The 48,879-nt window shown below is 27.8% G+C and carries 36 protein-coding genes, 2 pseudogenes and 1 other annotated feature; of the genes and pseudogenes, 6 read left to right on the top strand and 32 right to left on the bottom strand.

The annotated features are described in order from the left end of the window. Window positions 1-166: 166 nt before the first annotated feature. The 9 genes from LLF98_RS12110 to LLF98_RS12070 all read right to left on the bottom strand — a co-directional run bounded on the left by LLF98_RS12110 (window position 167) and on the right by LLF98_RS12070 (window position 10,962). Window positions 167-433, bottom strand: coding sequence for a phage holin (locus tag LLF98_RS12110; RefSeq protein WP_291703931.1), 267 nt, complete (start codon window positions 431-433; stop codon window positions 167-169). A gap of 324 nt (window positions 434-757) precedes the next feature. Then, window positions 758-2,737, bottom strand: coding sequence for a hypothetical protein (locus LLF98_RS12105; protein WP_291703929.1), 1,980 nt, complete (start codon window positions 2,735-2,737; stop codon window positions 758-760). Window positions 2,738-3,012: 275 nt separating this feature from the next. Next, a complete protein-coding gene (gatB, locus tag LLF98_RS12100) occupies window positions 3,013-4,452 on the bottom strand; it encodes an Asp-tRNA(Asn)/Glu-tRNA(Gln) amidotransferase subunit GatB (RefSeq protein WP_291703927.1) in 1,440 nt (479 codons plus the stop codon). A 12-nt stretch (window positions 4,453-4,464) separates the two neighbouring features. Then, a complete protein-coding gene (gene gatA / locus LLF98_RS12095; protein WP_291703925.1) occupies window positions 4,465-5,904 on the bottom strand; it encodes an Asp-tRNA(Asn)/Glu-tRNA(Gln) amidotransferase subunit GatA in 1,440 nt (479 codons plus the stop codon). A gap of 15 nt (window positions 5,905-5,919) precedes the next feature. Next, window positions 5,920-6,201 carry an Asp-tRNA(Asn)/Glu-tRNA(Gln) amidotransferase subunit GatC gene (gene gatC / locus LLF98_RS12090; protein WP_291703923.1) on the bottom strand — a complete coding sequence of 94 codons (282 nt, stop codon included), beginning with the start codon at window positions 6,199-6,201 and terminating at the stop codon, window positions 5,920-5,922. A 219-nt stretch (window positions 6,202-6,420) separates the two neighbouring features. Next, window positions 6,421-7,710, bottom strand: coding sequence for an aspartate--tRNA(Asn) ligase (gene aspS / locus LLF98_RS12085; RefSeq protein WP_291703920.1), 1,290 nt, complete (start codon window positions 7,708-7,710; stop codon window positions 6,421-6,423). A gap of 117 nt (window positions 7,711-7,827) precedes the next feature. Further along, window positions 7,828-8,098 (bottom strand) — a binding site (T-box leader). Between the two features lie 116 nt (window positions 8,099-8,214). Continuing rightward, complete coding sequence (locus LLF98_RS12080) at window positions 8,215-8,769, bottom strand: GNAT family N-acetyltransferase (RefSeq protein ID WP_291703918.1); 555 nt, start codon at window positions 8,767-8,769, stop codon at window positions 8,215-8,217. Between the two features lie 131 nt (window positions 8,770-8,900). After that, window positions 8,901-10,019: an amidase domain-containing protein gene (locus LLF98_RS12075; RefSeq protein WP_291703916.1), complete on the bottom strand. Its 1,119-nt coding sequence runs from the start codon at window positions 10,017-10,019 to the stop codon at window positions 8,901-8,903. A 31-nt stretch (window positions 10,020-10,050) separates the two neighbouring features. Further along, window positions 10,051-10,962, bottom strand: a complete 912-nt coding sequence (locus tag LLF98_RS12070; protein ID WP_291703914.1) for a M15 family metallopeptidase — start codon at window positions 10,960-10,962, stop codon at window positions 10,051-10,053. A 174-nt stretch (window positions 10,963-11,136) separates the two neighbouring features. Between LLF98_RS12070 and LLF98_RS12065 the strand changes: the two genes are divergently transcribed. Next, entirely contained in the window at window positions 11,137-12,723 is a 1,587-nt protein-coding gene (locus LLF98_RS12065) for an IS1182 family transposase (protein WP_291703912.1), read from the top strand. Window positions 12,724-12,951: 228 nt separating this feature from the next. On the opposite strand, the gene LLF98_RS12060 is transcribed toward LLF98_RS12065, so the two are convergent. The 8 genes from LLF98_RS12060 to LLF98_RS12025 form a co-directional block, all read right to left on the bottom strand. After that, window positions 12,952-14,073: an alpha/beta hydrolase gene (locus LLF98_RS12060; RefSeq protein ID WP_291703910.1), complete on the bottom strand. Its 1,122-nt coding sequence runs from the start codon at window positions 14,071-14,073 to the stop codon at window positions 12,952-12,954. A gap of 82 nt (window positions 14,074-14,155) precedes the next feature. Continuing rightward, complete coding sequence (locus LLF98_RS12055) at window positions 14,156-14,497, bottom strand: hypothetical protein (RefSeq protein WP_291703908.1); 342 nt, start codon at window positions 14,495-14,497, stop codon at window positions 14,156-14,158. 147 nt (window positions 14,498-14,644) lie between these two features. Next, window positions 14,645-15,883 carry a hypothetical protein gene (locus LLF98_RS12050; RefSeq protein WP_291703905.1) on the bottom strand — a complete coding sequence of 413 codons (1,239 nt, stop codon included), beginning with the start codon at window positions 15,881-15,883 and terminating at the stop codon, window positions 14,645-14,647. A gap of 216 nt (window positions 15,884-16,099) precedes the next feature. After that, the gene (locus tag LLF98_RS12045; RefSeq protein WP_291703903.1) at window positions 16,100-17,353 is read right to left on the bottom strand and encodes an HD domain-containing phosphohydrolase; all 1,254 of its coding nucleotides are present in this window, start codon (window positions 17,351-17,353) and stop codon (window positions 16,100-16,102) included. A 348-nt stretch (window positions 17,354-17,701) separates the two neighbouring features. After that, window positions 17,702-19,210: an IMP dehydrogenase gene (locus LLF98_RS12040; RefSeq protein WP_291703901.1), complete on the bottom strand. Its 1,509-nt coding sequence runs from the start codon at window positions 19,208-19,210 to the stop codon at window positions 17,702-17,704. Between the two features lie 85 nt (window positions 19,211-19,295). Next, complete coding sequence (locus LLF98_RS12035) at window positions 19,296-19,535, bottom strand: hypothetical protein (RefSeq protein ID WP_366512107.1); 240 nt, start codon at window positions 19,533-19,535, stop codon at window positions 19,296-19,298. A gap of 48 nt (window positions 19,536-19,583) precedes the next feature. Further along, window positions 19,584-20,384, bottom strand: coding sequence for a histidinol-phosphatase HisJ (gene hisJ, locus LLF98_RS12030; RefSeq protein WP_291703899.1), 801 nt, complete (start codon window positions 20,382-20,384; stop codon window positions 19,584-19,586). A 73-nt stretch (window positions 20,385-20,457) separates the two neighbouring features. Then, window positions 20,458-20,946 (bottom strand): GNAT family N-acetyltransferase, encoded by a 489-nt coding sequence (locus tag LLF98_RS12025; RefSeq protein ID WP_291703897.1) that lies wholly within the window; start codon window positions 20,944-20,946, stop codon window positions 20,458-20,460. Between the two features lie 329 nt (window positions 20,947-21,275). Here LLF98_RS12025 and LLF98_RS12020 point away from each other — a divergent pair, with 329 nt between their 5' ends. After that, window positions 21,276-24,812 carry an SIR2 family protein gene (locus LLF98_RS12020; protein WP_291703893.1) on the top strand — a complete coding sequence of 1,179 codons (3,537 nt, stop codon included), beginning with the start codon at window positions 21,276-21,278 and terminating at the stop codon, window positions 24,810-24,812. Between the two features lie 208 nt (window positions 24,813-25,020). Here the strand turns inward: LLF98_RS12020 and LLF98_RS12015 are convergent, their stop codons facing one another. From LLF98_RS12015 to LLF98_RS12005, 3 genes are read right to left on the bottom strand one after another with little or no spacing between them, the layout of a single operon-like run. After that, entirely contained in the window at window positions 25,021-26,955 is a 1,935-nt protein-coding gene (locus LLF98_RS12015; RefSeq protein WP_291703891.1) for an ABC transporter ATP-binding protein, read from the bottom strand. Further along, window positions 26,952-28,727, bottom strand: a complete 1,776-nt coding sequence (locus LLF98_RS12010; RefSeq protein ID WP_291703889.1) for an ABC transporter ATP-binding protein — start codon at window positions 28,725-28,727, stop codon at window positions 26,952-26,954. The genes LLF98_RS12015 and LLF98_RS12010 overlap by 4 nt, the downstream gene beginning before the upstream one ends. 40 nt (window positions 28,728-28,767) lie before the next feature. Continuing rightward, window positions 28,768-29,208 carry a MarR family transcriptional regulator gene (locus LLF98_RS12005; RefSeq protein WP_291703887.1) on the bottom strand — a complete coding sequence of 147 codons (441 nt, stop codon included), beginning with the start codon at window positions 29,206-29,208 and terminating at the stop codon, window positions 28,768-28,770. Window positions 29,209-29,666: 458 nt separating this feature from the next. Here LLF98_RS12005 and LLF98_RS15445 point away from each other — a divergent pair, with 458 nt between their 5' ends. The 3 genes and pseudogenes from LLF98_RS15445 to LLF98_RS11990 all read left to right on the top strand — a co-directional run. Continuing rightward, on the top strand, window positions 29,667-29,819 hold the full coding sequence (locus LLF98_RS15445; RefSeq protein ID WP_366512108.1) for a spore coat associated protein CotJA: 153 nt from the start codon (window positions 29,667-29,669) through the stop codon (window positions 29,817-29,819). A 6-nt stretch (window positions 29,820-29,825) separates the two neighbouring features. Next, window positions 29,826-30,080, top strand: coding sequence for a spore coat protein CotJB (locus tag LLF98_RS11995; protein ID WP_291703883.1), 255 nt, complete (start codon window positions 29,826-29,828; stop codon window positions 30,078-30,080). A 15-nt stretch (window positions 30,081-30,095) separates the two neighbouring features. Beyond that, window positions 30,096-30,434, top strand: a pseudogene (locus LLF98_RS11990) (manganese catalase family protein); the annotation flags it as partial. A 206-nt stretch (window positions 30,435-30,640) separates the two neighbouring features. On the opposite strand, the gene LLF98_RS11985 reads toward LLF98_RS11990, so the two are convergent. The 8 genes from LLF98_RS11985 to LLF98_RS11950 form a co-directional block, all read right to left on the bottom strand. Continuing rightward, on the bottom strand, window positions 30,641-31,795 hold the full coding sequence (locus tag LLF98_RS11985; protein ID WP_291703881.1) for a protein-glutamate O-methyltransferase CheR: 1,155 nt from the start codon (window positions 31,793-31,795) through the stop codon (window positions 30,641-30,643). Between the two features lie 19 nt (window positions 31,796-31,814). After that, on the bottom strand, window positions 31,815-35,018 hold the full coding sequence (locus tag LLF98_RS11980; RefSeq protein WP_291703879.1) for a response regulator: 3,204 nt from the start codon (window positions 35,016-35,018) through the stop codon (window positions 31,815-31,817). Window positions 35,019-35,043: 25 nt separating this feature from the next. Further along, the gene (locus LLF98_RS11975; protein WP_291703877.1) at window positions 35,044-36,003 is read right to left on the bottom strand and encodes a substrate-binding domain-containing protein; all 960 of its coding nucleotides are present in this window, start codon (window positions 36,001-36,003) and stop codon (window positions 35,044-35,046) included. A 16-nt stretch (window positions 36,004-36,019) separates the two neighbouring features. Next, complete coding sequence (locus LLF98_RS11970; RefSeq protein WP_291703876.1) at window positions 36,020-37,282, bottom strand: hybrid sensor histidine kinase/response regulator; 1,263 nt, start codon at window positions 37,280-37,282, stop codon at window positions 36,020-36,022. 250 nt (window positions 37,283-37,532) lie between these two features. After that, the gene (locus LLF98_RS11965; RefSeq protein WP_291703873.1) at window positions 37,533-39,284 is read right to left on the bottom strand and encodes an MBL fold metallo-hydrolase; all 1,752 of its coding nucleotides are present in this window, start codon (window positions 39,282-39,284) and stop codon (window positions 37,533-37,535) included. Beyond that, window positions 39,285-40,889 (bottom strand): hypothetical protein, encoded by a 1,605-nt coding sequence (locus LLF98_RS11960; protein WP_291703871.1) that lies wholly within the window; start codon window positions 40,887-40,889, stop codon window positions 39,285-39,287. It lies immediately after the preceding gene. Between the two features lie 13 nt (window positions 40,890-40,902). Continuing rightward, window positions 40,903-42,615: an Hsp70 family protein gene (locus tag LLF98_RS11955; RefSeq protein WP_291703869.1), complete on the bottom strand. Its 1,713-nt coding sequence runs from the start codon at window positions 42,613-42,615 to the stop codon at window positions 40,903-40,905. A gap of 2 nt (window positions 42,616-42,617) precedes the next feature. Beyond that, on the bottom strand, window positions 42,618-43,886 hold the full coding sequence (locus tag LLF98_RS11950) for a hypothetical protein (RefSeq protein WP_291703867.1): 1,269 nt from the start codon (window positions 43,884-43,886) through the stop codon (window positions 42,618-42,620). An 892-nt stretch (window positions 43,887-44,778) separates the two neighbouring features. Here LLF98_RS11950 and LLF98_RS11945 point away from each other — a divergent pair. Continuing rightward, window positions 44,779-45,159 carry a hypothetical protein gene (locus tag LLF98_RS11945; protein ID WP_291703865.1) on the top strand — a complete coding sequence of 127 codons (381 nt, stop codon included), beginning with the start codon at window positions 44,779-44,781 and terminating at the stop codon, window positions 45,157-45,159. A 404-nt stretch (window positions 45,160-45,563) separates the two neighbouring features. Here the strand turns inward: LLF98_RS11945 and LLF98_RS11940 are convergent, their stop codons facing one another. The 4 genes and pseudogenes from LLF98_RS11940 to LLF98_RS11925 form a co-directional block, all read right to left on the bottom strand. Continuing rightward, a complete protein-coding gene (locus tag LLF98_RS11940; RefSeq protein WP_291703864.1) occupies window positions 45,564-46,553 on the bottom strand; it encodes a DUF5050 domain-containing protein in 990 nt (329 codons plus the stop codon). A 31-nt stretch (window positions 46,554-46,584) separates the two neighbouring features. Further along, on the bottom strand, window positions 46,585-47,445 hold the full coding sequence (locus LLF98_RS11935) for an N-acetylmuramoyl-L-alanine amidase (RefSeq protein WP_291703862.1): 861 nt from the start codon (window positions 47,443-47,445) through the stop codon (window positions 46,585-46,587). Between the two features lie 294 nt (window positions 47,446-47,739). Beyond that, a complete protein-coding gene (locus LLF98_RS11930) occupies window positions 47,740-48,411 on the bottom strand; it encodes an isoprenylcysteine carboxylmethyltransferase family protein (protein WP_291703860.1) in 672 nt (223 codons plus the stop codon). 269 nt (window positions 48,412-48,680) lie between these two features. Continuing rightward, window positions 48,681-48,879: pseudogene (locus LLF98_RS11925) on the bottom strand (IS200/IS605 family accessory protein TnpB-related protein); the annotation flags it as partial.

The raw sequence follows: 48,879 nt of genomic DNA, 5'->3' as shown, positions 1-48,879 counted from the left end.
TTCTTTTGTATTAATTTGTTAGTTAACATGAATAAATTATACAACAAAGAGCGGATTTTTAGGAGTCCGCTCTTAACTTTTTTGTAAAAAAGTGAGCTGTCCAAAATAGAAATTATATTTCTATTTTGCAACAGCCCCTTTAATATTTTTTCTAAGCTTGTACTGTTTATTCTATTGTTTCATTTTCTGTAGAATTTATGGCTTGAACAGTTTCTGTTGTAGTAGTTGTTACTTGGTCACTTATACCAATAGTGCTTGGATCAATCACTATTCCTAACATTGTTAGAATCGTTAAAATTGTATTAACTATCTCTGTATAATCGGATGGAATTATATTTAATCCCAATTGTTGTACTAATAGTGCTATAGCACTAACCATTGCAACCCAAAAGGCTTTATTTTTTAATCTTGCTTTTAAATCTAAATTTAACATCTTGTATTCCACCTCCCCTTATTTTTATAATACATAATATGAATGAATAACCTTAAAGGCTACTCTTAATTCAAAAGTGTTGTTTCTAAATTATTTGAAACTTCATTAGATTTGCTTGATTCTGAGACAGTGTTATGTAGACCATCTATCTTACCATGAATATATATGATAATGCCTAATATATAAAAAAACTTCAGTATTAGCTCTTTTGCTATTACTGAAGTTTTTTATTTAAGAAATATAGTTACTTTTAAATTAATGATCATAGTCTATTTATATTTATATAGAAACTTTTTTGTACTTATATTAATATTTAGAACACTTTTATTGAAGATAAACTTCATATCTAATTATATTCTCACTCATCTTTTTGAACATTTCCTTAAAGGCACTATAGAAATCATCAATAGTTATATTTTTTTCACTTTCTAAAGCTTTATATAAACTATTTGTAATAATTTTTTTCCTTGAGACATCCATTAAAAAAGCATTTTCAAAATAATTTATAGCACATTCTTCAAGTCTTCCTTTAATTGATTTGATTAAATTATCTTTATCTTCTTCTGATATTTCTCCATTAACATTTACTAAAATTTTATTTTCATTAGAATCAAATCCAACAGTATGATAGCCATAATTAACTAACATTTTTAATATCTTTTTGCTGTCATTATAATCTCCACTTCTTAAACTAAAATCAATTGTTCTTTTGCTATTAGAATAAAGACTTGAACAAGATGCATCTTTATATTCTTTGTAATTATCTTTTCGATTTCGAATTATAGTACGGATTGCACTGTAGTAATATTTTTTATGAACTTTGCTACTTTCTTCATTTTCAATAATCTTGTTCCATAAGTTAACTAAATATCCATGATACCTTTCATAAAACATTCCCATCAAAGCTTGTACACTCATTCTTTCTTGATTTAATGAAATGCTTATTATTGTTTCTTTACTGGAAGGTTTAATCTTTATTACTTTTCCAACATTTTCACTTTCTAATTTTATTAATCTTAATAATTTTAAAAAATCATCATTAGTATCTAAACAATTTAATGAATTCTTATCAATGTCTTTAAATTGTTCAGTTACAATAATTTTATCTTGTGAAATTCCCATCGTTTTAGATACATTAAATTTTAATGCATCAACTAAGTTACTTTGATCATTTAAATATGTTTGTTTAATTTTCTTATTATCTTCTAAGTTAAATGTACTATGATTAAGCTTTTTTTCATAGTCTTCTTTATTAGATAAAAAAGACTTTATTATGTTCTTATCTTTTAATAATTTATCTCTATAAAAATCAAATTCATTTAAAATGCAAAATATTCTTTTATCTAAAGTTACCTTATTAACATTTTCTTTGAACTTTGAAAAATATTCCACTTCCTCACTAGACTTAGCTACAATTATAAATAATTCTTTATAATCTTCACCAATTCGGCTCTCTATAGTTTTAGCAATACTTCTATATTGAGGATATTCAGTATAATCAATATAAACACTTCCTGAATATTGTCCGTTACTTGAAGGAGCTTCAATATATGCTCTTTCAATCATAAGAGCACAAGAACTTTTTATTCCATATAATATATTGCATAAACTATAAAAATTTATATTTAAATATTTATTGTCAAATTCTTGCTCTTGATTTATATATCCATATCCATATTCATTATCTACATAATATTTTGAAATCCTTTTCATCCATTTATGATATTGTTTCTTAAAATTCACTTGAAAATCATCAAAATAATTTTTCCATATAAGATTATCTTTATGCACTAATGTTTCATAATCATTAGTATAATTTATTTTTTTCAATTCATCAAATAGTTCATCAAATTTAACTTCTTCAAATACCATTTCTATATTATCTATTTCATAAAACTTATTTAAAGATAATTCTCCAAATTGTTGCATTATATTATTAAATGCTTTTTTAACGTCCTCTTTTTTTCTTTCCTCATTATCTTTGATAGATTCACTAATATTTTCATTTACAAAGATAAGATATGCTTCATTAATAGATCTTAAAATATTTTCCTTAAGTTCCTTAAGTATCTCTTCTTCATTCTTTATACTTAAATATACTATAATACTATTATTCTTTGGTGATGAACATAGTATTTCTGTTGGAAAAACATTATATCCATTATCATTAACAAAACTTGTTCCTTCAAAAACCCCTTGTTTTACCAGCATTTTTTGTAAATTAAAATTTCTTGAATTATCAGAACCAATAATGTTTATTCTTGTTTTAGTTTCATTTTCAAATTTCTTTTTTATATTTCTCATGATACTCTCCTTTTATAAAGTGAAACTTTTGCAGGAATTTTTTATACTTAAAATTTATCTATAGTCTTTTCTGAATTTATAATATGTGTTAATGTCTAATATATTATTATTAATATTATCTTTACTTGATAATAATTCCATTAATTATTAAAATAAATAAAAAGGTAACTGACCTTAATGTTATTTTGTAAAGAAATTAAGTAGTATTATTAAAAATAGAGATCATGCATTTTATTATAAAATGCATGATCTCTATTTTTATTTTTTATAGTATCCTATAGTTCACTAAGTTTCTTATCTACAAGTTCTTTAGCTATCTTTGGATTTGCTTTTCCATTTGAAAGCTTCATTACTTGACCCATTAAGAATCCAGCACTTTGCGTTTTTCCGGCTTTATAATCTTCTACTGATTGAGGGTTTTTAGCAATTACATCTTCAACTAATTTTTCAAGTTCATCTGATGAGCTTATTTGCATAAGTCCTTTTTCTTCAATTACTTTCATAGGATCTTTATTTTCATCGAAGATATCTTCAAGGACTTCCCTACCTATATTGTTACTTATCTTTCCGTCTTGTACAACCTTAAGAAGCTTTGCAAAATTTTCTACACTTAACGTCATATCTAACGACTCTATTTTTCTATCTTTCAATATTCTTAAAATATCTCCAAGTATCCAGTTCGCAGCTGTTTTAGGAGTTACTCCTTCTTTTACCACAGCTTCAAAGAAAATAGATAAGCCCATATCAGATATTAGAATATCTACTTCTTTTTCTGTAAGATCATATTCATTTAAGAATCTTTCTCTCTTTTTATCTGGCATTTCTGGTAGTGAATTTTTTATTCCTTGTATTTGCTCATCATATATTATAATTGGCGCTAAATCAGGTTCTACAACATATCTATAATCATGTGCTTGCTCTTTAGATCTCATTGAAATTGTTTTACCTTTTGCAGCATCCCATCTTCTAGTTTCTTGAATAACTTTATGACCTTCATTATAACTATAAAGTTCAATTTGTCTTTTTTCTTCTTTTTCTAACGCTTTTTGAAGTTCTCTAAATGAGTTAATATTTTTGATTTCAACCTTAGTACCATATTCTTGTTGTCCTACTGGTCTTAGTGAAATATTAGCATCACATCTAAGTGAACCTTGTTCCATACGGCAATCAGAAATTTCACCGTATTCTAAAATACCTTTAAGTTTTCTCACAAAGGCTACAGCTTCCCCAACACTTCTCATATCTGGTTCTGTAACAATTTCTGCCAGTGGAACACCAACTCTGTTATAGTCTATTAAAGAAATTGGTTCTCCTTCTACATGAATTAACTTACCTGCATCTTCTTCAATATGAATTCTATTTAATCTAACCTTTACTTGCTTTCCTTCATATTCGTATTCAACAATTCCACCAGAACATATTGGTTTATCAAATTGTGAAGTTTGATATGCTTTTGGAAGGTCAGGGTAAAAGTAATTTTTTCTATCCATTTTGTTGTATTTATTTATTGTACATCCAAGTGCAATACCTGCTTTAATTGCTAAATTTACAACTTCTTCATTAAGTACTGGAAGTGTTCCTGGTACTCCTGTACATATTGGACATGTGTTTGCATTAGGTTCTGCTCCAAATTTAGTTGGACAAGAGCAAAATATCTTAGTTTTTGATTTAAGCTCTGCATGTATTTCAAGGCCTATTACTGTTTCAAAATTCATTATTGTACCCTCCTATAACTCAAGTGCTAAAGCTTGCTCTAAGCTATATGCAGCCTTGAATATTTTTTCTTCACATAACATATCACCCATTAATTGAATTCCAATTGGTAATCCATCTTTACTGGTTCCTGATGGAATTGAAATTGCTGGATTTCCAGCTAAGTTAACGTTAATAGTGTAGATATCTGCTAAATACATAGCTAGTGGGTCAGCATTTTTCTCGCCTACTTTAAAAGGTAATACTGGAGAAACTGGTCCTACTATTAAGTCATATTTTTCAAATGTCTTTTTAAGGTCATATCTGAGCTTTGTTCTAAACTTATCTGCCTTATTATAGTAAGCATCATAATATCCAGATGATAAAGCATATGTTCCCATCATTATTCTTCTTTTAACTTCTGTACCAAAACCTTCTGTTCTACTGTTTTCCATTAATTCTTCTAAATTAGTATAGTTTGGAGTCTTATATCCATATCTTATTCCATCATATCTAGCTAAATTAGTACTTGCTTCAGCAGATGACATTATATAATAAGCTGCCAAACCATCTTTTATAATTGGAAGAGAAAATTTTTCTACTTCAGCTCCAAGCTCTTTTAATACTTCTAAACTATTTTTAACTGAAGCTTTAATTTCTTCATCTAATCCTTCACCAAGGAATTCTTCTGGAACACCAATTTTCATTCCCTTAATTCCATCTTTAAGAGAAGCTGTATAATCTATTTCCTTTAAGTCTCTTATACTAGTAGAATCTAATTCATCAGTCCCTGATATTATATTTAATATATACGCACTATCCTCTACTGAATTTGAAAAAGGTCCTATTTGATCTAAAGATGATCCAAAAGCAATAAGTCCAAATCTAGAAACTAATCCATAAGTAGGCTTAAGACCTACAACTCCACAAAAAGCTGCTGGTTGTCTAATTGATCCACCAGTATCTGATCCTAGGGATACTGGTACCATTTTACCTGCAACTGCTGCTGCTGATCCACCAGAAGATCCACCTGGAACTCTAGTTAAGTCTCTTGGATTTAAAGTCTTTTTAAATGCTGAATTTTCATTAGAAGATCCCATTGCAAATTCATCCATATTAGTCTTTCCAATTATGATTGCATCTTCAGCTAATAATTTTTTTATTACTGTTGCATCATAAGGCGGAATAAAATCTTCAAGCATTTTTGATGCACAAGTAGTATTAATACCTTGTGTGCAAATATTATCTTTTATAGCTATTGGAATACCTGCAAGCTTTCCAAGAGTTTCTCCAGCTTTAATTTTTTCATCTATTTCTTTTGCTTTAGCTAATGCTTCATCACAAGTAAGAGTTAAAAATGCATTTACTGTTGACTCAGTTTTTGAAACTTCTTCAATATATGATTGAACTAATGCTTCACTAGTTAATTCTCCAGTTTTAATTTTACTTACCATTTCTTCTATATTCATCTTCATTGTATTCTCACCACCCTATTCAATAATCTTTGGTACTTTAATATAAGTTTCTTGCATATCTTTAACATTTCTAAATAAATCTTTGCATTCAAAAGTTTTAACTTCATCTTTTCTAACTATTGGCTTTAATTCTACCTTATCTATATCTTCTTTAATTTCTAAATCAAGTTCATTTAAATATTCAAAATTATCTAAAATACTTTCGAATTCATGTGCAAATTTAGCTGCTTCTTCATCAGAAAACTTTAATTTAGAAAGCTTTGCTATATATTTTACTTCATCTATACTTACTTTCATTATTTTCACCTCGTTAATTTTTTTAAATTATATATATATTCCAATTAACAATGATTGATGATATTCCGTAGGAATATCTTTTTATAATATATTTTAAAATTCTTTTAAATTTTTTTCCTTAATTGTCAATTGTTATTTGTAAATTGTTTAAAGAAACCCGACTCGCATGCGCTCGCTGGGTAAGTGATTCACACCAAATTATAGATTTGGGTTCTCTACTTATGGTGTTAATCTCTTAATATCTCTTGGGAATAGAGATGCTTCTCTTATATTTCCAAGATTTAAGATTTGCATTGTTATTCTTTCAAGTCCTATAGCAAATCCTCCATGTGGTGGCATTCCATATTTAAATGTATCTAAATAGAAATCAAAATCTTCAACCTTTATTCCTAGTCTTTCCATTTTAGCTTTTAACATTTCATAATCGTGAATTCTTTGTCCACCTGTTGTTATTTCAACACCTTTGAAAATCAAATCAAAGCTCTTTGTAATTTCTGAATTATCTTCTCTTTCCATTGCATACATTGGTCTTTTTGCTGATGGATAATCTGTTAAGAATACAAAATCAGTATTGTATTTTTCTTTAATATATTTGTGGAAAAGAGCTTCTCCCTCATTATCAATATTTCCAACTGGTGACTTTTTATTAAATTCCTTTAATAAAATTTCTTGTGCTTCAGCTAATGGTATTCTTGGAATATTTAGCTCATCTGGAAGTTCTACATTAAATATCTTTAATTCTTCACTGCATGTTTCTTTTAAATATTTATATAAATAATTTAAGAATTTTTCTTCAATATTCATAAGATCTGTTTCATCTTTAATAAAGCCCATTTCAACGTCTAAACTCACATATTCATTTAAATGTCTCCATGTATTATGAAGTTCTGCTCTATATGCATAACCTACTTCAAAAACTCTTTCAAAGCCTGCTCCAACCATCATTTGCTTCCAAAATTGTGGACTTTGTGAAAGGAAGGCTCTTCTATTAAAATAGTTTACAGTAAATACTTCTGATCCACCTTCTGTTCCTGAGTGAGTTAGTTTTGGAGTATGTATTTCTTCAAAATAATTACTCTTGAAAAATGCTCTAAATGCTGTTTCAATTTCATTTTGAACTTTGAAAATTGCTTTTTTCTTAGGAATTCTAAGACTTATTGTTCTGTAATCTAATTGAGTTTCAAGTGCTGCTTTTTCTTTATAGCTTTGAATTTCAAATGGAAGCTTATCATAAAAAACTTTACCTGCAACTTCAATATTTGTTACTTCAACTTCAATTCCTTTTGGTGCTTTTTCATTTCCACGAACTATTCCTGTTACTTCAATTGCATTTTCAAGTCTTAATCCTTTTATTTGTTCTTTAGTACATACAATTTGAATTATTCCAGATTTATCTCTAAGCATAATGAAAGAAACATGTGAAAGATCACGAATCTTATGAACCCACCCTTTAAGTAATACTGTTTCTTCACCATTAACTGCTAAATCTTTAATATAAATTCTTTCCATTATTATTACTCCTTTTTCCATTTATTGCTTATTTTTACAATTACTTTTTATAAAAATTTCATATTTTGATGTTTTTCCATATAAATTTATAAAAAAAACTCATCCTTATGCATATTGCATAGGGACGAGATTAATTTCGCGGTACCACCCTAGTTGATTTTATATTAAAATCCACCTCAAACAAGCACAAAACCTAAATGTCTTATACCCTCCATTTTTAACAGTATGGATCCGGTTAAGCCTACTCTTTATCTAGTCATATTCCAGAAAATTTCAGTTAACTGCTCCGAAGTGTTCTTTCAATTCAGAACTCATGCAGATATTCCACCATCATCTGCTCTCTTAAAATCACTCATTTGAATTTACTTTTCTTCATCATAGCATATATAAATTTCTATTTCAAAACATTAATTTTTCTATAATATAATTTATAGGTATATTACCTACGTGTTTCATTATATTTCATAATTATGTATAAATCAATACTTTTTTTGAAAAAGTTTGTTAATTTAGTCTCTTCATCAACATATATCTTCTTAATCCACCATACTTTAATTTATCTGCAATAACACTATAGCCGAGATTCTTAAAAGTATTTACACTAAACTTATTATCTGGTGCTGCTGTTGCACACATATACTTCATTCCTGCCTCTTTACCAATTTGTTCAAGAATTTCACATATTATTTTTTGAAGTTTATTTCCTCTATATTCCTCTAAAACTAATGTTGATTCAATCTGTCCAACTTTTAAAAGTTCCTCACCTTTAATTTCTATATCATATCCATAATTATGTTCTTCATAACCATATTCAATATAAACTCCTATAGCTATTAATTTATTATTTTCTAAAGAAACACACCCTAGAACTTTACCTTTATCTTTTATAGTATTTTCAAACTCTTCTTTCTCTGAACATGAATAAAAATCCTTATTTTCTAATCCATCGTAAATTTTGCATTGAATCTCCATTATTTTATCCATATAGGTTAAATCTAATAGTTTTAATTCGGCTTCTATATTACTTCCATCTTTTTTCTTTAAAATTATCTTCTTCATTTTATCTTTAACAAGAATACTAACGTTATTAAATAATTCTTGCTAGCCTCCAATCTAATTTATAGCTAATATACGTTATTATTTAAACCTTATAATTAACTATTATACATTAATTTTGAAAACTTTCTATATTAATTTGAATAATGCACTCTAATTAACCAAAACTGCATTTTTTTATCACTCCAGCCTAAATCCCAAGGTACATTATTTCTATCTGTATTATGGCAAGTTACTAAAGAATATCCTTTTGAATCTACTCCAGTAACAACAGACACATGAGTTATGTCACCTTTCTTTTCGTAAGCTACAAAATCCCCTGGAAGCAGTTTATAAGAAGCCTTATATACTTTTTCATAACTTCCCTTAGCTATTACTGAAGCTCTTCCACTATTTATCATATAGTAAGTAAACTTTCCTGCGTTTACCCAAGGACCTGTAACACTTCCTTTATCATAATTCCATCCAGAAGTTTCCTTGAATTTTCCTCCCTCATGTAATACCTGTGAAGCAAAATTTGCACAATCTCCGCCTTCTGAATTAAAATTTCTATATTTATTATTATATTTATAATTATATTCTTCAACAGTTGCAGCTCCACAGAATTTTTGTGCATATTCTATTACACCTTTTCTTCTTTCATTAATATCAGAAAGATCCCTAGATGGTTGTGATTTTATGTATTCTCTAATTTCATCAAATTTAATAGATTCTAAACTTAAAGAATCTGCAAAAGGATCTGTATACCATTCCTTTGTTATTATCCATTCTCCATTTCTTTTAGTTAACTGCAACGAATGATAAGTCCCGATTTTCGAATTATTAATTTGCTCTGGTTGATCTGGATATATGTATTTATACTCTGTATTACATAATATATTAAAAGAACATTTATCTTTTTTTATTTTCGATTTTTTAATTACTACTTTAGGTATTATATCTATAAATTCAACACCTTGCTTTTCTGCCCAATTATTTATGTATTTTACTTTCTTTTGTTCATATTCATAAGCCCACTGACCATATTTTGTATCTGTAGCATATAGTGATTCTATAGAGTCTAAGTCCTTACTTAATACTGATTTGCTTTTTACTTTAAATATGTTTTCTACAAAGTTTACTGCTTCTTCATCAGTATTAATATTTCCTAAAACTGTTTGTTCCCTATTAATATTAACTAATGAAAATACTAAAGTAATTATAATAATATTAATAATTATTGATGAATTCTTTTTAATTTTAGAGAGTCGCATATTTTATACCCCTTTCTAAATAAATATTATTCTACTTAAGTAAATTATCAATGATTTCAATGCATTTTTTAGTAGCTTCTTCCTCTAAAGGTACTCCTTCATACCAATCGTTATTACTATTAAATTTACCAAAATATTTAGCCTTTAATATTATTTCTGGTCTATACTCAAAATGTAGAATATCAAAATGTCCCCATTTTCCTCCCCAAACAAAATTGTTCTTTTCAAAGGCTTCTACTAATTCTTTAGGATAATCTTTCAATCTTTCCTTACCTTGTTTCTCTGAACTCCATTTCCAATAATCTCTTTTATCACTTTTTAAATCAATTGCTATTCCATAAGAATGAGGACTTAATCTTCCAGTGCCTGATATAACTCTATAATTATACGTTCCACTAGCAGGGTAAAGAATGCTTCCTATATCACCTCTAGTTTTTGAGAGTGGCATTACTTCTTTTAATGCTTCTTCTAAAGATGTATTAGCTTTATTTTTACTGTTAAATTGGTAATTAGTATATCCGTATTTTAAACTAATTAAGTTTTTTTCTATAGCTGTTTTAGAGTTTCCATAAACTTCATTAAGAAGTTCATAATGTCTAGCTCTTCCTGGATCAAAAGTTTTATCCATGATTTCTGTTCCTTTTTCAAGAGGATAATCTTGTTCTAACATATCCTGAAGATCTGGATTAGCTAACTTTTCTTCATGACTTTTCTGTTTTTTATCATCATAAATAATTTTCTTACCAGACTTCATAATCAAATAAACTTCATCATCATTCTTTTTTTCTACGCCTACTATATACTCTGGATATGCTAACATAAGTATTAAAATATCTTGCTTCATCTCACTTTTATAGTCTTTATCCTCTGATGCTTTTGATACAATAGGTATATTAAAAATAATTAATAAACATATTATAAAAACATTTAATTTCTTTATCATTTCATGCACCACCTTTTAAAACCTATAAATATATACTGTCCCAAGAATTAAAATACTATGTACTATTCTTTTTTTTTAATCAAAAAAAGGGGCTGTATCAAAATAAATTTGATACTAGCCGATAAAAAAATGGATTCATTAATTTGAATCCATTTTTTTGCGCATAATATTTATATGAAAAACAAAAATATTATACCTATGCATCAAATAGGTTTCCCAATTGATTTAGAAATTATTATACCAGAAGACGATTCTGTAAGATTGCTTTATGAAATAACGGAGGGACTAAATTATTCAAAACTATATGAAGCATACTCTACAATAGGTAGAAATCCTGCAATCTTACCTGAAAGTCTATTTAGAATACTAATTTATGGCTATATGGAAGGAATTTATTCAAGCAGAAAACTTGAAAAAGCTTGTAATAGAGACATCAATTTCAAATGGCTTATGCAAGGTCAAAAAGCACCAACCCATAATACAATAGCACGATTTAGAAGTGAAAGACTAGCTAGTTGTATCAAAGATTTATTTAGCCAACTAATAATTAAACTAGGCGAACTTGATGAAATAGAATTCAAAAATATATTTATAGATGGAACAAAAATCGAAGCGAATGCTAATAGATATACATTTGTTTGGAAGAAAGCTATTGAGAAATTTGAAACTAAGTTACAAGAAAAAATAAGAATGATTCTAGAGAATATGAACTCAGAACTCAACTTAAACATTGATATTTCTGATAATAAAATCTTAGCATCGGATATAGATATAATCTTAAAAAATAAGCTTAAAATAATAAAAGAAAATGAAAATATAAAATTTGTTTATGGAAAAGGTAAAAGAAAAAGTAAGCTTCAAAAATACACTGAATCTCTAGAAAACTTTGTAGAAAAACAAAGTAAATATGATGAATACAATAGCATTTTCAATGGTCGAAATAGCTTTTCAAAAACTGACCATGACGCTACTTTCATGCATATGAAAGAGGATCATATGAGAAATGGTCAATTAAAACCAGGCTACAATGTACAAATAGGGGTAGAAGGTGAATATATAGTTGGAGTAGATATTTCAAGTGAAAGATCTGACCAACTTACATTTATACCATTTCTAGAAAAACTACAAACTAATCTAAACAAAAAATATGAAGCGGTAACTGCTGACGCAGGATATGAAAGTGATGAAAATTATACATATCTTGAGAAGAATGAACAGCAATCATACATTAAGCCACAAACATATGAAAGGTCGAAGACTAAAAAATTTAAGAATGATATTAGCAAAAGAGAAAATATGCAATATAACAAAGATGATGACTACTATGTTTGTGCAGCTGGAAAAAAATTATTATTAAAAGGAATTAGGATAAGAAAATCTAAATCTGGATTTGAATCTAAAATTACAATTTACGAATGCGAAAGCTGTTTAGAATGTAAATATAAAAGTAAATGTACTAAAGCCAAAGGAAATAAACAATTGCATGTAGCAAAGGATTTTTTGAGATTAAGAGAAAAGTCGTTACTAAATATTACTACTCCAAAAGGGATAATTTTAAGAATGAATAGATCTATTCAGGTCGAGGGGGCATTTGGTGTAGTAAAAGAAGATTATGGGTTTAGAAGATTTCTTATGCGCGGAAATAAGAATGTAAAAATCGAATTTTTATTAATGTCATTTGGATATAATGTTAACAAACTTCATAGTAAAACTATAAATAATCGTAACGGTGAGCTGCTTCATAAGCAGCAAGCTTCGTAATTAAAGAAATACAGTAAAATTATGGAGAAGGTATTCTTACCTTCTTATTGTCATGCAATTAAATAATGTAATTACTAATAATTACATTTAAACTATATGTATAAAATTAAAAACTATAAAAAAGTGAGCTGCATCATGATTGATTTTATACATCAATCTGATACAGCCCCTTTTAACATAAAGTATATATTTTTTAAGCCTAAAAAATTGATAATTCACTAACCCATATTAATAATTATTTTTATAGCAAAGTGCATTATAAAAATCTAATACTTGTTCTAAATATGGTTTTTGAATTTCATCTCTTTCCAAAAATATTTGATGTCTAGAATTTTCTATTTTTTTGATTTGGCAATTTTTTGCACCTTCTGCAAATTTATTTTGTCCACCTGGTTTTACATAAGTATCTTGTCCAGCCTGAAATAATAATACTGGCACTTCAACTTTCGATGCATTCTTTTCTTTAACAATTTCTTCAGTTACTTTAAAAGCTTCGCTTGTCCAATTGTAACTAGCTCCACCTCTTTGAAACTCTTCATTTTCAACTGTAATATTATTACTATATTCATAACGATTAATAGAGCTTGTACCTATTTTGTCTACGTCATACTCTGGCGTATACGGTCCTTTTCCTAATACATATTCTCCACCATTACCTATTGCAACTTCAAAGCTCACTATTATATTCGCTAACAATTCTGGTATATCTCCAGTATCAACTTGAAGCATTGGAGCATTTAATATAGCTCCATCAAAATAATCCGGATAATCTTCTAAAAACTTTGTTCCAATTGCTCCACCCATTGAGTGAGCAAATAATAATACAGTTTTATCATCGTTATTTTTCATAACAACCTGATCCATAAAAACCTTAAAATCAGTAACATATTGATTGAAATCTTTCACGTTTATTTGGGTTTTATCGGCTATTCCAAGTGTTCCTGATCTTCCGTGACCTCTATGTTCAACGCCAAAAACGTTATATCCATTTTGCATAAAATAATAAATAATTTCATGATATCTTTCTAAACTCTCCGTATATCCATGAGATATTACAATATTACCTTTTGCATCTTCCACCTTGTATTTTTCGTAGTATAGCTTAACGCCTTCATCACCGTCCACATATCCTGATTCAAGCTTGCTATTTATATAAGGTTCAACAATGTTTTTCATATCTTCATCATAATTATCTTCTGATATATATATTTCATCTACTTTGTTTTCCATTTCTGATGCATTTGCAATTATATTAGGATAATTTATACTTGAAAATAATTGTACGGTTAATAGAAGCATAATACATATTAACTTGGATCTAATATTCATATTTCTACATCGCTTTTCCATTCTTTGTACATCACTCCTTTTTGTACTAACATTAAATTGTTTCTAGAAAGAAAAATCTATACTCACAGCTATTATCTTATGCTTATTCTAATATAGATATTACCCATTTATTGCATGAAGTACACTTATGCACTGTTATAACAAATAAATCAAATTTCTTGTTATTTGCCATTATTCCCATAGCATCTCTTTCTTCTTTTGTTATGAATTCATCATTTTCATCAATATATCCAATTATCTCTACTAAATGATTTTTCTTAGTCTTATCACAACAGCCATTAGATCCTGCAATTTCTATTGTTTCATAATCTAAATTGGCACTTAATTCTTGTATAATATCTATTATATCTTCATAATCTTTAATATCATCCACAAAATCCTCTTCATAAAATTCTAAATCCTTAACTTGAAATAATTTATTCATATTATTCTCCATTCTATACTTATTTGTATGTGCCTTATATGGATAAAAAAAACATCCACACATTAATCATTATAATATGTAAATGTTCTTTTATCAATTATATATTATAACCAATATACTGGCAAAATCACTATTTGTTAAATGAGATTATGGCTTTAAATAAATCTCCATCCACTTCTTTACTACTTTAAAAATCTTAATAATCAATAACTTTTCTTTAAGATATTTAACTATTCCTGTTTTAAATATATGCTTCAAAAGCATATCACCAGCGAATATTAAGTAAAATACAATAAACCACATAGTTACATTTAGTATACTTCTTAGCCACATATCCAGTTCAGGATTTATGCCAAACCCAATCCACCCCTTTCCAAATGATCCTTTTATGGTTGCACAAACAGAATAAAAAGATCCAATTCCAGAAAATATAACTCCAAATGCAAATATAATACAATTAATTTCAAGCGGAATCTTTATGAACATTTTAATTCCAAATACATCTTTTCCTTTTTTATATGGAACCATTAACCCCAATAGTAATATACTGCATAATATCATCATTACGATTGTAATTAAAACTTCAATATTAACATTATTTAGTGACCTATTTAAAATTACGCTTATATTATCTTCATATTTTAATTCCTTAGGAATTGCGTATATAAAAGTTGCATTTTTAATTTCATTAAACTTAATCTCATTTACCTCTACTAAATTATTATCAAATGACCTTTTAAAACTAAATTCTGAAAATATATTTCTTACATTATATTCGTTTGCACCATGTATATTAGATACTTCTACTCCACCATTTTTATCATAATGGACAACCATAAAAAAATCATATTTATCATTTAATTCTTCATTTTTAGAATTTGTTACTAATCTACTTAAAGAATTACCTATATTAGTTTTATTTTTTGTAAAATCGTTATTAACATATGCAAAATAATCTAAATTTTTCAATCTTCTATTTAAATTTTCATTCCAGCCTTCTATTTCATTATTTAGATTATGTTTAAATTGATTATAATTTTTTGACTCTTTATATGATTTAACATAAGTCTCATCATAAGTTAATTCCTTACTCTCTTCCTTATCTAATATGTTTTTATATAATATATAGTTAGTTTGATTAATTCTTTTTAGAATCTCATAATTTTCATAAGGCGACGAAATATTTGCCTTTGCCTTTTCCTTTATTGTAGGATATATACTTAATATTCCAACTGAAAATGCGATAATTATTAAAAATGCTATTATATTTACAAGATAAGGCTTTTTATACTGCTTATTAACATTACTATTAGTCTCATTATTATTTCTATCATTATCATGAAATTCTTCTATTTCCTCTTTATTGTCTTTCAATTTTCTATCCAACTCCCCATACCACCTTTAAATATTTTGGATTTTTCCTAGTATCTTTGATGTAATAATATATTAACATATTACTACATCGATGTTAATTATATAATATTATGTGATATATTACTAACTTTCTTGTATATTTCAAATAATTAGGCATATTTAAATAAAGAGATTGTCTTAGAGTAAAATTTTCTTTTTATTCTAAGACAACCTCTTCTTTATACTGCTCTATATACTTAGGCAAAACATTTCAATATTATATTCATTATTCAAATTTAAATATGTGTTCATCAAATCGCTACTTTGATTTTGAGCTTCATTAATAATATAATCATAATTATTTATAAATAAATTTACTATTTTCGAATCTATTTTATTCATATCTGCCATGCTTTCTAATATTTTAATTATTTTATCCTTATTGAATTCTTCTTTGTAACTTCTTGACCCGAGTAATGCACTAATAATATCTCCTATTGCTACTATTCGCATTTCTACTGTTATTTCTTCTCCTTTAAGTCCAAAAGGATAACCAGTTCCATCTAATTTTTCATGGTGAAGTGTTCCTATATCTCTAATATCATCTATATTTAAATTACTTAGAATATCATATCCAATTATAGCGTGGCTTTTCATGATTTCGAATTCATCATCAGTAAGTTTTCCTGGTTTCTCTAAAATTTCTACTGGAATTCCTATTTTTCCTATGTCATGAAGCGCCGCTGCCACTTTAATTTTTGTTAAAATTTTCTCATCCAACCCATAAAGTTTTGCTATTTGATAACTTATAAATTCAACTAATATTGTATGTTTAACCGTTGCTTCACTTCTAAAATCAATAGAATATGCTAACATTTTACTATAAGCAATTACATCTTCTCTAGAAAGAATTTTAGTTTCTAAAAAACTATATAATTCATCTACATAAGATCCATTTAATAATTTATTCAAAAAATCATATTTTTTATCTGCTTCTACAAATAAATCTATATGTTCTTTTGAGTAATTCTTATTTTCTTTAATATAATTTTTCGTCGAGGTGTTTTTATTTAAGCATACCCTATCTATATAGTCAGCAAAATTTAATAACAATCCTTCTTTAGATAACACTTCCATGTGCTTGTCCTTAAAATATTTAATTGTAAAATGGTGAGTTAACACTATATCATATAAATCTGAAAGTGGTGAAAAATATTTTATGAATAAAGAACCATAAACAGCATGCTCAATTGGAGCTGTAACATCAATCTCTACAAGTTTATCCCTCTCTGTAACTTTATATGCTCCTATATCATGAAAAATAGATATTGTACAAATTTCAAGTATTTCTTCATCACTGTAACTTCCTTCTGCTTTTAATAAATTCAGCATAATGTACCCAACTTGTTCTCCATGATTTAAAAGTCTTTTATCTACTGAATTAATAGTTCTATGAATAACAAGTATCATTTGTTTTAAAGTAACTTCAAAATTTTCTTTCATTAATTTTCTCCTATAACTTTCCTATCCTAATAATTATATGGCTAGATTTATAAAATATTATTTTGTTTATTTATTATCTATATTTTAATCAAATAATATTTATTAATTTTATCTCATATAAATATTGTTTTTTAATTATAATACTCTCATTAAATGATTTATTATATTATATCACCATTGTTTTCTATAAAAAACATATGAACACTTATGTAGTCTCAAAATAACAATTATTATACCTTTATTATATGTTCTTATATTACAATAAACGCATAAAAAAAAGCCGTGGATACTTCCACGGCTAAAAATTCACAGTCAATAAAAACTTATTTAAACTCTTTCCGTAAATTTTTATTGTTGAGTAGTATAATGGTTATCTTTTAATATAACATCATGTGAACCTCCCTCAACAATACTTGTTGCAGAAACTAATGTTATTTTCGCATTTTTTTGTAACTCTGGAATTGTAAGAGCTCCACAATTACACATTGTTGAACGTACTTTGTTTAATGTTATTGTAACATTATCTTTTAAACTTCCTGCATATGGCACATATGAATCAACACCTTCTTCGAAAGATAACTTCTTATCTCCTCCAAGATCATATCTTTGCCAATTTCTTGCTCTATTAGAGCCCTCACCCCAATATTCCTTCATGTAATTTCCATTTATATTTACTTTATTAGTTGGACTTTCATCAAATCTAGAGAAATATCTGCCTAGCATTATGAAATCTGCTCCCATAGCAAGAGCTAAAGTTACATGATAATCATGTACAATACCACCATCAGAACATACTGGTATATACGTTCCTGTTTTCTCAAAATATTCGTCTCTAGCTTTAACTACATCATTAATTGCTGTTGCTTGACCGCGACCTATGCCCTTTTGTTCACGAGTTATGCAAATAGATCCTCCACCGATTCCAACCTTTACAAAATCCGCTCCCGCTTCTGCTAAAAATAAAAATCCGTCTTTATCAACAACGTTTCCAGCTCCAACTTTAATATTTTCTCCAAAGTTTTTATGTATATATTCAATCGTTATTTTTTGCCATTCTGAAAAACCTTCTGAAGAATCAATACATAGTACGTCTGCTCCAGCTTCAATTAATGCTGGAACTCTTTCTGCATAGTCTCTAGTATTAATCCCTGCTCCTACTATATATCTTTTTTGAGAATCAATAAGTTCATTTTGATTTTCTTTGTTAGCTGAATAATCTTTACGGAATACCATATATTTTAGCTTTTGATCTTTATCAACTAATGGTAGCATATTTAATTTATGTTCCCAAATAATATTATTTGCTTCTTTTAATGTAATGTCAGCATCAGCATAGGTAAGTTTATTAAAAGGAGTCATAAATTCTGAAACTTGAGTTTTAAAATCCATTCTAGTAACTCTATAATCTCTACTTGTTACTATACCAAGAAGCTTCCCATTAGCGGTTCCATCATCTGTAACTGCCATAGTAGAATAACCTGTTTTTTCTTTTAATTCTACCACTTCCCCGAGTGTTGTGTCTGGCTTAACATTTGCAACACTTGTAACAAATCCTGACTTATAATTTTTAACTTTTGCAACCATAGCTGCTTCATTTTCAATTGATTGGGAACCAAATATAAATGAAATTCCACCTTCTTTTGCTAAAGCCACTGCCATTTTATCATCTGACACTGATTGCATAATTGCTGAAGTCATTGGAATATTAATCATTAATGATGACTCTTCACCCTTTTTAAATTTTACAAGTGGTGTTCTTAAGCTTACATTTTGTGGAATGCATTTTGTTGAAGAATACCCTGGTACCAATAAATATTCTCCAAAAGTATGGGATGGTTCATTAAAATAATATGCCATTATATCTCACTCCTTTATTTTTACATTATAACTATTTTATTCTATATGATAATACCTTTTTAATATTATTGTCAACATAAAAATCCTAATTAACTATTTTGTCACCTTTGGTCATTGCTTCCGGAAAATAACCTTTGCTCATACTATATTTCCCTGAAGGTAAAACATACGGTGCATATCCCTCTAACCAAAGCTTAGCTGCTTTTTCTGTTGGATCTGGCCATGAACCGCCAGGTACAAAAATAATGTCAACTTTTTCAAGCTTATCTTCAACAAAAATAAATGTTGTAATTTCCCTTATAAAGTTCATACCCTCTAATTCCATAGTTCTCCCCTCAAAATTTAAAAGCATTAGTTTTATTGCTTGATTACATTATTCTTTATCAAAATCTCTTCCAATATCACTTGATGTATGTGAATCTGAACCATATACTTTTTTAACTTCATATTTTTCTACCAATTCTTTAAATATATCAGACACATAAATTTCACCGCAATATGGTTTTCTAAGTCCTGCAGTATTAATATCTACTTCATAATCTCTCTTCTTTATTTCTTTTACTATTTCTTCTAAAAGCTCTCTATTTTTATATTCCAAAGGATGTAACTTATTAAAAATTCTAATTAAATTAGGATGTCCAATACGTTTGGGTTTAAATTCTCCCAAATCAGCTTTTATTGCTATTAATAAAGTTTCATAATATTTATCATACACTTTTTCAGTATTCCCTAAAGCTTTTATAGCTTTTTCAAAGCCTTCTTTCCCATCAATATAAGTAAATTCATTTCCTACTTTTATGAAATGTACTGACAATAAACCATCTTCTAACTTAGGACCATATATACTTAACATTTCTGTTGTCTTGTCTTCATATCCATCAAGAAAATCAACTTCAAGACCGCTATTTATCTTTATTTTATCCTTAAATTTTATCTTTATTTTTTCTACATCTTCAAAATACTTATCTATCATTTCCTTTGATGGAGCACATTCATCTAAAAACTTTGTATCATCCATAAAATAAGCTGGAAATGGCATATGTTCAGTAAATGTCATTTCTTCTAAGCCTTCCATAATTGCCTTTTCTATATACATTTCAAAAGTATCTTTAGTTCCATGTGGACAATATGGAGAATGAATATGCCCATCTCTTAATATTTTTTTATTTTCCATAATCTACTTATTATAGAGATAATATTTTAATGTACTTATCTCTATAAAAGTTCACTTCCTTTCTATCTACCTATTATCTATTTACCTCATATTCATATATATGATAATTACATTCTTGCATCCCTAATGATTTATATGTAGCTTTTGCATTGAAATTTTCTTTTTCTACATATAATCTTACTCCTGTAGTACCTTCCTGATCATCACAAATTTTCTTTACATAATTATATAATTCTTTAAATATACCTTTTCTTCTATACTCTGAATCTACATAAACACTTTGGACCCAAAGAAACATTCCATTTCTCCAATCACTCCATTCATATGTATACATTATTTGCCCTACTACTTTATTATCTATTACATATACATAATATTGTCCCTTTGTAGAATCATTTAATATTGCTTTAACCCCTTTAGTAAGAATTTCTAAATCTAGTTCTTTGTCTTCAGTTTCCTTTGCTAAGTTATAATTAAATTTAACTATAGTTTCTAAATCTTCTATTTTTGCTTTTCTTATTTCTTCTAAACTTTCATTTTCATAATTATTGGTAGTATTCATTTGTTTCCTCCATGTGATTTATTACGTATATTTTATCATTTAACGTTTATATTATATAGTATTTTTATTTATTAATATAAAATCACCGCAATTCATTTTCTGAATAATACAGTATTCATTATAAATGTAATTTGCTTCTTACATTATCTATTATGCTATTGCTTATTCACTTAAACTAAAACAAGATGCATAATATACAAAAAATCACAAAATGCTATGCAACTCACTTCATAGCATTCTTCTCTATTATGTTAATATATTACACTTTTAGAAGGATTTCATATAAATCTGTCGAATTCTATTTATATTAACTTAAGGATGGTGACAAAATGAGCATTACATTACATAGTAAAATAAAAGAAGCAATTGAAAATGATACTTTAGTATTTTTTATAGGTTCTGGAACCTCTATACCTTTGGGATTTCCAAACTGGGATAATTTGGTTGTTAATATTCTAGATGAGCTATCAAAGGATAATCCCTCTCGTAAGAATCTTATACCTGTTTTACAAGATAAAACTTTTACGGCCATAGAAATATTGGAAAGAATTAAAAGTGATAAAACAGAAATATACAAAACTATAAAGAAAAATTTTTCAGTTCCCATTAAAGATGAAAATTTAAATAGACATAAAAAACTCTGGGAGATAACAAGTAAAATTATAACTACTAATTATGATATAGCATTAGAATCTGCAAATCCTAAAATTACACCTACAGTTTATACGCAATCATTTGAAATATCACAATTAACTAAGAAGAATGAATATTTACTTAAAATGCATGGCAGTCTAGAGGATATGGCAAAATGTATTTTATTCGAAGAAGATTATAAAAAATTATATGCTGCTAAAGATAAATCGGTACTTTTTCAGTTAATGAAGATATTCACTGATTACACCATTGTATTTTTAGGCTTTAGCTTGCAAGATCCATATGTATGCAATATTTTTGAAAATATGACTAAAGTTTTTGATGGTTTTATAAATAAACACTTTATTATCTCTACAACTGATGATAATTTTAGTCGTTATAGCACTGATGTGCTTAAAATTGATAATTGGGGAGAGGCTTTAGACGAAATATTGGATGCAATGGTAAATGTCAAAAAGTCTAAAAATGCAGTGATAAAAGAAACCGCTGTAACAATAGAAGAAAAAGTATTAGATAAGGCTATACAAGAAGTTCCCAAAGTCAAAATTGCGTTATTACTAGCATCCCCTATTGATAAGCCATATGAATTTAGTTTTAACGAGCTTACAAAAAACTTTGACAAATTAGATGTATCTATAGACTGTCATCATCTTTCTTTAGACATATTAAGAGAATTAGCTGAATATGATTATTTTATTCTATTTTCTCAAACTTTCAAAAATAAAATATGCATAGAAGATGAATATTTCAAAAGTGATTTTGTAAGTTTGAAAGAGTTAGAAGAGAACATTTGTTGTGAGGCTTTAAAAGCAATATTTTGCTTTACAAATGATGTTATAGAAATCGAAGATACTGTTTCACATCCATTTTTCATTTATAAGCAAGAAAAGAGTAATATAAAAGATGTTATTTTCAAGTTATTTAGAAGATACGATGAAAAATTTGTTTTTTCTAATTTTGAATATATAAACCTAGAAAAAATAGATTCAATTTTAATTTCACCTGGTAAAGCAAACATAGGAAAGCCTGAAACAACTATGCCTAATTCAATTGATACTAAATCGCTATCAGACTTTGTTGGCAGAAATTCAGATTTAGAAACCATAATAAGAAAAATCTTTAATTTACATTCCAAAGGTCAAATCCTTACAATAAAGGGGTCTGGTGGAATTGGCAAAACTACAATTGCTAAAAAATGTGCCTACGAATTTTCAAAAAGAGGATTTTTTAACCAAGGTATATATTTTATCGATTTAGAACATATAGAAAACTATAATCAATTTGAACTTAAAATTGCCCAATGTTTTCAATTAGATAATACAATAAATTTTAAGGAACATGTAAAATTAAATAATCTTGATGTAAATAGTTTAATTATTTTGGATAACTTTGAAACATTATTATATCTTGACGATTCCTTAGAAATACAAGAACTTTTAAAGTTTATCAGTGATTATGCGACAGTAGTTATTACTTCACGAGAAATTGTATTTCCTAATTCACAGTTTGAAGATGCCTATACTTTAAGAGATTTCACTACAGATGAAGCAGTGGAATTATTTTCGAAACATTATCCTTATCATATTGAAAAAGATGAAATGCAGTGTTTAAAATCTGATATTATAGAAAACTTGCTTAATAAGAATCCACTAGCTATTAGAATTGTTGCTTCCAATTTACCACCCGGAAAAAATATCGAGGTCTTAAAACATGAATTAGAAGATGACTTTTTTAATACGCTAATTGAATATAAAGACAATATTTATATTAATGAGTGTGATGAAAACATTGAAAAATCAAAATCTTTATATCAGTCTATAAATTATTCTTATAAAAAATTGAATGATAAAGAAAAGCTTGCTTTTCAATTACTTTCTTTATTCCCTGACGGAATTAACATGGAAAATTTTAAGCAGTTTTTTAAAAGTTGTTCCCAAAATTTATCTTTAAATCCAATAAAAGATGCTGAATTAAAGTCTCTTGATAATAAATCTTTAGTAGATTTAGTCAATGGAAATATTAAATTACAATCCATAATAAGAAGATTTGCGGATTATCAATTTAATGAGAAATTAGAAGAAAATAAAGTAATATTTTACAAAGAAGCTTATAATTATAATAGTTTTTTATCATCAAAAATATCCTCTATTTTGAAAAATAATTCCATACTTGCTTATGAATTATTTGACAGTCAAAATAATAATTTTATAAAAAGCATTAATTATTTAAACAAGTTTGAAGATTTAAAACTAAGTAAGCTAGAAAAATTAGACTATATAAATTTTATTCTATCAATCAGTACTCGCACACAGTGCTTAGATATACTCTTAAATGAGACATCGCAACTTGAAAGTTATTTTGATGATATTGAAGATGGACATCTATTGATTAGAATTAGTAACCTCCGCGCATCATATTACTTAGGAAACTTTAATATTTCTTTTAAAAACCTAAAGAAAATAATATCGTTTAATGACTTCAATAATATCATTAACAAAGATGAAATATTCAAAAATATTATTGCAACCGCTTTTGAGCTTTATTTCCTTGAGGGCGAAGCCTTTAAATTTTGCAAATGGATAATTAATAATAAACTTCAAGTTACAGGGCTTTACAATGCTTCAGTATTTGAACTGGGTAAATACGCAAAAATTCCTACACTTAAAACTAAAAAAGACTTTTTTGATTTTGAAAAATATCTTAATGAAGGTAAAATAAATGAAGAAGAACTTCTAATTTACATTGATAATATATACCCAAAGGATCATTTGGAAAAAATGCAAATCCACTATTTAAAATCAAAAATAAAATCATTAGATAGAGAAACTATTACTAATTTAGTTGTAACAAACCCTTATACATTAGGACTACAAAACACGATGTATGCATCTATCGAGAAGGATGACGAGAAGGCAATAGAATATTATATGAATGCACTAAAAAACCTTGCACATATTAAATATTACTACGTAGAATGTATATACTATTTTTCAAAATTCTTAAAATATATCAATCACACCAGCTATAATCAGTGGGTAAATACAGGATATTCTTTAGCCAAAGAGCATTACTATGGTTTTTTAATATATCAATTTGAGTGTTTACTTGGTAAAACTGATGGTGAATATAATGAAGACAATTACCCTTTACCAGAAGAATTGAATTTTTCTGAATACATCACGTTCATGAAAAAACAACTAAATCTAAAATAGTTCTTTACTATAAAATTAATACATATTTAGGTAAAATCTAATTTTATGGAAAAAACTTTGAAGAGTCCCTGTTCAAATCTAGTTGAACAGGGACTCTTATATAGATAAACACAGCGCAAGTTATACTTATACATTACAAATGCATGCCCCTTATTTCGGTAGGATATCCGAATAAGTATGATTTCCACTGTGGGTATCTACACTTATCTTATACTACTTCATTATCTAAATTTGCTCCAGTAAATTGGCTATTGTAAAGATCTGCATAGAAACCATTCTTAGCAAGAAGTTCATTATGATTTCCCATCTCAATGATACTTCCTTTATTCATAACTAGTATTAACTCTGCATCTCTAATTGTAGAAAGTCTATGTGCAATTACAAAACTTGTTCTATTTTGCATAAGCTCTGTCATAGCCCTTTGTATGTAGACTTCTGTTCTCGAATCAACGCTACTTGTAGCTTCATCAAGTATCATAATAGTTGGATTTGCAAGTATTGCTCTAGCTATAGTAAGAAGTTGTTTTTGGCCTTGAGATATATTTGAAGCTTCTTCATTTAGTATTGTATTATATCCATCTGGAAGAGTTTTAATAAAGTGATGTGCATGAGCTGCTCTTGCTGCTTGCATAACTTCCTCTTCTGTTGCTCCTTTTTTTCCATAAGCGATATTATCCATTATAGTACCATTAAATAACCAAGTATCTTGAAGTACCATACCAAACATGTTATGTAGCTCTCCACGTTTGATATCTCTTATATCTACTCCATCAATTGTAATTCTGCCAGCACCTATCTCATAAAAACGCATAAGCAAGTTAACAAGGGTAGTTTTACCAGCACCAGTTGGTCCAACAATTGCAATTGTATTACCTTGTTTTACACCTATATTCATGTTTTTAATAAGAGGTTCTTCTGTTTTATAGCTGAAGTTAACATTTTCAAATTTAACTTCTCCCTTAGGAAATTCTATAAGTTTAGCATCAGAAGCATCTGGAATCTCTTCAACTTCATCTAATAATTCAAATATACGTTCAGCTGAAGCTACTGTAGATTGAATTATATTAGCAATATTAGCAGTTTGGACTATTGGTTGAGTAAACTGATTTGAATATTGAATAAAAGCTTGAATATCACCAATAGTAATTTTACCTTGGATTGCTAAATAACCACCAACAACACAAACTATTACATATCCTATATTACTAACAAATCTCATCATAGGCATTATTATTCCAGATATAAACTGAGCTTTCCAACCTGAATTGTATAATCTATCATTAATATTCTTAAATTCTTCAATAGAATCATGTTCATGTCCAAAAGCTTTAACAATTTTGTGACCTGTATACATTTCTTCAACATGCCCATTGAGAGCTCCAATTTCTTTCTGTTGAGCTGCAAAATACTTTTGAGAGCGTTTTGCAACAAGAGCTGTTACCAAAATATAAAGTGGTAAAGTTAAAATAACAACCAATGTCATTAATGGACTTATTGTTAACATCATTATTATAATACCAATGATAGTAACAATAGACGTAATAAGCTGTGTAAGACTTTGTTGCAATGTTGTTGCAATATTATCAACATCATTTGTTACACGACTTAAAATTTCACCATGAGTTCTTGCATCAAAAAATTTAAGGGGTAAACGTGAAAGTTTATCTTCAACATCTTTACGAATATTATAAACAGTCTTTTGTGCAACTCCAGCCATAATATATTGTTGAAGAAATCCAAAAAGTGAACTTATTAAATATAATCCAAGCAACAATAAAATAACATTTCTTATATATGGAAAGTCTATGTTAGGCACTATAATGCTAGCAGCCTTACCTGTTTTAACCAAAGCAGCATTTTGGTTTATAGCTGTAAATTTTGCTATCAAGCCTTCAACTAATCTAGTTATTGCCCAACCAGAAATCTTAGGTCCTACTATAGTAAAAATAGTGCTGAATATTGCAAATATAAACACTAAAATAAAACTAATTCTTTGTGGCTTTAAATAACTTAAAAGCCTTTTTAAAGTTCCTTTAAAGTCCTTTGCTTTTATGACAGGACCACGTGCAAAGGAACCCATCGGTCCACCACCTGGACCGCCCATGCCACCCTTTGATTTATTTACATTTCTATTTTCACTCATGCTAATTCCTCCTCTGAAAGCTGTGAAGATACAATTTCATTATATACTGTGCAGCTATTTAAAAGTTCTTTATGAGTTCCCATGCCTGCAATGCAGCCATCATCTAAAACTATGATTCTATCTGCATCCATAACTGTTGCTACTCTTTGAGCAATAATAAGCACTGTAGATTTTGCAGTTTCATTTTTAAGTGCTGCACGAAGTTTTGCATCAGTTTTAAAATCAAGTGCTGAAAAACTATCATCAAAAATATATATTTCAGGCTTTCTGACTAAAGCACGTGCTATAGATAGACGTTGTTTTTGTCCTCCAGAAACATTTGTTCCTCCTTGAGCAATAACATGTTCATAACCTTCTGTCATTCCACTAATAAAATCTGTAGCCTGTGCTACATCAGCGGCATGCTGAATTTCTTCAATAGTGGCATTATCCTTACCATATTTAATATTTTCAGCAATACTTCCAGAGAAAAGTACAGTCTTTTGAGGAACAAAACCTATTTTTGCTCTAAGACTTTCCTGGCTTAATTCTCTTACATCTACACCATCCACAAGTACCGAGCCACTAGTTGCATCATAAAAACGTGGTATTAAATTTACTAAAGTAGATTTCCCTGAACCTGTACCACCAATAATAGCAGTTATTTCACCAGGCCTCGCACTAAAGGTTATGTTATTAATAGCTGGCTGATCTGCACCAGGGTAGCTAAAACTTACATCCTTAAATTCAACATACCCACTTTCTTTATCAGCAAGCATAGTCTTTTGTGGATCTAGGATTTCTGGTTCCATTTCTAATACTTCATTTATTCTTATGGCAGAAGCTTGAGCTCTTGGTATCATTATAAATACCATAGCAAGCATTAAGAAACCAAATAAAATTTGCATTCCATATTGAATAAATGCTATTAAAGAACCAATTTGCATTTTGCCTTCATCTATTCGTATGCCACCAAACCAGATAATAGCAACAGTTGTAACATTCATAATTAACATCATGATTGGCATTAAAAATGCCATAATCTTATTTACTTTTATAGCATTATCCATAAGATCAGTGTTTGCATCATCAAATCTAACTTTTTCGGTATCTATGCGGTTAAAAGCACGTATTACTCTAATACCTGTAAGTCCTTCCCGTAATACAAGATTCAATTTATCTATTTTTACTTGCATTAATTTAAATAACGGCATAGCAGATTTTAATGTTAATCCAATAATAATTCCAAGGAGGGGAATTACTATTGCAAAAATCCAAGTTAAAGGTGCATCCTCTCTTAAAGCCATAAAAATACCACCAAGGCCAGTTAACGGTGCAAAAAGCATAATAGAAAAAATCATTACAGTTACAGCTTGAATTTGAGTAACATCATTTGTAGTTCTAGTTATAAGGGTAGCAGTACCAATTTTATCGAACTCATGTAGGGAAAATCCTTCAACTTTAGTAAATAATTTATTACGAATAATCCTACCAAAACCTACAGCAGTTCTTGAAGATAGGAATGTAGCTATAACTGAGCATATAGCACCACCTGCTGAAATAAGTAACATGATTCCACCTGTTCTCATAATGTAATCCACACCTTGATAAGAACCACTAAAGCCTAAAAATGAAATAGTTTGAACTACATCCTTTTGTACTATGCCTTTGTCAACTATATCAGCCATCAAAGTTGGTAAATATAAATTTGCAAGGACTTGCGTAAAAATTAATAGAACTATTAAAACTATTTGTAATGAGTATTGTTTTAAAAACCTAAACAATTTAAACATTTTATATCATCTCCAGTCATTGTAATTTTTTTGATATATCTTAGTCTTGCTGAGAACTTAAAAGCTTTTTTAGTGCATCTAAGCCTTCAGAAATTTTATGAAGTTCTTCTGGGCTTCCTTGACCCATTATTTTTTCCAAATTCTTTTCAATTTTCTTATGAAAAGCTTTATGCATATCTTCAAAATTCGTAGATATACTTACATAAACTACTCTCTTGTCCTCTATGCTTCGTTCTCTTACCACTATTTCTTGCGCTTCAAGTCTATCAATAATGCCAGATACAGTACTATTTGATAAACAAAGTTGATTACTAAGATCTGTTATCTTCATTTTCTTATTCTTACTCAAAAGCGCTATAACCATACCTTGTGGTGCAGATATTCCTAAATCACCATGCAACTTTTTCATACTGTATTTAATTAAATGCATTACCTCTTGGAAAAGTCTTGCAACTTCTATACTCTCATTTATTGTGTCCATTTTATCTCCACCTTAAAATATATTTCGTTCTCGAATATTTCGACTGCGAATATTTCGTTTACGAAGTAAATTGTAATATCATAACTATTTTCTGTCAAGGTATTATTAAAATAAAAAACTTCGCGCAATTTTTACACGAAGCCTTTAGTCCTTATACAGTTTTAATGTAAAAACTGTCATTCCTTCTGTTATATCCATTATAATTATTGAATATAATATGTTAAATTATACCCTTAATTTTAATTTTTTATCACATTTTGTTGAAAAATCGCATAGTCTATTTATTAAGTGACAAACAAATAAAGGAGCAAAAACTTATGTACAGACACGATGACTGTATGTGTAAAGAACACGAGGATTATATGATTAAATCAAAAGATGACCATATGGATAAATCACATGAGGATTATATGATTAAATCAAAAGATGGGTGTATGTGTAAAACACATTATGACCATATGGGTAAATCAAAAGAATATGCGCGTGCATATATTATACCTCAAAAATATGAAAATTTATTTTCATGCAGAGAAGGATTTTTAATGGGTACAATCTTTAAAGATCTTTATAGACCATATCATGAATGTAAAAAAAATAAATGTGAGAGGTGATTTATTATGTGTCCGTGTAATGATATCTTAAAAAATATAATGATGTATCAGTTTTGTGCTATAGACCTTAACCTATACCTTGATAATTTTCCTGATGATAAAAATGCTAGAGAAGATTACGAGAAAGTATCTTGTAAATTAACTAGCTTAGTCCACGAGTATGAGAAAACTCATGGTCCATTAACAAACTTTGGTTCTGCTTTTGTAGAGGAACCAAAAGCTTGGGTCGATCAACCATGGCCTTGGGAAAATTATGAATAGGAGGAATAAAAACTTATGTGGTATTATGTAAAAACACTAGAATATCCAATAAATCTAAAATGTAAAGATCTTAATATGGCAAAATATCTAATAACTCAATATGGTGGTCCTGATGGCGAATTAGGTGCTGCTCTTAGATATTTAGATCAACGCTATACAATGCCAACTGGTAAATCCAAAGCACTCTTGACAGATATTGGGACAGAAGAGATGGGCCATGTTGAAATGATTGCAACTATGGTACACCAACTTATGGAAAATGCTACTGTTGATGAACTTAAGAAGGCAGGTCTTGGTGGAAATTATGCTGATCATAGAAAAGCAATTTTTTATACAGATGCAACCGGGAACCCTTGCCCTATGAAACTACGATATTGGGGAATTAGTTAAATGCTTTAAGAAATATTACAAAACACCCCTCATGTTGGATACGAGTTTCAACATAAGGGGTCTTTTGAATTGTTTTATTAAATTTTAACTTCGTGTAGTTTATTGTATCTATTTATCATTGAAGTCAAATCAAGCTTTAGGCATAATCCAAAAAATAACAAGTCAATATGCTAGTCTACTATATTAGGATATTTCTTATTATAAATTTTTGATTTTTGATCATAACTACAAAAATATTTTTCTCCGTTGTTTCTTTGAATTCCTTCACTCTTTCCGAGGACTAAGAATCCATTGTTATCCAAAGAATTATGGAAATTTTTTAGTATTTTCTCCTGCAGACTATCATTAAAATAAATAAATACATTTCTGCAAAGTATTAAATTAAATTCGTTTAAAGTTCCATTGCTAAGCAGGCTATGGTGGAAAAACAATATGTTTTTCATAAACTCTGGTTTAACCTTTATATACTCTTTATTAATGTCAAAATATTGAATAAAACTTTTTTCTCCTAATGCATTTCTATAATTACTTATGTCTTTATCTAATGTAGCTGTAGAATATATTCCATTTTTTGCCTCTTCTATGACATAAGGATTAAGGTCTGTAGCATAAATTTGGGTTTTACTTAACATTCCTGCTTCTTCTAACATTATAGCCAAGGAATAAACTTCTTTTCCAATGGAACAACCTGCACACCAAATTTTAATATGATTATATGAATTCAAATATGGCAATATCTTGGTTTTAATTAAAGCAAACACCTCAGGATCCCTAAAAAACTCCGTAGTATTTATTGAAAAATCAAGAAAAAGGTTATGAAAAACTTTTTGGTTGTTTAAAACCACATCTTTAAATAAATTAAAATTCCGGATGCCCTCTTTTATCATAGTTACGTTTATACGTCTCATTATACTATCTATTTGATATTCGGTATAATCATAGCCATATACAATGCTTAGTTCATTTAAGAAGCTTTGAACTTCTTCTTTATTTATAATTTGTATTTTATCAGATGAATTATCAGTTATTTTGTTGTAAGACCAACTTTTATTATCCTCTTTACATCTTATACCTAATTTTTGAAGATATGAATATAAATACTTCTGTGCAACGAAAACTGTACACTTCTGGAGTTCTTGTAAATCAAAAAGTATTTGCACAATAATTCCAGGAATTATATTAGCTTGTAAAAAAGTTATATTAATATTTTTATTTTCTGATAAGCTTAACAGCTTTATTAGTTCTACTTCATGCTCATGTTCTTCAAATTCTCCCAGAACAACTATTTCTGCTTCTACTTGTTTATAAATTATTTTAAAGTCCAAAATCTTCCTCCATTGTTTCTTAAGCTTTATTTATCCAAGCCTTTACTAAGGTTATAAGCACATCGTAATCAATTGGCTTAGAAATATAATCATTTGCTCCAGCTTCCATGCACTTTTCTCTATCGTCTTTTAAAGCTTTTGCTGTGGTAGCTATAATTGGTATATGTTTTATTACATTATTACTTCGTATAGCTTTAATTGCTTCATATCCATTCATAACAGGCATCATAATATCCATTAAAATTAAATCACAAACTTCATTTTCTAGCCTTTCCAGAGCAACTTTTCCATTTTCAGCTTCAATTATTTCTGCACCATACTCTTCTAAGGCAGCTGCAAGAACAAATATATTTCTTGCATCATCATCTACAATCAGTATTTTTTTATTCTCCAGATTCAATGCACTATCTTTACTAATCTTAGTACTAATAATATTATTATATTCTTTTTCGCTATTAACCTTTTGAAGTATTAAAGTTAATTCATCTAACAGCCTTTCAAAAGAATTTGTAGTCTTAATAATTATGCTGTCTGAATATAACATCATCTCTTTTTCCTGCTCGCTACTTATATCCATATCTGTATAAATAATGACAGGTATACTTAAATTCTTTTGTTTTAGTGACATATTAATCTTTTTTAATAAATCAATACCTTGTATGCCTGGCAAGCCTAAATCCAACACAATACCATCAATTTTATTTTCTTCTATAAACTTAAGGCATTCAGTTCCATTATTAGATGTTAATACACTAAAGCCTATCCCTTCAGATATATCTATAATGGATTGAAGTAAACTTATATTATCTTCAACGATAAGCAATCTTTTGTACTTTTCATCTTTTATCTCTTCAGATACATAATTTACTATACTCTTTTGTTCACTTCTAGTAGCTGCTGCCTCTTCCTCTTTATAGATAGCTTGTCCTTGAACTGTAAGAGGCAAATACAATGAGAAGGTGCTTCCCATGCCAAGCTCACTGATTAGTTTTATTTTTCCCTTCATAAGCTCACTAAGCTTGTTGCTTATGGATAGTCCTAGTCCTGTGCCACCATATTTTCTTGAGATAGATCCATCTCCTTGATGAAACTCATCAAAAATAATATCTAAATTATCTTTAGATATACCAATCCCTGTGTCCATTACAGAAAATACCAGGTTATTATCCAATTGGGCATCCCTTGCAATTTTTAGTTTTACATAACCTTCATGTGTAAATTTAAATGCATTAGATAAGAAATTTTTTAACACTTGAGAAATTTTTTCCCTATCCCCATAGATACTATCTCCAAACTCATCTTCGCATATAAATTCGATTTCTTTTCCAATTGCGATTTCATTAAACAAATCACTAAGCTCTTCAATAATCTCACTGGAATTAAAATATTCATAGTTTAATTCTACTTTTCCTGCTTCAATTTTTGATAAGTCTAAAATATCACTTATTAAACTTAATAGATCCTGTCCAGCTTTAAATATTACTTGTATTTTTTCTTGAGCATCTTGATTTGTAATATCTTTATTGCCCTTTATTAAAAGTTTTGATAATAATAGAATAGAATTAAGTGGTGTCCTAAGCTCATGAGAAATATTCGCCAAAAACTGAGTTTTATATTTATTTGCCATTTCATAATCTTTTGATTTTGCCAAAATCTCTATTTTGGATTTTTCTAATTCTTCATTTTTAATTATTAGGAGTTTTGCTTGCTCCTCCATAAGCAATTGATTTTCCTCAAGCTGAGCATTAGTTTTCTGCATCTCTTCACTTTGCTGTTGAAGTATTTGTTGATGCTCTTCAAATTGGGCATTAGTTTGCTGTAATTCTTCTGTTTGAACCTGAAGCTGCCTTTGCTGCTCTTCTAGCACTTCATTTGCATCTGCTAACTGAATTGACACTTCTTGTGCTTCTTTTGTTGCGTTTTTACTTATTTCCAGTAGGTGTTTAATTTGTTCATTTTGAATTGCAGAGTATAGATTTGTAGCAATTATATGACTTGCTGCGTCTATAAGATCCTGCTTTAATTCATTAAAAGTATCAAAGGATGATAACTCAATAACTCCACAAAGCTCATTATCATAAATTAATGGAAAAGCATAAATATTAAGTGGAGCTTCATTTATAGTTCCAGTACAAATTGTGCCTTCTGATTTTCTTACATTTTTAAGAAGTATTGGCTTTTTCTCTAAGGCTACTTGTCCAACTATTCCTTCACCAAGCTCATATGTATTAGATAATCTATCTCTTTCTGTAAAAGCAAATGAAGAATTTAAAATAAGTTTGTTTTCTTTATTATTATATATATAAAATGTTCCACTTCCAACATCTAATGACCTAGATAAGAAATTTATTACCCTTTGAGCCAATTCTCTTACCGAAATGTTTCCAGCAATTTGCTTATTCAAAGAATTTTGAATATTATTAATCCAAAATTCATTCTTTAATTTATTTATCAGCATATTATAGTTTCTAGCCATTTCTGAAATTTCATTGTTTTGCATTATTTCATATAAGTGTAATTTCCCTGACTCAGATATGTAAGCCATATGCTCTTTTAATTTATTAATCGGAGTTATTATACCTCTTATCATCATTATAAATGATAATGTTAGTGCACTAACTAGAATTACTAAAGTTATAATTATGCCTATTCTTGCTGAATTTTGCAGGTTATCTGATTGTTTTATTAAGTTAACTTGATTAGTTTTAGAAGTTAAATATATATTATTAAGATAAAGCTCAAGCTGTTCAGCAAAATCTGAACTTATTCCTCTCGATATCTCTAAAGACTCATCTTTTTTACCTGTTTGCACATCTGCAATGATTTTCTCCCGTTCTGGCTTCCACCACTTTGAAAGAAGGTCACTCGCGTCTTTTAAATTTCTTTTAGTATTAGAATCAACAGAATTTTCATCTATAATATCTAAGTTTCTTTGCAAATCGACTTCATATTGCGAAACTTTTTCTATTTGATTTTGAATCTCGTCACTATTTGATAATAAAATTACATCCTTAATTGAACTGCTAATCTCAACCAAATCGAATTTTGCTTTCACAGTAGCATCGGAAACCTTTGATGATTGAGTATATAACTTTTGCGTTACTTGTGCCAAGTTAGAAAGCTCCATTAAAGCAAAGGTACCAAATCCAATAAATGTTGTAATGCAAATAAAAAATAATATAAAAAATTTTTTCTTTATGCTAAAGTTTTTAAAAATATCCATAAATTTCTCCTTTAAAGTGGTTTCTTTAATTTTTCCATTTTGCTATATATTTGTCTGCATCTTTTGGAGTAACTAATTCATCTTCGAAAATTATTGTTTTCTCTACTTTTTCACCCTTAGCTGCTTTAACTGCATTATCTAAAACAGCGTGACTTTGACCAATTAAATTTGGGAATACTGTAACAGCTAATTTACCACTCTGTAAGTAATCTAGAGCATCAGGACTAGCATTTATACCTCCTACATTTATCTTTCCAAGTTTTCCTGCTTTTTCTATAGCCGTTAATGCGCCTATTGCTAATTCATCGTTTTCGCAAGCTACAACATTTATATCTTTGGCAGATTGAAGCCAAATTTCCATTAGAGCCCTACCTTTAGATCTATTCCAGTCCGCTGCTTGTTCCGCAACAATCTTCATGTCAGGATACTTTGCTATTACTTCATGGAAACCTTGAGTTCTAAGTCTCTGCCCATCCTGACCCATAATCCCCATGATAATTGCAACATTTCCTTTATAATTGACTTTTTTAGCTAGATATTCCATCTCCAATATGGCAGACTGTTTTTTGTTTGAATCTATAAAGCATACTGGATCATTTTCGTTATTAAATTTATTGTTAACGCTTATTATTGGAACCCCAGCTGCATTAGCTTTGTCGCTTATGGGATCAGTTGAATCTGTATCAACTGGATTAACAACTAGAACATCTACTCCCTTTGATATAAAATTTTCAGCCTGTTCCAATTCTCTATTGGAATCCCTTTGGGAATCAGCATATTCAATTTCAACATTATTTAAGGACTGGGAGTAATCCTTCATTTCCTTAATCATATAAGACATGAATGCGTCATTATAATCGTAGATACAAACGCCAATCTTAATCTTTCCATTATATTTTGTAATGTAATTTGTTTTCGCTGCACAACCAGTAAACAAATATGTGACTATAACAATAACAAGTATCATTGATAAAATTTTTTTCATTATTTGCTCTGCCTCCCTAAAAATATATATCAGAAAATTCTACATCAATTTTTGAAATTACATTATTGAAAATATTATTAGCGACATTTTCAGGAATTTGATCATTATTCATTTTTCTAATAGGAATTTCAACAATGAATTCACTTCCCTTTTTATATTCACTATTAACTCGTATAGTTCCGTTATGCATTTCAACAAGAGACTTCACGAGATTAAGTCCAATACCGCTGCCCTCATTGCTCCTTGTAAGAAGGTTGTCCACTTGCTTGAATCTGTCAAAAATCATATTTATTTCATCTTTAGGAATTCCAATGCCTGAATCTTTGGTTCTAATTTGAACTGAATCATTAACATTACTAATACTTACAAAAATATTTCCATCTTTAGGTGTAAATTTTATAGCATTAGATAAAAGATTTAAAATAATTCTTTCAATAGAATCCAAATCACAAGCAAGAATTACCTCTTCAACATCCGTATCAAATGTTATTTTAATATTTTTTAATCCTGCATATTCCACTACTGATGTTACAATAGCTTCTACAACCTCAACAATATTACAGTTTGATAAATTAAGAGGAAAATTACTAGAATCTATTTTTGTAATATCTATCAGATTATTAACTATTCTTATAAGCCTATAACAATTTTGAATCTGAGAATTTAATTTTATGTATATTTTTTCTTTATCAATAACTTTATCATTTTCAAGATGATATTTCGTTAGTTGGGTTGTTCCAAGCAGAATATTTAAAGGAGTTCTCAGTTCATGAGATATATTTGCGAGAAACATATCTTTGGCCTCATTAGCTGCTTCTGCTATATTTTTTGCTCTTTTTAATTCCTCAGCTTGCTCTTGCAGACGCATATTCATTTTTCTTTCTTTTTCAATAAGTTTCAAATATACATTTATTCTGTTTATGAATAAAAAGTCATTGATAGGTTTAGTAAGATAATCTACTGCCCCTATTTCAAAACCTTTTTTCTTAAACTCCTCAGTTATATAAGCTGCTGTTAAAAACACGATGGGAATATGTTCTGTTTTTTTTCTACTTTTTATTATTTTTGCCAGTTCAAATCCATCCATCCCACTCTTCATATGTACATCTAAGATAATCAAATCTACTGAATGTTTCATGAGTTCATGTAATGCCTTTGTTGAAGTGTCTGCTAGGATCACCTGTGCACTTATATATTCTCCTATAAGGGCTCTTGCAGTGAATAAATTGTTTTGATTATCATCGACAACTAAAATTGTATATAAATTATCTGATACCATATTTGAATACCTCTCTTACACGTTTAATAATATCTAACTATATTTTTATCAAACTAATTAATAATCATATCCTATTTATCTATTTTTTTACTTTTACCGATTAATTATATCACAAGCTTATCATAATATGAAATATTTTGTTAACTATTACAATTTTAAAGATTAAAAAAGTAGGAATCTTTAATAGACTCCTACTTTTCTCAGTACTTTCAACATTCTAAACTAAACACTTAAAATTCTAAAAATCAATTTATTTTATACCATTTCCGTGAACTTGTATAACTACTGAAGGATTTAATAAATCTATAGTTTTTATTAACTGATTATAAGTTCCATGTGCTGATAATCCTATATCAAATAAGTTTACATTTATTGAATCATAAAACATTAAATCTTTATATTCTTGATTATGCTCAGGTATATATCCAACTTTAATTACAGTATAATTACTATGAATATTATCATTTTGAATATAATTTAAATATTGTTCAGATTTACTTCCTTTATTTAGCATTCCAGAACTACATATTATAATATCATATATATTCAAATTATCCCGAATACCATAACAAGAATTAATATCTATATTTTTATTAATTTTTAGGAATGAATTTTTCAAGTAATATTTTGTTATCTCTGTAGCATTACCATCGATTAAAATTTTATATTCTTTACTTAAATCTTCTAATATCTTTGCTACTTCTTGAGCTCGTCCAATCGCAAAAGATGGTATCAGAACTTGTATTCCATATTTTAAAGATGACTTTACTATTTCTTTTATACTTTTCATTCTATCTAAATAACTTAAACTAAATTTTTTATCTCCATAAGTGGTTTCTATAATTAAATAATCTATTTTACCTTTATCTTTAAGGTTCATTCCTAATACAGAACTCTGATTATTTAGACAAAAATCACCAGTAATCATAATTCTTTTTTCATTTCCCTCAATTATATATCCAACAGATCCTAATATATGCCCATTCTTAAATGCTTTTATTTTAAATCTCCCTAAAGTAAAGTTCTCATTATCATCTATTATTGTAACATTATTAAATACAAAATCTTTATTAGTTCTTCTTATTAATTGTTCTGTCTCTAAAGTCATATAGCATTTGATATTGTATTTAGTAAGCTCATTTAAACTACCATAGTGATCAAAATGTGCGTGGGTTATAAGAACTCCTTGAATACAATTTATACTTATATTATTTTTTTCAAAAAACTCTTTTACATTAATTTTATTAATATAACACTCTCTCTCTATAGAAGCTCCACAGTCTATAATAAGTACATTATTTTTGTATTCTATTAAATGCATGTTCATCATATGCTGAGATTTATATGATAATATAGTATAATTATCATCTTCATAATCAAAAGAACTATATATTCTACATTCTTTATTTAATTTAAAATCTTCTTTTTCATATTCCTTTGGTTTTTTATCAATTAATTTTTGGGCTATTAAAGAATATTTATCATCTTTAAATTTGCCTAAAATACTACTAATAATATATCTTATATCTAGTTTTTCACTTTCATATAACATATTTTCTAAAGACCTTATGTTTTCTTCAATATTAATATTATTAACTATACTAATAAAAAATATATATATTTCCTTATAAACACTTTCATTAAAACTTCTAATTACACTTTTTAATCCATCATCTTTAAATAATAAGAAACATTGTAATATATGATTTTTTATTATTGGATTATAAACAAAATCATTAATACTTTCTTTATAGTTAATAAACATTCTATAACTTTCATGTTTATAGCCTAATTTAAACAAAGATAATATATGGTATATTATTGAAATTGACTGATGTTTGCATTTTTCACTATAACATATGCACTTTAAATACTCTTTATTAAGATAACTATAAAAAACTAAAATTGGCAAAATAGAATCATTAGAATTAAGATAAAATTCCTTTTCAAAATTACAAGGATTATATTTTTTATCATCCTTTATAACATCATTAATATTCATTTAAGCTTCCAACTCTGATGGTGGAATATAATCCTTTAAAATGCTATTTGCCTTTGTTTTTATCTTAATATTAAAGTCTGGATTTTTTGCTATAAGGAATAATGTATTTTGATAAAGCTTTATAGTATCTTCATTAACCAAATCACCCAATGTATTAATTATAGCATTTTGCATTAAACTTGATTTAATAATCCTTTTATATAAACTTGATTCCTTATCATTTATCATGTTTAAAATAATTTGTCTTGAGGCTATATTATTATATTCCCTTATGAAAGTCTTAATTATCTTTAAATATTTGCAAAAATCACTTTCATTAGCTTGAACTATTAATTCTTTAAATCTCTTCTCTATTTTTCCTGTTAAAGCTTTATTTCTATTTATACAACCTCTAATTATTTTTTTATAATCACTTATATTCCCAATTTTTTCTTCAAAATAATCTTTAGCCAAAAAATCAGATACAGAATCATCACCTAATATTATTCTAGCTCCCCATTCATAAGGTTTAATATCAGTAATATTTTTATTAGTTCTACAAATTTCTATACTTTTATCACTTCCCAATAAAGCCAATGATAATGCAGTATCTTTTATATCATCACTATCAATTTTAGTCTTATTTTTATTATATAATTCATATAAAAATTTAGAAGCATAATCTTTATCAGTTGAATATCTAAGAGCAAGCAAAGCACTTTTTCTTTTGTTTTTGGTTGCAATAAAATTTTTTGAAAAGTAATCTTCATTATTTTTTATACCACTTCTTGCTATTTGTATAAGTTCTGACAGATTGCTACCCTCTGGTTTCATATCTGTGCCTGATAATTCTACAGCAATTCTATCAAGAACCCTTCTTCCAAAACGAGTTATTCCAGGTCTTGAACTTTTTACATCCTGTATAGCCTTAACTCCTTTTATTAAAAATTTTTCTTCAAACTTATTTGAAAATAAGTTTCCGATTTGAATGTCTACCTCATAATCACTATTCAAATTACAAACCATATTTAATATCATATCTAATGCTTCTTCATTTCCTGACATAAGAAGAGTTGTAAAACATTCTAATTTAACTTCACTCCTATCGTGGAACTCATTATAAATTAAAGATAGTATGTCCATATTATTTAATGCTTTTGCTGCTAAAATTGATATTTTTTGTTGGTTACTCCACGTCCAATTTTTACATATATGTCTTATTACCTTTTCTCCTTTAACTTCATTTCTTACAAGGAAATATTCTATAACCTCAGCTAAGCACACTCTTAAACTTAAATCTGTTAATCTATTATTAATTAATTTTGATGCATACAATATTGCTTCTACTGGATAAACATTATTCTTTTCTATATCTTTTCCAATTGATTTTAAGTCTTCTTTTATCTTTCTAAATTTAGAGTTATTAAATTCTGCATGACTAATTTCATTAAAATAAGAAACCAAAGATCTTATATCAGTAACATCAAATTGCCATATAAATAATCTATTTTCACTTTCATTTGTAGGAGGTGCTCCTGTAGAAGGAGAAATTTCCTCGTTAGCAGAAAGCCTAAAATTATTACTTGTTGCTAAAGCTTCTCTAAATTTATCTTCCATTATACTCATACCCTTAATTCTCCTATTCATTCTCAAATTTAATATCAGTTTCTGATGATAACTCAAATTCTTGATCACATAATCCATCATTAACAACAATTTTAAATGTCAAATCTTTAAATTTATCTATCTTATAATAAATATCAGCAGGAGTTCCTATTTTTACTGGAGGATCGAAACTTCCTCTCCAAGCTCTTTGAATTCTCATCTTTGAATCCAATTCATTATCTCCAGCATATAAATTAATCTTTATTCCCGAAGGACTTGCTGTTCTAAACTCTCCTATTATCTTTCCCTCACAGGGTACTTGAGTACCTTTGGGAATTACAATTTTAGGTAAACCTTTCACCAAATCAATCATTATCGCTTCTGATGTTATTGGATTATCGATTATACTTGTACCTTCTTGATTTAACTCAGTAGGTTCAGGATCTATTATTATTTTTTCATTAACTTTATCTATATCTATAGAATAATAATGATATATTGCAGCTCCTATAGCACAAGCATCCATAGGATTAGGTGCGACAATTATTCTATTTTCATTTAATTTCATTATTTCTAAAACTCGTTCTTTTATGTTTTTATATTGAGACATTCCTCCAGTTAAAAAAACATAATCAATTGAATTTACATCAATATTGTAATCTTTTAATGTTTTTATTATTGGCTCTTCTATGTTTTTATATCTTGATATCTGAGTTGAGTCTTTTATCTTCACCTTAGGTTTAAAATAAAGTGATGCTGTTGCTGTATCAAATTCTTTTTTGGTAATGGAGAACTTTTCATCCTTTTCATCATAAAAGCGTTCAAAAATATATTCATATTTCAATTTTTCATCATTCAGAATATCTCCAAATAGTTCTATATCTCTTGAAAATTTTTCCTTAGCTCTTTCGCAAAATGCAACTAATTTATTTTCTATAACAGCTCTTTCTTTCATACTTAAAATTTTTGGATTAATTGAGTTTTCATTTAGGTATTTATTAAATAGAAATTCAGCTGCTCTTTCATCAAAATCAATACCACCAAGTTCTTCATATCTTCCAACACCCTTTTGCTTCAAAGAAATATTAATTCCATTTTGCTCAACATCTACAATACATACATCACATGTACCACCACCTATATCAAATACAAGAATTCTCTTAATAATAGAAAAATCTATTTCCCTATCACTTTCATCTTGAAGAGATAATTCATTTATATAAGATATTAATGCTGCTGTTGGTTCCGTAACTATATTTATTTGTTCTTCTTTAAAGCCCGCTTTTTGTGCTGCAATTTTTGTATCTCTTATTTGGTCATTGGTAAATGAAGCTGGTACTGATATTGTCACTCCATCTATTTGTCTATTTGCAAATGTTTTTTCAGATTGCAACTTACATACTCTAATGATTTCAGCAGCAACATCTCTAGCCTTAAACTCCATATCATCAATTTTCCACGTATGCTCAAGTCCCATATATCGTTTAGTATTATATATGGTTCTCAATGGTTGATTTATCTTTTGTGCCTTTGCAAATAATCCAGATTCTACTATTTTTTCACCTTTTCTTTTATATAATACAGAGGCAAAACCTTTACTGAAAACTACGTTGTTACCTGTTTCATCACGTTGTGGAATCTCTATTGTAGTTGCTCCAAAACCATAAATATGCTTTTGGCCCTTAGCAACAACTGTATTAGTGGTACCTAAATCAATGCCTATTATATTTCCTTTTTCTCTGGTCATTTTCACTCCCCCTTTGTTATCATTGGGTTTAATAAGACTGTCTTCTTATTTGAAAAAGCAGTATTAATATATATCCATGAAGGATATTTTATTTTAACCTGATTTTCTTTATTCTCAATTATTTCATCAGCTAAAGCTTTATTACATCTATAGATTTCAATCTCCTTTTCACTAACTGTTAATTTACTATTAAAATCAAATTCTGGATTTTGTAATATCCCCAAATTTTCAAGATTATAAATAAGATTTGTTGATAACCTTTTCATATCATTTAGATTTAAATCTTCCTGTTCTTTAATACAAGCATTTATCTTATCAATGAAAAGATTTTCAGGATCATTTAAACATTTAAACATATCCCTTATACCTTTTAAATAGGCATTTTCTTCGTTAATCTTACTTTCCTTAGATAATTGATAATATTTTCGTCCCTCTTCACTAAGTTTTTTCACATAATCTGCAATTTTCATTGACAAAATATTTTTCTCATATTTAACTCTTTCATATTCATTTTTTAATTCATTATATTTAGAATTAATATTCTTACTTTCTGTGCCCTGCTTACTTTGTTCTTTTAATTTCTCCTTAAGTATCTTACTACTTTCTAAAATATGCTCTAATAAATCATCAACTGTTTTCTCATTGTCCACTTTTTCAACAGCAACTATAGTTGCTTCTATAGAACCTTTTAATTTTTCTGTTGGAATAAATGTCTCAATCTCTGCTAATTTTTGTTTTATTAAATCTATTCTCCCTTTAAATAATTCGTTTATAATCCTATAATTAAACTCTTTTTTATAACATAAATTTATTATGTTACCAAGTTTCTCTAGTTGTAGTATATTTAAATGATTTTTTAAATTACATTCACTTAATATACAATCAAATTTAAGTTTTATATCATTAGATCTATTACCTTCAAATTTATTTTCATTTATTAAAATCATTATTCTTAAATAACTTGATAATATATAGAGTTCTTCTTTTTTTATATTCTTTATTTCAAGGTATCCCTCATTATTTAAAAAATCATACTTTAAATTTTTAATTTCTGAATTAATATTGTTTTTACATTCTTTTTCTATATTCTCTAAAGAATATTTTTCAGTAGAAATGTATTTACTCCAATTGCTTCTAACTTTAGTTTCTAAAGTTTGCTTTTCTTCATTTAAAACTGCTTCTAATATAAGAATCTGGTTCATAAGACACCAAACTAAATAATCATATTTAAAAGGAAACTTACCTTCGTTACTTAATTCATTTTCTATCATCAATTAATTCCTCCATCTTTTCTTTTTTAATATTCTTTGTGTTTGATTCTTAACTTTTTTATTGTTTCTAGTAAACTCTAATTATTACCATTACTTTACAATTATATTGAATTGATACCAATAATATACTTTTAAACATTTATATTTAATTATTAAACTAACTTGAATTAAAAAAGAATCCTATTTTTCTACGTCTCTTTCATTTATAGGAACTACATTTTCAAGTAGCCCATTATCTTGTATATACCTAATTGCTTCATCAAATTCCTCAATGCTCATTCCTATTTGTCTCTAATCTAATAATTTGGGGATAACAACGCCTTCAAATTTATAGCTTATCATGTTTTTCATTAATTCCAATATTATTTTTACATCTTAGTTCATATTCTCATCCCCTTTATATATTAATTATACCAAAGTAGGTAAGTTCTTTCCAAATATTTCAAATAAATATGCAATATACCACTAGATATTATATATATTTTTTGTTTCTACTGGCTTATAAGCATAATAAAAATACCCCGTATAGTCTACATATATCTCAAGTATAAACTTAAGAATTCAACTTTACAGGGTATTTTATTTAAATGGGTATAGTATGTTAGGAGTGTTATACTCTCAATATACTATTCATTCTTAAGTCTAATTTTCTGACGCGAAATATAAATTTTAGTTAAATTTATAAATAAATGCAGATAACGGCTGAACGCTCCTGGACATTGTGCCTCTTGAGGGTATAAGTTCAACTAAGAATTTCATAAAAAAAGTATTTTAAAAATAACTATATCCAATTTCATATAAATGAAATATAATATAAAATTGGAGATAGTTATATAATTTTGTATTATATTTAATTAATTAAGAAACAGTGTTTTAACAAGGAGAAAATCAAATGATAAGAGATTCTTTAACAGTATTACTTTTACTCACAGTAATACTTGGAGTTATATTTTTACTTTATGCAACAGGTATTTTAAGACGTAAAATAGTAATAACAACAATTGAGAACTTGCCACTAGGCATATTCAAAGAAAATAATGTACAAGTCCAAGAGGAAACAGTAAAGACATCTATCCAAGAAAATTCTAAAAGTGATGAAAATAAGCTAATAGAATGCACTAATATACCAGATGAAGAGATTGTATATTGGACGCCACAAGGGCAACACTACCATAAGATGCAGAATTGTAGAACTTTACTAAGAAGCAAAGTAATTAATTGCGGTTCGATAAATGAAAGTGGTAAATTAACTGAGTGCCATAAATGCAATTAAATTTATTTTAATATATTTATATAGTTTTTATACATACTTAGATTTTTGAATAAACAAGAATTGTAAATAGTAGATGCATATAAACACAAAAATCCAAACATATCAGCAGAGCTTTTTAGTTAGTTTCCTTTGGATTTTCTGCCTTTTATGAAAAGTTAAAACAATATAAAAAGCCTAAAGTAGAAAATATCTTTCTACTTTAGGCTAAAATTTTTGACATTTCCATAGCTATTAAATTACACAACTTGTACCTGGTAATTTTTAGACTTCAGAGGTATTTGCACTCCTTAGGCGTGCTTTCTACAATTACCTCGCAACGTCCTACTCTGCCACACAGTCCCCTATGCAATACTATCTGGTGCTATAGACCTTAACTTTCCTGTTCAGAATGAGAAGGGGCTTTATCATTTTCTGTAAAACATGTTATCAAAAAATATTTTATCCTTTAGAATTGTTATATTAGTTCCATACTCATTAGTGATTTTTTCAGATTTTCCTCCACTAACTGGAATTTTATAAAGATTTTCATTGTCTGAATAATTTACATAATAAACATAATCATGACTTGCATTTATAAATGTAGATTTGTTATTAGATAATTTCGCTTTTCCAGTCCCATCTCCATTTATTTTATATAACTTATTATCATCTGACTTATTACTATAGAATACAGTATCTTCGCATACAGTCATAAATAACGTTTCATCATCACAAATTTTTGTATTCTCACTGCCATCTAATTTCATTCTGTAGATTTTATATCCATCAGATATATTGGTGTAATAAATCCATTCATTACTTACAGTCATATCTTCTGCAGCACTAGAATTAAGCTTTATTCTACAAGTACCATCTAAGGATATCTTGTATATATTATTTAAATCAATTGAATGGGAGTTAGTTCTTTTAACATAATATATCCAATTTCCCTCTAAAAACATATTACCTGTTACCTCATTTGCTATACATGTGTTTTCTGTTCCATCTTTTTTAACTTTATTTATACTATGATGAAAAGGATCCTTCCAATTACTATAATAAATCCAGTCATCTACAAGATTAAGATTCCATACTCTATTTGTAATTACTTGTGTATTATAGCTTAAGTCACACAAATCCTTCCTAGGCGGATCATTTTTTTTCATTTTATATAAATAATCAGGGGCTGCTCCATAAATATCTCCAACTCTGTTTATATAATATATATAATCATCATCTTCTACAGCCATCACATCGTTTACAATGTTACCTGATGAATTAGAAACCTTTGAATCATCATTTTTAGGAGCATTTGAACTGTTATAGCAGGTAAAATTAAAATTATATATTTTGTCATAAGTACCATATGAGTTTTGATCTATTCCATTAGTTGAAGATTTCTTTACAAAAATCATAACTTTGTAATTACCTTCAGTTAGTGGCTGATTATCTTCCTGGTTTTGGTGCAGTTGAATTATATAGTACCGTAGTTCCTCTAAACATATAAACACATTGCATATTTACATCTAGTGGAAGTGAATTATTGTGTATACAGAAAAATAAATCTGCATTTAAAAGATTTGCGGGATCTGTTCTATCCAATAATCCTACATTACTATCATCATCTCTGGTTATATATATACGATATCCTGCTTTTTCAAGATTTTCTTTTACTCTTTTAGATATATCTAAATTTAATTGCTTTTCATAAGTAAAATTAGCTGTCGTTCCAAGCTCTGAACCCCCATGACCAGGATCAATAATTATTATTTTAGAATTATCTTTAACTTTTTCTTTAAAAGTAACATCTATAAAAGTTTTAAATTCATATTTATTGTCTCCTAATGGAGAATATCTTCTTTTTACTAGATTGATTTTAATATCTATTTTTCCAGAAGTCTCAATATCAACTTTTACTGTATTACTATTAAGTTTATCTAGCTTTATGCTCTTTATATACTTATTGTCTTTCAAAATTGAACTAAAGTTATCAGCTGAACCAGTAACATTAACTTGTGAAATAGTTATTTCAACCTTATTACCATTAATGGATTCAGAATACTTGGGCTCTACTGTATATTTTCTAATATCTCCTGCCTCAGATTCTGCGCATGAACATGAAATTGGAATTCCTAAAGCTCCTTTATGCTTAACTTGATAATATTTAAAAGCATTCTGCTGTAAATCATACACTTTACTATTACTAGCTTCACTTGTAGTAGTAGTTTCTGCATTACAATAAGAAACTGGTAATATGAAAATGCAGGCTAGTAGCATTCCAAGGACTATACATATAAATTTTCTCATAAATATTTACCCTCACTAAATTTTTCTCTATACTGTAGATATATTTTGATTCTATTTTTTCATAGATTGCTTTACACTATTCATTTACTATAGTAGTTAAGCCAGATATACATTTAGCAGAATGCTGGTACTTATGGTATGGTTCTCCGTTACATCCCTATAGGAGGTTTTTGCTATTTAATAATAAATGGCTTAACCATTTTAGTATAAGCCATCAACAACATTGTTTATAATTCTCAAATTAAGAATATTGAGTCATATAATTATCTTTATAAATAGAATTTTATTTTATACTTACCAAATTAAAGGAATTAAACGATAATGTGTTTTTAAGCAATAATCTTTATATCCCTTAAGTTCTCTTAAAAGTGTTTCTTCTTCATTTTTTATCCTAATTATAGTTATAGGTATTATCAGAAACATAGGTATTATGGAAAAATAAGACCCAAGTGCAAGTGGCATAAATAATGCCATTATTATCATTCCTAAATACATAGGATGGCGAACTATTGAGTATGGACCAGATGAAATAACATGTTGTTCATTTTCTACTTGTATAACAGTGGATGCATAACTATTTTCCTTGAAAACATAAAATATAAAAATATATGCTGCAAAAACAATAATGTTTGATAAAATTACAATCCATAATGGTTCATTTGACCAATGAAATCTAAAATCAATACCAGGTAAAATAAAACCAATATAATATGCTTTTAAAAATGCTGGAGTTTTTTTATTTTGTTTCGCTTGCTTCATCTTTGTTCGCCTTACTAGAAATTCAGGATTCCTTTTTATAAAATAACCCGCAATAAAAAAAGTTATTATTGAGAAACCTAACCAAAAAATCCATGCTTGCCAAAATTTTGTTGTTCCTGCTAGAAGAAATAAAGTAATCCATATAATAATCATAAGTACAATTGGAACTGTAAATACCTTCTTCTTTGATATATTATTATTTCCCAATAATATTACCTGGTTTCTAAAACCGTAACAAATAATAACATATACTATCTATTACAATTTTTCATCTTATCCATTAAATAAGACGGTAGTATCACAGGATTCAACTACTTAGGTTAGTACTGTTATACTAAAATTCCATATAGCCTTTATAATTCAATATTCTTATAAAGTACAACAGAATTGCGAGTGTTACTCAGCCCCTAATATGATTATCCACCAAAGCCTTTCCTACTAGGTGTACTTTGGCAGTTTATCTTACATTAAAGCTATTATAAACTTACTATTCCAAGTATTTTCTTCCTGTTAACTAACCATAAACCAGGATTCTCACCTACCTTTCTTTTTATATTTTTATTAATTTCGTTCCATCTTGACCATTCATTTTTCTTATTAAATTTATCTGAATTTATTACTAATCTGTCTTTTAATATCTTTGGTACTTTTTCTTTTAAGTTATAACTTCTTCTG

This window comes from Clostridium sp., from assembly GCF_021372645.1.
Taxonomy (GTDB): Bacteria; Bacillota; Clostridia; order Clostridiales; family Clostridiaceae; genus Clostridium.
Note: the sequence above shows the minus strand (reverse complement) of the source record. Positions and strands in the feature narration are given on the sequence as shown.

Bases quoted from the DNA above. Each gene is read 5' to 3' on its own strand.
- LLF98_RS12110 (WP_291703931.1), bottom strand. From the start codon at position 433: ATGTTAAATTTAGATTTAAAAGCAAGATTAAAAAATAAAGCCTTTTGG.
- LLF98_RS12105 (WP_291703929.1), bottom strand. From the start codon at position 2,737: ATGAGAAATATAAAAAAGAAATTTGAAAATGAAACTAAAACAAGAATA.
- gatB (WP_291703927.1), bottom strand. From the start codon at position 4,452: ATGAATTTTGAAACAGTAATAGGCCTTGAAATACATGCAGAGCTTAAA.
- gatA (WP_291703925.1), bottom strand. From the start codon at position 5,904: ATGAAGATGAATATAGAAGAAATGGTAAGTAAAATTAAAACTGGAGAA.
- gatC (WP_291703923.1), bottom strand. From the start codon at position 6,201: ATGAAAGTAAGTATAGATGAAGTAAAATATATAGCAAAGCTTTCTAAA.
- aspS (WP_291703920.1), bottom strand. From the start codon at position 7,710: ATGGAAAGAATTTATATTAAAGATTTAGCAGTTAATGGTGAAGAAACA.
- LLF98_RS12080 (WP_291703918.1), bottom strand. From the start codon at position 8,769: ATGAAGAAGATAATTTTAAAGAAAAAAGATGGAAGTAATATAGAAGCC.
- LLF98_RS12075 (WP_291703916.1), bottom strand. From the start codon at position 10,019: ATGCGACTCTCTAAAATTAAAAAGAATTCATCAATAATTATTAATATT.
- LLF98_RS12070 (WP_291703914.1), bottom strand. From the start codon at position 10,962: ATGATAAAGAAATTAAATGTTTTTATAATATGTTTATTAATTATTTTT.
- LLF98_RS12065 (WP_291703912.1), top strand. From the start codon at position 11,137: ATGAAAAACAAAAATATTATACCTATGCATCAAATAGGTTTCCCAATT.
- LLF98_RS12060 (WP_291703910.1), bottom strand. From the start codon at position 14,073: ATGGAAAAGCGATGTAGAAATATGAATATTAGATCCAAGTTAATATGT.
- LLF98_RS12055 (WP_291703908.1), bottom strand. From the start codon at position 14,497: ATGAATAAATTATTTCAAGTTAAGGATTTAGAATTTTATGAAGAGGAT.
- LLF98_RS12045 (WP_291703903.1), bottom strand. From the start codon at position 17,353: ATGAAAGAAAATTTTGAAGTTACTTTAAAACAAATGATACTTGTTATT.
- LLF98_RS12040 (WP_291703901.1), bottom strand. From the start codon at position 19,210: ATGGCATATTATTTTAATGAACCATCCCATACTTTTGGAGAATATTTA.
- LLF98_RS12035 (WP_366512107.1), bottom strand. From the start codon at position 19,535: ATGGAATTAGAGGGTATGAACTTTATAAGGGAAATTACAACATTTATT.
- hisJ (WP_291703899.1), bottom strand. From the start codon at position 20,384: ATGGAAAATAAAAAAATATTAAGAGATGGGCATATTCATTCTCCATAT.
- LLF98_RS12025 (WP_291703897.1), bottom strand. From the start codon at position 20,946: ATGAATACTACCAATAATTATGAAAATGAAAGTTTAGAAGAAATAAGA.
- LLF98_RS12020 (WP_291703893.1), top strand. From the start codon at position 21,276: ATGAGCATTACATTACATAGTAAAATAAAAGAAGCAATTGAAAATGAT.
- LLF98_RS12015 (WP_291703891.1), bottom strand. From the start codon at position 26,955: ATGAGTGAAAATAGAAATGTAAATAAATCAAAGGGTGGCATGGGCGGT.
- LLF98_RS12010 (WP_291703889.1), bottom strand. From the start codon at position 28,727: ATGTTTAAATTGTTTAGGTTTTTAAAACAATACTCATTACAAATAGTT.
- LLF98_RS12005 (WP_291703887.1), bottom strand. From the start codon at position 29,208: ATGGACACAATAAATGAGAGTATAGAAGTTGCAAGACTTTTCCAAGAG.
- LLF98_RS15445 (WP_366512108.1), top strand. From the start codon at position 29,667: ATGGGTAAATCAAAAGAATATGCGCGTGCATATATTATACCTCAAAAA.
- LLF98_RS11995 (WP_291703883.1), top strand. From the start codon at position 29,826: ATGTGTCCGTGTAATGATATCTTAAAAAATATAATGATGTATCAGTTT.
- LLF98_RS11980 (WP_291703879.1), bottom strand. From the start codon at position 35,018: ATGGATATTTTTAAAAACTTTAGCATAAAGAAAAAATTTTTTATATTA.
- LLF98_RS11975 (WP_291703877.1), bottom strand. From the start codon at position 36,003: ATGAAAAAAATTTTATCAATGATACTTGTTATTGTTATAGTCACATAT.
- LLF98_RS11970 (WP_291703876.1), bottom strand. From the start codon at position 37,282: ATGGTATCAGATAATTTATATACAATTTTAGTTGTCGATGATAATCAA.
- LLF98_RS11965 (WP_291703873.1), bottom strand. From the start codon at position 39,284: ATGAATATTAATGATGTTATAAAGGATGATAAAAAATATAATCCTTGT.
- LLF98_RS11960 (WP_291703871.1), bottom strand. From the start codon at position 40,889: ATGAGTATAATGGAAGATAAATTTAGAGAAGCTTTAGCAACAAGTAAT.
- LLF98_RS11955 (WP_291703869.1), bottom strand. From the start codon at position 42,615: ATGACCAGAGAAAAAGGAAATATAATAGGCATTGATTTAGGTACCACT.
- LLF98_RS11950 (WP_291703867.1), bottom strand. From the start codon at position 43,886: ATGATAGAAAATGAATTAAGTAACGAAGGTAAGTTTCCTTTTAAATAT.
- LLF98_RS11945 (WP_291703865.1), top strand. From the start codon at position 44,779: ATGATAAGAGATTCTTTAACAGTATTACTTTTACTCACAGTAATACTT.
- LLF98_RS11940 (WP_291703864.1), bottom strand. From the start codon at position 46,553: ATGATTTTTGTAAAGAAATCTTCAACTAATGGAATAGATCAAAACTCA.
- LLF98_RS11935 (WP_291703862.1), bottom strand. From the start codon at position 47,445: ATGAGAAAATTTATATGTATAGTCCTTGGAATGCTACTAGCCTGCATT.